Annotated in this window: 37 protein-coding genes, 1 pseudogene and 1 other annotated feature (2 of these 39 cut by a window edge); all 38 genes and pseudogenes read right to left on the bottom strand. The window is 35.9% G+C overall.

Going from position 1 to position 57,671, the window contains the following annotated elements; genetic code table 11:
* A protein-coding gene (locus H8S00_RS10200; RefSeq protein ID WP_118589889.1) for a glycogen/starch/alpha-glucan phosphorylase crosses the window boundary here: on the bottom strand, positions 1-310 show its 5' end (the start). The gene continues 2,168 nt to the left of window position 1, outside the view; the window shows 310 of its 2,478 coding nt (coding positions 1-310); the start codon lies at positions 308-310; the stop codon falls past the left edge of the window.
* Positions 311-391: 81 nt separating this feature from the next.
* Positions 392-3,550 carry an isoleucine--tRNA ligase gene (gene ileS / locus H8S00_RS10205; protein ID WP_021952138.1) on the bottom strand — a complete coding sequence of 1,053 codons (3,159 nt, stop codon included), beginning with the start codon at positions 3,548-3,550 and terminating at the stop codon, positions 392-394.
* 351 nt (positions 3,551-3,901) lie between these two features.
* Positions 3,902-4,130 (bottom strand) — a binding site (T-box leader).
* Positions 4,131-4,806: 676 nt separating this feature from the next.
* Positions 4,807-5,106, bottom strand: a complete 300-nt coding sequence (locus H8S00_RS10210; RefSeq protein WP_186840509.1) for a hypothetical protein — start codon at positions 5,104-5,106, stop codon at positions 4,807-4,809.
* A gap of 31 nt (positions 5,107-5,137) precedes the next feature.
* Positions 5,138-5,383: a hypothetical protein gene (locus H8S00_RS10215; protein ID WP_186840510.1), complete on the bottom strand. Its 246-nt coding sequence runs from the start codon at positions 5,381-5,383 to the stop codon at positions 5,138-5,140.
* 116 nt (positions 5,384-5,499) lie between these two features.
* Complete coding sequence (locus H8S00_RS10220) at positions 5,500-5,673, bottom strand: hypothetical protein (protein WP_021951900.1); 174 nt, start codon at positions 5,671-5,673, stop codon at positions 5,500-5,502.
* 143 nt (positions 5,674-5,816) lie between these two features.
* Positions 5,817-6,014, bottom strand: a pseudogene (locus H8S00_RS10225) (CotH kinase family protein); the annotation flags it as partial.
* Between the two features lie 39 nt (positions 6,015-6,053).
* Entirely contained in the window at positions 6,054-8,309 is a 2,256-nt protein-coding gene (locus tag H8S00_RS10230; RefSeq protein WP_118589891.1) for an NPCBM/NEW2 domain-containing protein, read from the bottom strand.
* A gap of 43 nt (positions 8,310-8,352) precedes the next feature.
* A complete protein-coding gene (locus tag H8S00_RS10235) occupies positions 8,353-8,523 on the bottom strand; it encodes a hypothetical protein (RefSeq protein ID WP_158576898.1) in 171 nt (56 codons plus the stop codon).
* Between the two features lie 21 nt (positions 8,524-8,544).
* A complete protein-coding gene (locus tag H8S00_RS10240; protein ID WP_118589893.1) occupies positions 8,545-15,372 on the bottom strand; it encodes a carbohydrate-binding protein in 6,828 nt (2,275 codons plus the stop codon).
* A gap of 258 nt (positions 15,373-15,630) precedes the next feature.
* Complete coding sequence (locus H8S00_RS10245) at positions 15,631-19,083, bottom strand: glycoside hydrolase family 76 protein (protein WP_118589895.1); 3,453 nt, start codon at positions 19,081-19,083, stop codon at positions 15,631-15,633.
* A gap of 80 nt (positions 19,084-19,163) precedes the next feature.
* Positions 19,164-22,778: a CotH kinase family protein gene (locus H8S00_RS10250; protein WP_118589897.1), complete on the bottom strand. Its 3,615-nt coding sequence runs from the start codon at positions 22,776-22,778 to the stop codon at positions 19,164-19,166.
* 221 nt (positions 22,779-22,999) lie between these two features.
* Positions 23,000-23,569, bottom strand: a complete 570-nt coding sequence (locus H8S00_RS10255; RefSeq protein WP_118589899.1) for a hypothetical protein — start codon at positions 23,567-23,569, stop codon at positions 23,000-23,002.
* 20 nt (positions 23,570-23,589) lie between these two features.
* The gene (locus H8S00_RS10260) at positions 23,590-24,753 is read right to left on the bottom strand and encodes a hypothetical protein (protein ID WP_186840511.1); all 1,164 of its coding nucleotides are present in this window, start codon (positions 24,751-24,753) and stop codon (positions 23,590-23,592) included.
* Between the two features lie 283 nt (positions 24,754-25,036).
* Positions 25,037-26,953 (bottom strand): hypothetical protein, encoded by a 1,917-nt coding sequence (locus tag H8S00_RS10265; RefSeq protein ID WP_186840512.1) that lies wholly within the window; start codon positions 26,951-26,953, stop codon positions 25,037-25,039.
* A gap of 246 nt (positions 26,954-27,199) precedes the next feature.
* Positions 27,200-29,407, bottom strand: a complete 2,208-nt coding sequence (locus H8S00_RS10270) for a PT domain-containing protein (protein ID WP_186840513.1) — start codon at positions 29,405-29,407, stop codon at positions 27,200-27,202.
* A gap of 408 nt (positions 29,408-29,815) precedes the next feature.
* Positions 29,816-30,718, bottom strand: coding sequence for a glycosyl hydrolase family 17 protein (locus H8S00_RS10275; protein ID WP_118590425.1), 903 nt, complete (start codon positions 30,716-30,718; stop codon positions 29,816-29,818).
* Positions 30,719-30,822: 104 nt separating this feature from the next.
* The gene (locus tag H8S00_RS10280; RefSeq protein WP_186840514.1) at positions 30,823-33,519 is read right to left on the bottom strand and encodes a GH36-type glycosyl hydrolase domain-containing protein; all 2,697 of its coding nucleotides are present in this window, start codon (positions 33,517-33,519) and stop codon (positions 30,823-30,825) included.
* A gap of 331 nt (positions 33,520-33,850) precedes the next feature.
* A complete protein-coding gene (locus H8S00_RS10285; protein WP_118590419.1) occupies positions 33,851-34,174 on the bottom strand; it encodes a hypothetical protein in 324 nt (107 codons plus the stop codon).
* A gap of 124 nt (positions 34,175-34,298) precedes the next feature.
* Positions 34,299-34,796, bottom strand: a complete 498-nt coding sequence (locus H8S00_RS10290) for a hypothetical protein (protein WP_147365700.1) — start codon at positions 34,794-34,796, stop codon at positions 34,299-34,301.
* 101 nt (positions 34,797-34,897) lie between these two features.
* Complete coding sequence (locus tag H8S00_RS10295) at positions 34,898-35,398, bottom strand: UCP033725 family protein (protein WP_186840515.1); 501 nt, start codon at positions 35,396-35,398, stop codon at positions 34,898-34,900.
* Entirely contained in the window at positions 35,395-35,895 is a 501-nt protein-coding gene (locus tag H8S00_RS10300) for a hypothetical protein (protein WP_186840516.1), read from the bottom strand. The genes H8S00_RS10295 and H8S00_RS10300 overlap by 4 nt, the downstream gene beginning before the upstream one ends.
* A gap of 101 nt (positions 35,896-35,996) precedes the next feature.
* The gene (locus H8S00_RS10305; RefSeq protein ID WP_118594994.1) at positions 35,997-36,509 is read right to left on the bottom strand and encodes a UCP033725 family protein; all 513 of its coding nucleotides are present in this window, start codon (positions 36,507-36,509) and stop codon (positions 35,997-35,999) included.
* Positions 36,491-37,087 carry a hypothetical protein gene (locus tag H8S00_RS10310; RefSeq protein WP_118590028.1) on the bottom strand — a complete coding sequence of 199 codons (597 nt, stop codon included), beginning with the start codon at positions 37,085-37,087 and terminating at the stop codon, positions 36,491-36,493. Before H8S00_RS10310 ends, H8S00_RS10305 begins: the two co-directional genes overlap by 19 nt.
* A gap of 14 nt (positions 37,088-37,101) precedes the next feature.
* Entirely contained in the window at positions 37,102-37,599 is a 498-nt protein-coding gene (locus H8S00_RS10315; RefSeq protein ID WP_118590026.1) for a UCP033725 family protein, read from the bottom strand.
* The gene (locus tag H8S00_RS10320; protein ID WP_118590024.1) at positions 37,596-38,033 is read right to left on the bottom strand and encodes a hypothetical protein; all 438 of its coding nucleotides are present in this window, start codon (positions 38,031-38,033) and stop codon (positions 37,596-37,598) included. Before H8S00_RS10320 ends, H8S00_RS10315 begins: the two co-directional genes overlap by 4 nt.
* Before the next feature lie 141 nt (positions 38,034-38,174).
* Positions 38,175-39,437 (bottom strand): leucine-rich repeat domain-containing protein, encoded by a 1,263-nt coding sequence (locus H8S00_RS10325; RefSeq protein WP_118590022.1) that lies wholly within the window; start codon positions 39,435-39,437, stop codon positions 38,175-38,177.
* A 24-nt stretch (positions 39,438-39,461) separates the two neighbouring features.
* Positions 39,462-39,836, bottom strand: coding sequence for a hypothetical protein (locus H8S00_RS10330; protein WP_118590020.1), 375 nt, complete (start codon positions 39,834-39,836; stop codon positions 39,462-39,464).
* A gap of 8 nt (positions 39,837-39,844) precedes the next feature.
* Complete coding sequence (locus H8S00_RS10335) at positions 39,845-40,084, bottom strand: hypothetical protein (protein WP_118590018.1); 240 nt, start codon at positions 40,082-40,084, stop codon at positions 39,845-39,847.
* A 225-nt stretch (positions 40,085-40,309) separates the two neighbouring features.
* Positions 40,310-40,810 carry a hypothetical protein gene (locus H8S00_RS10340; RefSeq protein ID WP_118590016.1) on the bottom strand — a complete coding sequence of 167 codons (501 nt, stop codon included), beginning with the start codon at positions 40,808-40,810 and terminating at the stop codon, positions 40,310-40,312.
* Positions 40,807-45,096, bottom strand: a complete 4,290-nt coding sequence (locus H8S00_RS10345; RefSeq protein ID WP_158576879.1) for a transglutaminase-like domain-containing protein — start codon at positions 45,094-45,096, stop codon at positions 40,807-40,809. The genes H8S00_RS10340 and H8S00_RS10345 overlap by 4 nt, the downstream gene beginning before the upstream one ends.
* Positions 45,096-48,422 (bottom strand): InlB B-repeat-containing protein, encoded by a 3,327-nt coding sequence (locus H8S00_RS10350; RefSeq protein ID WP_118590012.1) that lies wholly within the window; start codon positions 48,420-48,422, stop codon positions 45,096-45,098. Before H8S00_RS10350 ends, H8S00_RS10345 begins: the two co-directional genes overlap by 1 nt.
* A gap of 21 nt (positions 48,423-48,443) precedes the next feature.
* Positions 48,444-48,644: a hypothetical protein gene (locus tag H8S00_RS10355; protein WP_118590010.1), complete on the bottom strand. Its 201-nt coding sequence runs from the start codon at positions 48,642-48,644 to the stop codon at positions 48,444-48,446.
* 207 nt (positions 48,645-48,851) lie between these two features.
* Entirely contained in the window at positions 48,852-52,031 is a 3,180-nt protein-coding gene (locus H8S00_RS10360) for a cellobiose phosphorylase (protein ID WP_118590008.1), read from the bottom strand.
* 29 nt (positions 52,032-52,060) lie between these two features.
* Positions 52,061-53,062, bottom strand: a complete 1,002-nt coding sequence (locus H8S00_RS10365) for a LacI family DNA-binding transcriptional regulator (protein WP_021952102.1) — start codon at positions 53,060-53,062, stop codon at positions 52,061-52,063.
* A gap of 84 nt (positions 53,063-53,146) precedes the next feature.
* A complete protein-coding gene (locus H8S00_RS10370) occupies positions 53,147-54,520 on the bottom strand; it encodes a family 16 glycosylhydrolase (protein WP_158576881.1) in 1,374 nt (457 codons plus the stop codon).
* A 72-nt stretch (positions 54,521-54,592) separates the two neighbouring features.
* Entirely contained in the window at positions 54,593-55,549 is a 957-nt protein-coding gene (locus H8S00_RS10375) for a carbohydrate ABC transporter permease (protein WP_021952100.1), read from the bottom strand.
* Positions 55,539-56,615: a carbohydrate ABC transporter permease gene (locus H8S00_RS10380; protein ID WP_118590004.1), complete on the bottom strand. Its 1,077-nt coding sequence runs from the start codon at positions 56,613-56,615 to the stop codon at positions 55,539-55,541. Before H8S00_RS10380 ends, H8S00_RS10375 begins: the two co-directional genes overlap by 11 nt.
* On the bottom strand, positions 56,615-57,671 hold the 3' portion of the coding sequence (locus H8S00_RS10385; RefSeq protein ID WP_118590002.1) for a DUF5696 domain-containing protein. Its footprint extends 1,460 nt past the window's final position; the window shows 1,057 of its 2,517 coding nt (coding positions 1,461-2,517); the start codon falls outside the window, past its right edge; its stop codon occupies positions 56,615-56,617. Before H8S00_RS10385 ends, H8S00_RS10380 begins: the two co-directional genes overlap by 1 nt.

Here is a 57,671-nt window from a genome sequence, read left to right on the forward strand (position 1 = left end):
CCTCAATTGCTTCCTTAATTTCATTTCTGCTTGATAAATTGATTATCATATTGCCCAATGCTCTTCCCATGAGGAACTCCATAGAAAGGTAATAAAGTGTTCTCCCATCCGCTTTATCATATGCCTTCTGTGTAGCAATCCACTGGTCAATTACAATATCCTTTACTGCGTAAGCAACACATACAAACTTATGTCTGTCACTTACTTCGTCTAAAGTCTTACGATAGAGCATTTTTGCCTCATCCTTAACTCTACGCTTAAACTCTGACTTGAATTCTTCCTCTTTACTAACTAAATTCTTACTTGCCATTTTCTCTCCATTTCCAATTAGGGGAACGGTATGCTTTATACACCGTCCCCCTTAATTATAAACAATTTACTGCTCTTTTATTTAAGAGATCTTCTCAACGCCTAAACTTACGTTTTCACCGTTGATATTCCACTCTTTACTATACCCACTCATTTTACCAAATTCTACCTTTTCTGCCAACACTTCTAATTTAATTTCGTCAAGATTGTTGTTAATAATGTCCTCAATTTTAGCATTTTTATCTACATTCACTATAATCTTATCCATTACTTCAAATCCGGCTTCCTTACGCATTGTCTGAATCTTACTGATAACTTCTCTTACAAAGCCTTCTTCAATAAGCTCTTCTGAAAGATTTGTGTCAAGAACTACTGTTACATTGCCATCACTTTCTGAAACGTAGCCTTCAACCTGTGCCATATCTATAAGTAAATCCTCTTTCTCAAGAACCACTTCATTTCCGTCAAAATCAAAGGTCAACGGTTCACCGGCATTTATTTTATCCATTGCTGCATTTCCGTCAAGGTTTGCCAATGCTTCCTTAATCTTCCCTAAGAATTTACCGTATTTAGGTCCTACTGTTCTAAGCTGTGGTTTAAATGAGTAAGATGTAAACGCTCTTACATCCTCAGTAAACTCTACTTCTTTTATATTCAATTCTTCTGTAATTATTTCCTTAAAGAATTCAGGTAATTCAAATCCTGCCTTTACAAACATCTTTCCAATAGGCTGTCTGTTTTTGATATTTGATTTATTTCTGCAGGCACGTCCAAGAACTACTATCTTAAGAACTCTTTCCATGTTTTCTTCTAATTCTTTGTCAATGTGAGCTTCATTAACCTTCGGGAAGTCACAAAGATGAATTGATTCTTTAGCACTCTTATCCACGCTTCTAACTAAGTTCTGGTAAATATCCTCTGTCATAAACGGAATCATAGGTGCTGCTGCCTTTGCCACAGTAACTAAAGCTGTATAAAGTGTCATGTAAGCATTAATCTTATCCTGTGGCATATCCTTTGCCCAGAATCTTTCTCTTGAACGTCTTACATACCAGTTTGACATTTCATCAACAAAATCGTCTAGTGCTCTTGCAGCCTCAGGGATTCTGTAATTTCCAAGATTGTCATCTACAGCCTTAACCATAGAATTCATCTTTGACAATAACCACTTATCCATTACTGATAATTTATCGTAATCAAGAGTGTACTTAGTTGGGTCAAATTGATCAATTTCTGCGTATAATACATAGAATGCATATGTGTTCCAAAGTGTACCCATAAATTTACGCTGTCCTTCTTCCACTGCCTTACCATGGAATCTGTTTGGAAGCCATGGTGCTGAATTAATGTAGAAGTACCATCTGATTGCATCTGCGCCATATTTTTCTAATGCCTCAAAAGGATCAACTGCGTTCCCTTTTGACTTACTCATCTTCTGACCGTTTTCATCCTGAACATGTCCTAAAACAATTACGTTTTTGTATGGAGCCTTGTTAAATAACAATGTTGACTCTGCCATAAGTGAATAGAACCATCCTCTTGTCTGGTCTACAGCCTCTGAAATAAAGTCTGCCGGGAACTGCTGTTCAAATAATTCCTTATTTTCAAACGGATAATGATGCTGTGCAAATGGCATTGCACCACTGTCAAACCAACAGTCAATAACTTCCGGTACTCTCTTCATTGTGCCGCCACATTCTTTACACTTAAAAGTAACCTTATCTATATATGGTCTGTGAAGTTCAACCTTTGCGTCATCCGGATTTCCACTTTTTTCTGCTAACTCTGCCCTGCTACCAATTGATTCCTGACATCCGCAGTCACAGCATTCCCAAATATTAAGTGGTGTACCCCAATAACGGTTTCTTGAAATACCCCAATCCTGAACATTTTCAAGCCAGTTTCCAAAACGTCCTTCTCCAATTGATTTTGGAATCCAGTTAACTGTATTATTATTTGCAACTAAATCATCTTTAACTGCTGTCATCTTAATAAACCATGATTCTCTTGCATAGTAAATAAGTGGTGTATCACATCTCCAACAGTGTGGATAATCATGTTCAAATTTAGGTGCATCAAAAAGCTGTCCCTTAGCATCAAGGTCTTTTAAAACCTCAGGGTCTGCTTTTTTAACAAACAGACCTGCAAAAGGTGTCTCTTCTGTCATTTCACCCTTATCATTTACAAACTGTACAAATGGCAGTTCGTATTTACGTCCTACATTGGCATCATCCTCACCAAATGCCGGTGCAATATGAACAATTCCTGTACCATCACTCATTGTAACGTATGTGTCACATGTTACATAGAAGCCTTTCTTTCTCTGCTTGTCTGCCACCTGCTTAGCGCAATCATATAATGGCTCGTATTCTTTTCTTTCTAAATCAGCACCCTTCATAGTTTCAAGAACTTCGTATGCCGGTGCATCATCTGTAGCTAATTTTCCAAGTACGTTATCTGCTAAAGCTTCTGCAATATAATATGTGTAACCGTCATTAGCCTTAACCTTAATATATGTGTCGTTAGGGTTTACACACAATGCAACGTTAGATGGAAGTGTCCAAGGTGTTGTTGTCCATGCAAGGAAATAAGCATCCTCTCCTACCACCTTGAACCTTACTATTGCTGAACGCTCCTTAACACTCTTATATCCCTGTGCCACTTCCTGTGATGAAAGAGGTGTTCCACATCTAGGACAATAAGGAACGATTTTAAATCCTTTATATAATAATTTTTTATCCCAGATAGTTTTAAGAGCCCACCATTCTGACTCAATAAAATTGTCATCATATGTTACATATGGGTTATCCATATCTGCCCAGAAACCAACTGTTCCTGAGAAGTCTTCCCACATGCCTTTATATTTCCAAACGGATTCCTTACACTGTTTAATGAAAGGTTCCATTCCGTATTCTTCAATCTGTTCTTTTCCGTTAAGTCCAAGTTTCTTTTCTACTTCTAATTCTACTGGCAATCCATGGGTATCCCATCCGGCTTTTCGTGGTACCATATGACCCTTCATAGTCTGGTAACGTGGAATCATATCTTTAATAACACGTGTTAATACGTGACCGATATGTGGTTTTCCGTTAGCTGTAGGAGGTCCGTCATAGAATGTATATGTTTCTCCTTCCTTACGGCTATCCATACTCTTCTTGAAAATGTCATTATCTCTCCAGAACTTCTCTGTCTGTTTCTCCCTCTCAACAAAGTTAAGATTGGTTGATACTTTCTTGTACATTTTGTACTCCTTTCATTTCTATTTTACATAAGACCGTAATGGTCAGCTTTGCTTGGTTTCGGCATTGAGCCTTGCGTACTCATAGACCTTCGGTCTATTTCGCCTGGGGCTTTGCCTCGTTTCTCCAGCATTGAGCCTTGCGTACTCATAGACCTTCGGTCTATTTCGCCGCGGGCTTCGCCTCGTTTCTCCAGCATTGAGCCTTGCGTACTCATAGACCTTCGGTCTATTTCGTCGCGGGCTTCGCCCTATTCCACAGAATAAATAATCAGGGCATTATGCAAGCATATGCCTTGATTATTTATTCTGTGGAGCAAGGCTCATTGCCAACGCGTAAAAGGCTTCCGTCCTGCAAAGGACGAAAGCCTGTAATTTTCGTTTAACCACCTTTAACAGCATACTCGGAATAACCCTTTATATGTGCTCCCTTTAACGGAGGATACCGTCAACGCCTACGAAAATACTTCGGGTTGCAACTCCAGAGTGATTTTCATATATCAGCTACTCATATCCGCTCTCACCATCAACGGACTCTCTTTGATTTTTACTGATAAATTACTGTCTCTATCAAAGTCTTTTTTATTCATATATCAAACTTTATTTTATGATAAAGTTTGATGGTTGTCAACCATATAGTAATATAATTTATTATATATATCAAACAATTAAAACACCCACATAATAAATAATGCAGCAAACCGGGAAAAAGTGATTTTTCGTAAATGTCCCGGTAGGAATCGATACTTCACAGGCTGTAATCAGTGAATTGAGCCAGGAAATCATTGATTTCATGAAAAATTCCCGGTAGAAATTGCTGCCTCACAGGCTGTAATCAGTGAATTGAGCCAGGAAATCATTGATTTCATGAAAAATTCCCGGTAGAAGTCGCTTCTTCACAGGCTGTAATCAGTGAATTGAGCCAGGAAATCATTGATTTCATGAAAAATTCCCGGTAGAAGTCGCTTCTTCACAGGCTGTAATCAGTGAATTGAGCCAGGAAATCATTGATTTCATGAAAAATTCCCGGTAGAAGTCGCTTCTTCACAGGCTGTAATCAGTGAATTGAGCCAGGAAATCATTGATTTCATAAAAAATTCCCGGTAGGAATCGACACTTCACAGGCTGTAATCAGTGAATTGAGCCAGGAAATCATTGATTTCATAAACATTTTCTGGTAATTTTCATAAAGATTTGCCCATATAATCTTAAGCCCACCTGAACATACACATAACTCTTAACCAAAATCTTATTTCCCCTTAAGGATTTACAACTCCCCCATTCCAGCCATATTCCACAGGTTGCTTTAAATAATAAGGATTTTTCCTGCTTAAAACTTCTGTATTATGAAGTATGTTATTGTATATGTAATTATGCTGATTTTGATTATTTGCCATGTTATTTAAATAGAAATAATTTGCTATTTGTGCTACTGATATGGAACGTACGTTTTCGCTGTATATAATAGCTGTTTTAGCTTCGCCATCGGTATTATATTCTGCCGTAACAAAGGTTCTTATATGAATACTGTTAGCCACAAAATCATTCATCATTTCCATTGTACGCACATAATATGTATTTTCTTTATCATCAATATTCCTTTACTTTGTAATCCACACCATTTAAAGTTATAATACTTCCCTTGTTCGGTGCATTTCCCACTACCCTGAAAGCAATGTTTAACTCATCTGTATTGTTAGACATTCTTATTTGAAAACCGGTTATTCCTACTTTAGAGCTTATAAGGGTTTCCTCTGCCTTTACACAATTTCCCATAATTCCACCTAAAGCAATAAATGCTAATATAATAAAAATATTTCCCGCTTTCTTTAACATACTTTATCCTTTCATAAATCCTGTTTTTACAAATTGCGCACCGACATTAATAAAAACATCGATGCGTAATCTAATTGCCTGTTATATATTATATATCACTAAAATATTTTAGTTTATTACATTCCTCCACCTGAATGTGGTAAGTTAGGTAATGTGGTAACTTCCGGAATTGACAAATCCTGATCTGATTTTGTAACAACATCACCATCAATTATATCTACCATGGTTCTTGTATTAACATCAAATCTATTGACAACAATTTCCGGTGTTTCATATTTATTACGTTTCATAATATCATTCTCCTATCATACTATGTACCGCCCCCTCCCTTCGGTCAGCGGCAACTCGTCGGAAACATTTTTATTTTTTTGCTTTTTAAATCAAAAAAACGCACCGGCCTCGTAAAAGTCCAATGCGCTTTCTTTTTAACTTTTTAGTTTATATTCCACTGAGAACATATCCATTCATTTCCTGATGAATCCTTTTTCGTATAGAATTTAACTGAACTATAGCCAAAATCCACGGTTTTAAACAACTCATTAACTATATACATATCCACAAAGGAATCTGTATCAATATATTTAAGAGCGTCATCTGAAGATGTATTTTTCAGTGCTGTTTCAAAATTTGTAAGAGTATTTACCCAATTAGTATATTTAGTAGTTTACTCCTAATAGTTTTTATCAACCAACCATCCGGCATTTCCCATGGAAGCTCTGTCGCAGGTGATTCCATCTCCTGCATCATTAAATTTAATTGTCACCTTAGTGGCACCCTGTGGAACTTCCACTTTAATGTATTGTGACTTTCCGTAGGTTAATACACCTGTAGTTATTGCAGTAGAACCGTCAAAAGATACTTCACATTTAACTGATGCCTTGCCATAGTTAGCATCACTTACCACACTATCATCTATACCTGCAATTCCCATAAAGTATTTTGCATTCTTAGGAACGCTATATTCAAAGTAACCATTGGCATTTGTGGAAATACCATTATCATATTTAACACCTGAAATGCTTATAACCCCACCTCTGGTATTTTTATTTACACTAGCCGGATCACCACTATAGCCTGTAGTAGCACTTAGATAGTCTTTTCCCAAAAATACATCCGGTTTTATATTCATATAATCGTCACCATCCGGTGTATACAGATTGTCATTCCATCCATACACAACCTTAGAATCTCTGTAATATGGATTACCTTTAGTTGTAAAATATCCCGTATACTTTTCTGCCGGAACAAACTGTGCTACGTTTAGAATACTTTTATAAAGATATTCATGGCCTCTGTAATTAGATGCCAGACTCTTTTGATACATGTATGATGCCACCCTTGCAATACATGTAGAAACAGATTTTGTACTGTAAATTATTGTTCCACCTGTTGTTACCACAAAAGCTCTTACATGTATTTTATTTCCCGGGTGAAGGTTATCAATTGTATCCTGCATTGTCTGTACATATGATGAATATGTATCGTCCTTCTCCTTAATGGCATTTTCCGTAGCTGTAGCTGCAAGAGTAAAAGGATTAACAGTTTCTGCTGTTTCATCATTTAAATTGTAACTTTTTAATAATGTTCCTGAAGCTGTAAAGGATGTTCCATCAGGAATACCCTGGTCCGGCTCTATTGTATAAAGAGTTCCAAATTTAGCAACTGTGTAGGAAACCTTTCCAACTGTAATTCTACCGCCAATGTTTGGTGCCTTACATACTGTTCTAAATCCCACTAATCCCTGATTTTCATCTTCCTCAGACCAGTTAGTTTTCATCTGAAAGCCTGATACTGAAACATCATCACTGGCAAGTAAAACAGTTTGTGTTCCGCTAATTTGCTGTTCATCGTTATACACCTTAAGGCTTACATTCTCAATTGTAACATTGGCTGCTTTACTGGCACCATTAATGTAACCCATCATTATTCCGTACAATACATTAGCTGCTGTGCTCTGATTTGCCTGAAACTGTATCTGAACTGTTTTAGTTTCCCCTGCCGAAACATCAACATCCTCCTTAGCAAATACTGTCCAGTCACCACCATTGTTTCCATCACTCTGAATCAAAAGCTGAAATGACTTATCCACATCAGAAGTGATTTTAAATTGCGCCACATACCATTTACCTTCATACAACTGAATATTCTTCTGAACTAACTGTGTTGCCCAGTTATCACCACTTTCATAAGCCGGAATTTCAACTTTTAACTTTCCATTGCCCTGATTAGTGTATTTATTTCCACCATATTCATCCCAATGAGTAACATTGCCTTCCTCAAATTCCGTGTCCTTAAGCAATTCTGTTCCGTCTTTAATTTCCGGCGTTGTAACCGGTTCCGAAACTGTAGTTGTTTCTTCACTTTCCTCTACAACTGAAATTGATGTAAAATCCACTATACATCCATTCGGCATACCACATAATGCAAACACCGCCGTAAAACCTGTCACTCCCGTAATTGTATCTGTTATAGTGTTTTCACCTTCAACTGCCGGATAAATATTATCATTCCTACCTGCTATTCCATCAGGTTTATATAACATATTTCCTGCCTTTGTTGATGTGTACTTTATGGTACATTTATATGTTTTTGCCGGGTCAAGTCCTGACACAGGATAGTGTACCTGTATTGCCCACCTATCATCACCTGTTGTAGCCCCATTTGAGGAGTTAATTTTGATTGCTAAATCATCAAAAGAAGCTCCTTCTCCTTTTATGGATACATCTGTAGGCTGTGCCCATGTACTTGCCTTATATATCTTTGACCATTTTCCCAATGCCTGTTCAACGTTTTTTGTTGTTGAAAGCTGAGTGAATCCGTCTTCATCAGTACCTGCACTTACAGTACCGGGATTCATTGCAAAAGTTGATACAATCATTGATAGCACACAGATAAATGCAATTATTTTTTTATATATTACTTTCATATTTATCTCACTTTCCTATACGTCTTATATGCTAAAAACCGCACTAACCAAGCAAATCTAAGTCCGGAGGAACGTAATTACCACTTATTATATCCACTCCGGCATTCCATCTGTCTCCCGGCTTTTCGTTTCCTGTTTCTAATTCCACCATAACCCTTTTATTAACATCAAACTTGGTAACCAGGATTTCAGGTGTTTCGTATAATTTTCTCATTTTTACTACCTCCGTATCTGATTACTCTTCATCCACATCATAATCTGTTATTATTCCGTTGTTCCAGGAATATTGTGACATTCTGTAGTATCCTGTATAGTATTTGCCCGGTGATTTGTTTACCTCTGTTTTTTCAACTTCGTAGTAAATCCACTGGGACAGAGTATCATATTTTGTGCCTGAAGCCGTATTTAACCTTTCAAGAAGCTCTTTATTATAATCACCAATACTTCCGTCTGTATTGTACTTCTTCATGGCAAAATCTTTATTTGGCACTGAACTTTCCCTCTGACTATACTTATATCCTCCAAGACAATGTACATAATCATACATACTTTTGTAGCATGCATTTACAAGATTATAATCATGACCTTTAGATTTAATATTAAGTTTAACCATCATGGCATTGGCAATTTGTAATCTGTTTTTGTCCATATTTACTATGTTAAGAACGTTATTGTACAGATAGTTATGAGCAGTCTGTGTACTCATTTTCTGATTCTCATAAAGGTTCCGGGCAATTTCGTACATATTAATTGTATATATGTCATTGCCATACTCATACTTATAGTATTTGCCATCTTCCTGATAATCATAATTATCTGCCGTTCCCTCTACAACTGCATATGCACGGTATGTTAAATTCTGTGTCAACATTCCATACATATAGGATGTAGCATAGAAAGTAAGAGCATAATAATTCCAATGTGTATATGGATGTGGGTCGTCCTCTCTTGTTGTCCAGTCTCCATAATATCCACCTGTGGTCTCTTCGTGATAATATATATTATCCTTTATTTTTCCATCTACACCGTCCTTTTCTGCTCCTGCTGTTCCGTCATTGTTCAGATTTGAGGATTTAGGAATCGTCAGATTCTTAACTGCATCTGCTCCTGTTCCCACTGCGTTGGCTGTTCCAAAAATAACTCCTGCCTTTACAACTTTTCTTCTCTTAATTGTATTTTTGCTTACACGGCAAACAACTCTGAATGATGGCGAGAACTCAGCCGGTGCTCCCTTTACATTGCTGACGTTCATCTGATATCCCTGTACTTCTACATCACCTAAGTCTTCACTTGTATTTGTACATAAGATATTTACATCTTTATTAATTGCATTTGTTGTCACTAATGGGTCGAAATTATCTTCAACCTTAGCTTCTTTATTTATTGAAGTATCCACTCCACCCACTGTATAAGTAGTAGAATACCATTCCTCTTTCGTTTCAGTAACTGTTATGGCACATCCGTCATATACAATAAATGAAATACTTTCTCCATCTTTCAAGCTAAATTTGTACTTTCCTTTTTCACTGTTTGTAACAGAAGTATCTGTACACAATACAGCATTTACGCTTTCCATTCCTAATGCAATACCTGCCGTAAAGCTAAAACTCTTTGATAGCTTTTCCTGTTCCCCCATATTTCCTGCAACCTTCTTCTCAATGGTTACTTTGTGGGTTGGCTTATATGTATTTACAAATAACTCGCTGTTATCAGTATTTGGGTTATATACAAAAGCTGTACCACTATATGAAACAGAGGTTTCTGATAATTTAGAAACAGGAACACTATTCACTGTTTTTCCGGCTGTTACCTGTGACAGATAGAATGAAGTTCCAATCATCGTTTTAACCTCTTCCTCTGTTACCGTATATGTCTTTCCTGAATCTAAAACACCTGCTGCTTCAAAAGAAACTGTTGCAAAGAAACTATCTGATGTCTCACCGTCTGCATTATCAATTGCAGTAAAATCACTTTTTGCAAAAGTCTTTGAATACTTTTCAGTATCTCCATCTTTTACGGTAAGTTTTACCTTATAATCATCAGGTATTTCCGTCAGTCCCTCCACTCTTTTGGTAAGGGTAACTATTCCACTTTGATAGTAAAGAATTAATGTATCATGGTCATACGCTACAGTAAATCTTCTGTCATTATTATCAATGTAATATCCCTTTTCTTCTGTACGAGGAGTTGTTCCATCATATATAATGTTTCCTTCTGAATCCCTCTTATATTTTAATATGTTGCTTTCTTTTAACGTGTATTCTGAAAGATTAATGTGATTTCCATCACTATCCTTAACATCTTCCGGAAGAGTATCCGGTATGTCTACTCTGTCATAAGGGGCAACAATACCTGTTGTTGTATATACTTCTTCCCCGTTTACAACATACTTAATCTTGTACTGCTTCTTCTGTTCAAAAGTTACATTGTCAAGAAGGTTACCTATTGTTCTGTTTCCATCTGTACCATCAATAGATACAAAGAAAAATCTTGTTAAATAGTTCTTGTCAGCAACAGGTACTGTATATTTACCACTATTATGTTTCCACTCACCTGCTGTAGCGGTGCTGGTAACTTTCCAAACTGTAGCCTGTACTCCATTATCTAAAGTAATTACCTTTCCGTTCTCGTATTCAGTTGATACTGCATCTGTAACTCCCTGATTTGTAGCAGCAGTAACAATTTTTTCAATTTCAGTATCCTTTGTGTAATTTAAGGCATCATTAGTAGACATTGCCACAACAAGCATGGAGTTTGTTGCTCCATTTGATACCCTTCTTGCTGCATGGTCTAAATCCCAGTAACATTCTGAACCCGGTGTTGTAAGTATATCCTGATATAATGCTCCCTGTTCCTCACAGTTTAATTCTGCGAACTGGTCGCCATGGGAATTATCACCATACATATCTTTTTGTGAAACCGAGAATCCGACCTGCTGTTTTGTCTCACTGTCAGTTCTTAAGTTTCTTCCATTTACAATTTCAATATCATGAGTTGTTTTATGGCGGTTACGGGTGTTGTAATATCCCGGTCCTGTTGTTTTCCAGAATAATCCGTCAAATCCGTTAGGATACTGCTGCTCATCACCATTTGAGTTATATGGGAATCTTGCATCCATTGACTTATCTTTTTCCTCATCATGTGAAAACATTGCAGGAAACTCAAAATCACCGTTTTGAACATCGTTATAATACTGAACATGATAAGGCTGTGACCACTTGCCATTTTCGGCTTTAACTCTATAGTAGTATCCTCCACCTAAGTCATCAGCAACATTTACCCTCGCTCCATTATTACTTATAACCTGTACATCTTTTCTCTTTTCTGATACTGTCTGCCAATTTTTACCATCTTCACTTTTTTCCCATGAATAAGTTGTATCTGAACCTGCATTCTTTACATTAAGGGTACCATTTTTCATAATTGAATCCTCAATGTAAATTCCATGGGAGTTTAGTATTTTAAGATTAAATTTTATTGAAAATACCGGTTTTGCTCCACTTACAGGATATCCGTCAGTTCCAATATCCGAACGATTATATATTCTGCATCCAATCTGTGTAGTTACATAATCACTGTCACCAAAATCCAAATTTTCCGGTAACTGATATTGTACCGTTGCCTGTTGTTTTGCAATATATTTTGCAATATTTTCATCGTGGTTGTCAGCTCCCCACAGAGATGCTCCGCTATTACCATTAGACCAGAATACTTCCTGCTTGTCGTAATCTACGTTTATGTCTCTTGGATTAACATAGAAGAACACATTTCTGTTGCCTGAATCATACACAACCTCATATGTGTCACCTGATAACAGGATATCTCCTGTTACAAGGGATGAATCTATAACGCCTAAAGGATATGTATCACTTACTGAATTTTCGTATTTTGTATCCTGTAATTTTGATACAGGGTAAACACCAAGGGATTTGCTGCCTACTTCATTCCAATAATCAGACTTCTGATTATCCTTAGCCCAAACTTCAAATTCATATAATGATATTCCAAGGGAGGTGTCTGCACATTCATCAACGTACAGTTTAACATACCGTGCTTTAACCTCATCAAAATGAAAACTATATCCTAATATCTTGTCTCCACCTAATCCTGATGCACTACCCGGCTCAGTCCATTGAGAAACATTTTTTAAATCCTTCCAATTTGTTCCATCATTAGATGTTGCAATTTTAAATGACTTAGCATAAGCATTAGAATACTTTAAATCTATACTGCGTAATCCATATTCCCTGCCTAAATCAATTGTATATTCAGGGTGTGTGCTGCCTGCTGTCCATTTAGTTGTATCTTTTCCATCTGTAGCATACTTTGCAGGATTTACGGTACTTGCACTATCACATGTTATATCCTTATTTACTGCCACATCTGTCAGATAACCCGGAACTTTTGTACCATATACCTTTAACTCATATATAGACATTTTCTTATGATAAGAATTCATTTCATTAGCTTTAATTCTTACATATCTTGCCTTTCCAAGGCATGTGTCTTTTGATGTGTACAATACTTTTCCATTATAAGTCCCGTCATTTTTAATATTTTTATCCCCTATAAAATCCTCCGATGAAACTGTTTTTGATGTAACCCATGTTTTTCCATCCTTTGAAGTCTGTATTTCAAAACTCTTTGCATATGCTGTTTCAAACAATACCTCTACACGTTCTATTTCATAAAGGCTTTCTAAATCTACATAAATCCATCCGCCTTCGTTATTATTTGCCCATCTTGTAGAACTGTCTCCATCAACTGCATTATCTGCCGGATAAACTGTTTCGCCCTCTTTTTGTTCACTTTCAGCGTATGCCTTTTTTCCTTTGGCAATGTTGTCATCCTCTATGTCAAAGTAATCAATATTTACCTGCTGCCATGCATTATCTTTGTTGTACAAGATATTTGAAGCACCGGTAATATCAATATAATTAACTCCTGCTTTTAATTCTACAGTTGCTTTTATTTCACCTACACTGTTCCAGCCACCTGTCTTTGGTGCAGAAATACTTTTCCATGCACTATCATCAGAACTGTTTACACGAACATCAATGTTGGTATCGTATTCTCCACCATTTGCGTATCCCACAACTATGTTATAACAACCATCTTCTTTTACATTTACATACTGTGTAAGATATGCACGTCCGTCCTTTGGCCATGTATTCATGCCACCTATAGCTGTTTTTCCTGAATAATTTGAAAATACTTCAAGGCTATATTCACCTGATGCCGAACCTTTAGTATATGCATGGGCATTTTCTGCTTCATGTCTTATATTCATTTCTTCCGGAGTATATGCAAACTTAAACCATCCCAGGTTTACTGAATAACTGTTGGCAATTCTAGGTATTACCTTAAAGTAAATTTTATGGTTTCCATCAGGTATATTTACATCCACCGTTTTGGTTACATAAGCGCTCCAACCTCCTGTAGTGTCGTTACAGTCAAAGGTTGTAACCGGTGCTCCACTCATGGAATCCACATACATTTCAACAGTTCCACCACAATCCGTTGCAACAGAATATGACAGGGTTACTCCTGATGCCTTTCTGTCAAAATATACATCATATTCTGCATATCCTTCGCCTTTTATACCTGTAAGTTTTCCCCCTTCATCTCCTCCAATGTTGCCTGAGGATTTAGGGCCTGCATCTAACTGTACTCCGTTTAATTCTACATTTTCCCTTGAACTGAAAGCTTTTTTGCTGTAATTATTTTCAGAAACATATGAAAGTTCAAAGTTATCTAAACGTACCCATTTCCAATCAGTACCGGTATTAACGGCTCCTGTAATATCAATGGCATTTATTCCCTTTTTAAGTGAAACCGTAGTTGTAAATTCCTTTACCTCATCCCATGAAGAACTGTGGTCTTTTAAAGTCCATGATCTCCAATCTCTGTCAGTATCACCATTTATCCTATAATCAATTCTTGTGTCCTTTCCACATTCTAATGAATACTTTAATTTAAATGTGTATGTACCTGCATTTTTGGCATTAACATATGTGGTAGTGTAGGCTCTGCCATCTGCCTCCCATGTATTTAAACCTCCAATGGCTGCTCCATTTGAGAAATTACCACTACTACTTACTTCCCTGCCATTAGCCGGACCTAAAATTGTCTCATGAGCATTTTCTATTTCATGAGTTCCTACTGCATCCACATAAGGTGATTCAAAATAAAAACAATCTACATTAGCACACCAGTCCTTAGATGTGGAATATTTAAGGTACACCTGATGAATACCTGACGGTATGTTGGCATCTACTGTTTTATATACAAAATTACTCCATTCTGAGCCTGTCTCTGTTACTTCAACAGTTGCCACAGGTGTGCTGTCCATACTGTCTAAATATACATTGACAGTTCCCCCTGCAACTGTACTTTTTGCAGAATATCTTATTGTAAACTTTGAAGCTGCACGGTTAAAGTTAACATTATACATAGTCCAGGTTCCGTCATTTACATGGGCTATATTTCCTGTACCACTTTGACCGTAATCTGTGTTTGTTTCATTATTAATATCTGCATGTTTATCGTCATTGTCCTCTGCCTCAATAACATTACCTGCTATTTTTGTTCCTGAAAAAGCATTCTTAACCTTGGAACTTCCTACCTTTCCTAAAGCCACCTCTGTTGCAAGCTTAGAACAATACTTGGCACCATTCATGGAAAAATAAACATACTCTCTGTCATTTACCTTACATAGGCTTCTATGTGTAGCATGATCTCCTTCCGGGTCACCCTTATCAAAGAATATAACATCAATATAATTTTTAGATACATCTGCATTAATTTCATATTTATACCAGCCTGTATCTCCATCCTTTTCCATAAATGTCGTGTTCCAGTCTCCTGTGTACTGACCGCTTACACTGTCATTGTACCCATGTATTCCTACTCCACTCCAATTTGAAGCATTGTAAAAATACACTGTGGTCTTTACATCTTCTGCAAAGACTTTAGTTAAATCTGTTGGTGTTACTGATGTGAATACCATACAGACTGAAAGGAACAACGTTAAAAATGTTTTTACCCTTTTTAATCCTTTCACTTTTTTCCCTCCTTTAATGATCCAAATTTGTTATCTGCCTATGGCAAACATTTATACATGTTAATTATAAACTTAATTTTTTATTATTTAGAGTGACATTTTTTTATTTCAGGTGTCCTTTTTTTTATGTGTTTTTATTCGTTTTTTAGGTTTAACGTTCAACTCTATTAAGATAGTTTGTAAACTAAATCAGAAAAAAACTGCCATACCGGCTTTGATGTTATCCCGTATGGCAGCTTCATTAAATTATATTAAATTTTAATTTGTTCCTACTAAATCATTTCCCCAGCTGTAATCAACCTCAGCATAATTTGGATTTACAACTTTCAAAATGCTGTTGTAAAGATACTCATGTGCAGTGATTGTATTCATCTTAACATTCTTATACAAAACATCTGCAATATCATATACTGAATAACTCTTAACAGTGCTGTATCTGTAAGTTCCGTCTGACAATTTTGCATAGGCTCTGATTTTGTATTCTGCCGAATACTCTACCGAAGTAAATGAACCAAATAACGTTGTCCTTACAAAATATGTAGCTGTGTCTGAGCTTCCAAATACAGTATCTGTTGTTCCCTGCGATGTGGAATCTAAAGCTGCAACATACTTACTGTCACTGTTTACACGCATATCATCATCAGAGATATTAAAGGTGTTTCCACCTGCTTTATTTACTCCGTAAATTAATCCCCATCCTACAACATTCTTTCCGTCTATTGTCGGTTCTACTGAACCGACAACCCTGCTGCCTTTGCGGGTAGCACTTATCTGATATCCTTCTATTTTAATGCTTCCACTTTCCATAGTCGGTTCCACATAAGCTTCATCGCTAAATAAGAAATAGTCAATATTTCCTACATGTGTCTTTCCACTGTCCGGTGTAAATTTAAGATATACATTATGTACTCCGGCGCTTATTTCAGTTTTCAGCGCAAACTGTTTTTCAACATATGCATCCCAACTGTCCTCAGCTGTTTCTGTAAGATAAAATTCACCGACAGGTGTTCCGTCTAAACTGTCTAAATACAATGAAACCTTTCCGGTAGCAATCTTACCTCTTACTGAATATCTCATTATGATGCTCTTTGCAGTTTTAGTAAATCTTACACTATCGTATCTTGCCCACTCTCCATCATTGGTATTTCCAAGGTATGTATCATAATTAATTGTTCCGTTGAAATCGTCTGTTTTCTCAGCTTCTATTTTTGAGAATGCATCTTTATATGCGCTGTCTACCAAAATAGTTCCATCCGGTACTATCCATTCACCGTTTACAGTTTCCATATGGAATGTCTCCCATGAACCTCCTATACTGTCGGAAGTTGAAAGAATTGCCTTATCTCCACTTGGATCAACTGCCAGATATTTTCCATTGGCAATGGATTTAATGGCAAACTGTTTACTCTTACTTGTATCTGATGCATATCTTTCTATAACGAACTTTTCTCCGTTATAAATTGCTGATGTACTTGCAGTAAGATATGAACCTTCACTTACCATGCATATATATTTTCCGGATATTAATGACTTAAAGGAAACTGTTCCGTCACTGTTCTTAATTATCTTAAACTGTTCCCCTTCATCTCTCTTGTCGCTGGACGCCACAATTGTTGTATCGCTGCTTCCATTTTTACACTTTGCATACTGATTAGATGAATCTGACTTTAAGAAAAAGTATCCCTGGTCATCATTTGTTGCCTTTGCAAATTTAAAATAGTCAAAATTGCAAACATGAGTAGTATCCGCCTTAAATACTACATATACATTTTGTACTCCTGTAATACGTGCCGTATCAATTGTAACTTCTTTCCAATTCTGCCATGTTCCCGTATTTTCAATACTTGCCTTTGCTATAAGAGGACCTGTTGTACTTCCCAGTCTAAATTCAATGGTTCCATTTGCACCTTCTTTTTCGGTACTTCTTGAATACTTGAAAGTCAACTTTGATGCTCCTGCATCTCCAAAATCAATGTTATAGTAAGCAGCATAGTTTCCGTTCATTACGCCTCCTAAACTTCTGCCACCACTAGTTCCACTGGAATTTTCTGAAATAAGTCCCTTACAGTAATCCAAATCTTCCGCTTCAATATTTGAATATGCATCTCTCTCTAAACTATCTGCATATGTAGGAATATTTGCCATAAGTGAAATAGCATTATATGCTGCAAAAGAATCCCATGTAGCATCTTCTGCTGCCTTTTTCTGCCATGAACACTGCATAATTCCCTTTGAATTACTATTCATCCATGCTACTTTTGCATTGTCCTTAAAGAATGAAAGATACTCGCCTTTATTAAAATCTACAATGAACTTTCTCATATATCTCATAAGGATACCACGCATACCTGAAAGGTCACCGGAGTTTGTGTTCTCTTCCTTAAGAATATTATTGTAACAAAGGCCTTTTACCGTATTTGCCATTACATTACATGCATCATCATAATACTGCTGTGTTCCATATTTTTCATAAAGCATAATTGCAGCTCCAAGGAAAGTTCCCTGATTATATGTAGAACGCCAGTTGTTTCCTGGACTATCCCATACATGTCCTGCATCATCACCTTCTCTTACATACAATGAACTGTTTCTCCATGCATCAAATACGCTTTTTGCCTTGGTATAGTAACTTTCATCACCTGTTGCAATTGCAAGATAACAAGCTCCTACTGTGGCAGGACCATTAATACATGATGTGGTTCCGTCACCTCTTCCGCTTTCATGAGACCATCTGATAAGTCCGTCTGTTCTTCCTTCTGTTCCTCTTTTATACATAAAGTCCCAGTTTTTCTTTGCAATATCTAAGTAACTCTGGTCTCCAAATAATAAATATGCTCTTACTGAATCAAGTACAGCCCAGGCTATATCATCATTAAAATCATTATTTGACCAGTAATCTCCGTTTCTTGCTATGAAATCTTTATATGTATTTTGAAACATTTCTTTATAAATAGATTTACCTGTAGTTTCATAACCATCAAGCATAGCTTCCATAACTTCGGCAATTCCCCAGAAACCGCCACCTAAACTGTTATATCCTGTGGTTGAATTTTTTACATAATACTTATTTTTAAATGCCTCTAATGCCTTATCAGCCATTGCCTCTGTAAAGGTTGCATCCTCCACGTCACTTTTCTGGATTCTCCATATCTGACGTGGCTCATAATCTACGCTTTTTGCCTTTGTCCATAATCTGACCTGGGCACCGTCGGTATCCTTTTTATCATCGTCACTAATAATTTCAGCATATTCTTCCTCACCGCTATCATTCTTTACCGCTGAAACAATATAATAACATCCTGCATAGGTTCCTGATGTAATAGGCACCAGTTTCCATCTGTAGTTATCAGAATTATCATTACCGTTTAAATCCATATTATCCCCATTATTTTTTCCGGTTATTTTTATGCTCTTACCGGATACTGCATTGGTAATATTGTAATAATCTCCCGTTTCCTTTAATGTCCATCTTGCTAAATTACTCATTGCATCTGTATTCCAAACTACGCAATTTGCATAAAATGTTGAAAGGTCAGTCTGGGTTATTGCCTTTCCATTATATGCAGATACAATTGTGTAAGTTGCACCATTAGTTATTCCTGAAGTTGCGGCTTTTACTTCAACACTTTGTCCTATGCTAACATTAGGGCAAAATGTAACAATCATGGTTGCAACAAGCAATAATGAAATAAATTTCTTAAACTTATTCATTTTGTACCTCCTTTTTTTATTTTAAAAGAGCCAAATACCCTCCTTCGTATTTAGCTCTTTATGTACTATTTGTGTGCCATTTATTTTACCACTATGTTTCCCCAGTCGTAATCTCCCTCTTTATAACTGCTGTTTACATATTTCAATATTTTAGTATATAAATAGTCATATGAAGACTTGTTGCTTACTAACTGATTCTGATAAATATAATCTGCAATATCGTATACAGTATATGAATCCACATTACTGTAAACTATGGAGCCATCTGCTAACTTTGCATATGCTCTTACATAGTATTTAGCAGTAAATGCATTAGCTGTTACATTATCTGTTCCATCTCCTGCATCACAGCTCATTGTCATTACATAGTATGATGCTGTTTCTGAATCTCCTAACTGAACACTTGACTTTCCTGCATCGGTAGCCATATATCTCTTTACGTAATCGCTGGATGAATCATATGTTAAATCTGATTCACTTATTGGATTGTTTCCATAAACCAGTCCGTAAATAAGTCCTTTTTCGGAAACTTCCTTTCCATTAACTGTAGGCTCTACCTCATACACAACACGCATACCCATATTTCCTGCTATGCCGTTTAATGAAGAGGTCATCTGATATCCTGTAATATCAATGTCTGTACTGATTGTTTCACTTCCCGCTGTATTATAATTAATATTCCACTGGCTGCACATCCATTTATTTCTTGTTTCTAACCAGTTAGTGAGATATTCAACATGTTCATCATATGTATAATTAATGTATGGTGACAATGTACTATATCCATATGGGTAATATTTGTATTCAGCCGAATCCGGTGTTGATTGGCTCCAGCCTGCACCGCCTTCACTTATTGCCGAATAGTTTCTGTCTTTTGATTTTCCCATATAATTCAAGTTAGCATTTATTCTGCTAATTCCTAAAGAATTTTCGCTGTAAAGATTCTGAATCTGTGGCTGCATTGACCTAAATTTTGAAATAACCTTATTTTTAAAGGTACTATTCTTCATTAAGTATCCAAACCACGTATTTACCTGCTGACATCTGAAAGCATCTGTCTTTCTACATTCTTCCACAGATGAATTTCCTGATGACAAATCAAAATCCCACAAAGGCCCTGCATATATAATTGTATTTCCCTTTGCATCTTCCTTTGTATAGAACTTAACTGAACTGTAACCAAAATCAACCGTGTTAAATAATTCATTTACAATATACATATCCACAAATGAATCTACATTTATGCAGTCTAACACTTTGTCTGAAGACGTATCGGTTAATGCCGTTTCAAAAGCTGATAATGTGTTCACCCAGTTTGAATACTTAGCAGTGTCTGTTCCTAAGCCTTCCGGATCCTCCACTACGAATCTTACACCAAGATTTGTTGTATAATATGTAGCTCCTGCTTCTTCTCTGTCAGCCTCTAACTCAAACATCATTTCCTTATCATTTGTTTCATCATAAGAAACTCCTGATCTTCCATTGTCTGCCGGCTCACTTACCAGATATGTTCCCTTAAGCTGTCCGTTAATGTATAGGTCTGCATAATGTTCCTCCGGTGTTGCCACCATTCCCAATTCTTTTCCAAGTTCCATTGCAAGTTTATTTCTGATAAGGGTCTTATCAAATGCATTTGCCAAAAGGCACCACTTTTTAGCTGCCTTAGCACCACTAAATAATGTCTGCTTAGAACTAAAGGATATATTGTAAGCGGCTTTATCTGCCAAAGATGTTGAATTTCCTCTTAATTTAATTGTTCCTGTATCACTTACGGAATTCACACCGTCTTCTCCACCTATAACGGTTATTGTACCCGGTGTTTTACTTTCCTTTGTGATTGTTGGATTAGCATCATCTGTAACTACATAAATTCTTGATATATCGTCCGGGTCTTTACTCATGTCATGAGTTTCCCTCTCTGTAGTAGCTTCTGTTACAGCCTCAGTTGTTTCAGGTACGGTTTCATTCTTTTTAATGTTAACGCTTCCCAGTAAAGTTCCATCCTGTGCATAATATGCCACTGTTGATGTCCCTGAAAGTGCTGTTAAATATACAACCGCTCCTGCACCGTCAATTGCCACTGATTCATTTCCTACTTTATTTCCATTAATTGTAACGTAACCTATGGCTACCTTTGTACTCATGTATATTCCATCTGCATTGGCAAATCCCGGGTGCTGTACATTTACAACAGTAATGTTATCTGCACTTGCATATGAATACATGTTATTTGAATTGTCTACTGTTATCCATTCTTCATCACCTGTAACCGGCTTAACAGTTGTCGGTTCAGGTGCTTTCGTTGTTTCAATTACTGAAGGAGTAGTATCCGTAAGAGTTACATTCTTAAAGTTTAATGTAGTTCCTGCGGCAACTTTTCCTAAATCAAACATAAACTGTACCGTGTCATTGGTAGGTTTAAATGTTCCTGAATAAACATTATCTCCTGATACTAATGTTTTTGTGCCAAAATTAATATCTCCAACTTCATCCTTCATGAAGACCGAAGCTCCTGCCTGATTGGAATTAACTGTTACACTATATGAATATGTGTGTCCCGGTGTAACACTTAATTTCTTTGTATGGGCATTCATTCCCCATTCCTGTCCGCCGCTTGCCGTAACTTTCAATGAAAAATCATTTAAGTCTGAACCACCTTTATATCTTGCTGCAGTTCCTGCCCAAGATGAACCTACATAGTAATTCCAGCTTCCAAGGTTTACAGTATTATCTGATGCACATGTTGTGTATCCGTCATCTACCTGTGTAGGCTGAGTAACGTTTTCTGTCTTTTTATTTATTACAAAGTCAGAATCTGAACCCTGATATACTCTTACGTAGTCAACGTACATAATCGCATTGGAAAAGCTGTCACTTACAGTCTGATACTGGGTAAACGGTGTATTTGGACCTCCAATGGCAAGGTTTAACAAAATATAATGATTTCGCTGAAATTCTTCCATTGCTGCACTTGAAATACTCATGGTTTCATAGCATGTATCATCTACAAACCATTTCATTACATCTCCATACCATTCCACTGAATATCTGTGCCACTGTTCAATACTTCCTATGTAACCAAACTGACCGTTTGTTTCACTTCCTGCATACACATGATTATATGAATCCCATAATGAAGTACCCGGATTCCAATGTAATGTACCAATTGCAGTGTTTTCCGTGTTTCTGTGTTCCATAATGTCAATTTCGCCACAATTAGGCCAGTTTCCATTTTCACCCATCATCCAGAATGCAGGCCACACTCCTGACTGACTGCCATTTTGAACTCGCATTTTGCACTCAATTTTTCCGTATCTTGCAAACTGCTTTCCCTTTGTTGTCAGTCTTCCTGATGTAATCTGTCCATTTTCTCTCTGTGCCTTAATTGCAAGACATCTGCCGTCACTAGACTCCGAATCCCATGATGTATCTGCAATATAAACGTTATTTGTACTTGTTGTGTAATTCTGAATTTCGTTATTTCCCCATCCGCTGTTTCCGGTATCATAATTCCATACAGAAGTATCAACGCCACTTCCTACATTTCCGTTGAAATCCTCAGACCATACTAATTTCCATGATCCGCTTCCCCCTGATGATGTTACCGCCGCATTGACTTTATTAGCCGGTGTAAACTGTATTCCTGCTATTATAACAGCTACAGCAGTAAGCAATGACATAACCTTTTTAAACATATGCCCCCTCCTATTTACATTCTTTTTTATAGATTAACATTTTACAATTTAATACTCAATGTAATATGAAATTTGCTTACCTATTCTAAAAAAAACTTCCCCTCCGAAAATATCTGTTCTTTTTCGGAAGGGAGATTTTACTTTATTTTACGATTGTATTTACCCAATCATAATCTTTTTCTATGTAGTTGTTATTAACATACTTCAAGGTACGATTTTCATTACTTTTTTATTTTCACTTTTTTCACTTTAGACCATTTGCTTGTGTATGTCTTCTTTCCGACTTTCTTCAAAGCTCTTGCTCTTACATACAATTTCTTTTTGTTCTTTAATTTTTTGCTCTTTAGTGTAAAACTTGTTTTCTTTACTGTCTTCTTCAAAACAACTTTTTTGAATTTTTTGCTTTTTGAAATCTGAACCTGATATTTTGTTGCTCCCTTTACTTTTTTAAGAGATATTTTAATCTTAGCTGCCTTTTTAGATTTCTTAGCTGATTTTACAGCAGTTGCCTTAACCTTAACTTTTGTATCATTCTTTTTAGTGGTTGCCTGATTGTTGTTTTTTGTAGGTACAACTGTTGGTAAGTCTCCTCTGTTATGTGTTGTGGTTTCATCTACCGGCAAGTCTCCTGTATTGGATGTTGTGGTGAATAATTCATGCCACGGATTTGTTATTATATCTCCATCATAGTCGCCATTTGCTCCTTTGGCACTTAAAGATAACACTCCAAATGTTCCTAAGGATAAAGTTGCAACTAATGCATACATTGCTATTTTCTTATACAATTTCATTCTATTACTAATCCTCCTGTTTATTTCTTAATTTTTACTCTCTTAGCCTTTGACCATTTTCCTGTGTATACTTTTTTGTTTACAACTTTAACAGCTTTTGCTCTTACATATAATTTTTTCTTATTCTTTAATTTTCTGCTTTTTATAGTAAATTTTGCTTTCTTAACAGTTTTCTTTACAAGAACTTTTTTAAACTTCTTTGATGTTGAAACCTGTACTTTATATTTCTTTGCTCCCTTTACTTTCTTAAGGGATATTTTTACTTTTGCAGATACTTTTTTCTTTGAAGCAGATTTAACCTTTACTCTCTTTACTGTAACCTTCTTAGTAGTTGCCTGCTGTGTAGGCTTTACTGTCGGCTTATTTGTTGGAACTACCGTTGGTTTGTCTGTCGGTACTACTGTTGGTGCTTCCGTTGGTGCCTCTGTTGGGGCTTCCGTCGGTGCCACTGTAGGTGCTTCCGTCGGTGCCACTGTAGGTGCTTCCGTCGGTGCCACTGTTGGGGCTTCCGTTGGCGTTACTGTTGGGGCTTCCGTCGGTGCCACTGTTGGGGCTTCCGTTGGCGTTACTGTAGGTGCTTCCGTTGGTGCCTCTGAAGGATTTCCTCTTTTAATAACAAATATAAGTTCTCCCTCTGTTTCAAGTTTAATCTTAACTATTGTATATGCATTATCAGGTAATAATGTTGGATTTAACTTAATAATGCCTGTGCCTAACATAGTAATTACACCATCTGCCGGAGCCTGTCCATTAATTGTTACATCTGCATTGGCACCTTCACCCTTAGGGTCATAAAATGAAATCTGTAAAGTTGTTCCTACATCTCCGTACCAGAATGACGCCCCTGTAATAGTTGATTTTACTATTGAATAACCTATTTTAAAATCCGAATTTTCTGCACATATTAAATCCTCATATGTAAGACTTCCAGGATCAATTTTATCTGTATCGTACTTGGTAGTAACTTCCGGCTTACCAGAAGTTGTTGTTTCACCAGGTGTAGGGGCTTCTGTAGTTGGGGCTTCTGTCTCCGTAAACAATTCTCCCCATGGATTCTTTATAATATCACCATTAAATTCTGTTTCAGTTTCTGTTTCCACTGCTTTGGCTGTATAATCTGCCATAGCCGGCATTGAACCTGCCAATACGGTAACTGCACATAATATCGCAATTGTCTTCCTCATTCTTTCCCTCCTGTAAAATATGTAGTGCCTCCTCCCTCCGGTCAGCGGCATTTTATCGGAAACATGTCTATAAGCGAACTTCGTTCGTTTAGTTTCCTATCTGTTCAAAATAATCACATTCATTCTACCATTATGGAATTTAAATAACAAGGTATATTTTTACCATATTATCATTATATATATTGTCCAAATCCACTAAAGAATTACTGCTAATCAGATTTTCTCCGACAAAAAAACAGAGGCAGAAACCCACCTCCGTTTTTATGTAAAGAAACTATTTCAGTTATTTAACTTTAACCTTTTTAGCTTTTGACCATTTTCCTGTGTAAGACTTCTTTCCTACCACCTTAATAGCCTTTGCTCTTACATATAATTTCTTTTTATTCTTTATTTTGCTGCTCTTAACTGTAAATGACAACTTCTTTACTGTTTTCTTTACAAGTACCTTCTTAAAGTTCTTTGATGTAGAAATCTGTACCTGATATTTTGTTGCTCCCTTTACTTTCTTAAGAGAAATTTTTGCCTTAGCTGAAGCTTTCTTCTTTGAAGCTGATTTTACTTTGGCTGTTCCAACTTTTACCTTAGCTGTTGTAGGTGCTACTGTCGGCTTCTGTGTTGGCTTTTCTGTTGGAGCTGCTGTAGGTGCCTCCGTTGGCTTTTCTGTTGGAGCTGCTGTAGGTGCCTCCGTTGGCTTTTCTGTTGGGGCTGCTGTAGGAGCCTCTGTTGGTGCTTCAGTCGGTGCCTCTGTTGGTGCTTCAGTCGGTGCCTCTGTTGGAGTTTCCGTAGGAGCTTCTGTCGGCTTTTCAGCAGGTGTATCAATCTTGCTGTCATCTAAAACATTTCCTTCTGCATCCTTTACAACAGGGGTGAAAAATTCTATAGGATTGGTCAGACCTACCCAACCCATTCCTACTACAAATTCGCCTTTTCCTTCTCCGTCAGCTGTAAATGTTCCTGTTAATGTCTGTGCTCCTCCATTTAATTGAATTTTAGCTTTGTTGTTTGTTACCATTACGTTTCCATCATTAGATGCTGCAACTATGTTCCATTCAACTGTGTATGTAGCATTAGGTGTTAAATTATAAAATTTCTTAATAACCTGTAATCCCCATGCATCATTCCAGTTGCTGTTTGTCTGCTGAACTATAACATGCTTTGCATCTTTTTCATCGATTCCTGCCTTAGCAGTTGAAGCATTCCAGCTGGTTCCCAAATAGATTTTATAACCACCTAAATCAAATGTTCCTTCTTCATTAAATTCCTTGTCTAATTTAATCTCTGAACCAGGAGCTGCTGTTGACTCTTCTGTTGGTGCCTGTGTTGGATCAGCTGTTGGTGCTTCCGTCGGATTTTCTGTAGGTACGTCTGTCGGAGCAACTGTTGGTGCTTCTGTTGGTTTTTCTGTAGGTGTAACTGTTGGTGTATCACCATCATCTGTTCCATTTTCATTTTTTATAATAACAGTTGCTGTTCCACCTGCATATTCAATTTCAACAGTGTTTGTTTTCTTTGTCATCGCTGAAAGGAAAACAATAACTCCTGCTCCCTGAATTTTTGTAACTTCATCACCTGTTTTTCCATTAACTGCAACTGAGCTGATTCCTGCCGGTACATTTACATATATACCTTTTTCAGGCGACCAATCCGGCTGCTGAATATTATTAACTGTTGCTGTTGTTGAATCGTCATATGAGAATCCATCCCCTAAGTCTATCCAAACCTTTACTGAAGGATCTCTTGTTGTTGTTTCCCCTTCATCTTCTATTTTTAATGTTGCATTTCCTGTAACAGTAGCTGAATTTTCTGTAGCTGTTGCGCTAACAACTATCTGATATTCTCCCACTGCCAATGTGCTTACCTCTGATAAAGGAATAAACATACCATGGGCATTTGTTCCGTCAATTTTTACACTTTTTCCATCTACTGTTGTTGTAATAGAAGCAGCATCTACTTCTGTACCCCATGCAAAATGGATTCTTGCCTTGTCAAATATTCCCTGACATGTAAATCCTGCAATAGTAGCATCGCCGTCTGTAACTGTGTAAACTTTTCCATCTACAGCAACGCTTCCCTTTGCCTTAACCGATGTCTGTCCATAAAATGTCATCGAACTGACAACCATAGCTATGGCACAAACATAAGCAAAAAACTTTTTCATTGAATTACTTAATTTCATCATATACTCCTTTCTATAACTCAACTTTTTTCAGATGATGTTCCTCCTTTTTTTCATTCAATCACCTTGTTTTCATTCTAGCATATTAGGTAAAAACCGATTAGGTGTGTTTTTTTATAAAGGTATCATTTTTATATATTTTTTTATGTTTTTTGTCCTTAAAGAATGTAATTTAATATCAAAGTTTTCCCATCTGTAAGTCATATAAAGAAAGGTCATCACACCGGCAAATAATTCCACCTGCATGATGACCTTATATATGTTCTTAGTTTATTTTACTTTAACCTTTTTAGCTTTTGACCATTTTCCTGTGTAAGACTTCTTTCCTACCACCTTAATAGCCTTTGCTCTTACATATAATTTCTTTTTATTCTTTATTTTGCTGCTCTTAACTGTAAATGACAACTTCTTTACTGTTTTCTTTACAAGTACCTTCTTAAAGTTCTTTGATGTAGAAATCTGTACCTGATATTTTGTTGCTCCCTTTACTTTCTTAAGAGAAATTTTTGCCTTAGCTGAAGCTTTCTTCTTTGAAGCTGATTTTACTTTGGCTGTTCCAACTTTTACCTTAGCTGTTGTAGGTGCTACTGTCGGCTTCTGTGTTGGCTTTTCTGTTGGAGCTGCTGTAGGTGCCTCCGTTGGCTTTTCTGTTGGAGCTGCTGTAGGAGCCTCCGTTGGCTTTTCTGTTGGGGCTGCTGTAGGAGCCTCTGTTGGTGCTTCAGTCGGTGCCTCTGTTGGTGCTTCAGTCGGTGCCTCTGTTGGAGTTTCCGTAGGAGCTTCTGTCGGCTTTTCAGCAGGTGTATCAATCTTGCTGTCATCTAAAACATTTCCTTCTGCATCCTTTACAACAGGGGTGAAAAATTCTATAGGATTGGTCAGACCTACCCAACCCATTCCTACTACAAATTCGCCTTTTCCTTCTCCGTCAACTGTAAATGTTCCTGTTAATGTCTGTGCTCCTCCATTTAATTGAATTTTAGCTTTGTTGTTTGTTACCATTACGTTTCCATCATTAGATGCTGCAACTATGTTCCATTCAACTGTGTATGTAGCATTAGGTGTTAAATTATAAAATTTCTTAATAACCTGTAATCCCCATGCATCATTCCAGTTGCTGTTTGTCTGCTGAACTATAACATGCTTTGCATCTTTTTCATCGATTCCTGCCTTAGCAGTTGAAGCATTCCAGCTGGTTCCCAAATAGATTTTATAACCACCTAAATCAAATGTTCCTTCTTCATTAAATTCCTTGTCTAATTTAATCTCTGAACCAGGATTAACTGTAGGAGCTTCTGTTGGTGCTTCCGTCGGAGCTTCTGTAGTTTCAGGCTGTGTTGAAACCTTTGCATTTACTGTATTCTTTGTAACTTCTATTTCATTGCCCTGGCTGTCAAATGCTTTGATGGTATATGTGAATTCTGTATCATAATCAGCAAGTACAACATCCACCCAGTCAGCAACAATATCTTTCTTTATTTCATTTCCTTCAGCATCATAAAGTGCATATGAAGCTGCTCCTGTAACCTTTGTCCATTTAAGAAATGCTGTTAAGCCTTCATTTCTCTCCTGAAATACATTCATTTCATTATTAACATACTTTTCAAAATGAACAGGTTCTGTAGTTCCTCTTGCAACTATGGCTCCTGTAGCATCTTTATATATTATTCTAACTACATAGTCACCACCATTTTCAACTTTAATTGAATCATCCTTTGAAGCTACAACATTATCAACATCTGTTCTGCCTTTTGCAACTCCCCAGATGTAATTATTTGTACCGTTCTTTGCCCAATGCTTTTCATCTTCAATAACTGAGTCCGGAGTTCCAATGTAAAATTCCTGTGTTAAACCATCCATACCTTCAGGGTGTACCCATTTTACTGTAATTCCGTTATTAACATCCTTCTCAACACTTGTAATTTCAATGTTTGCCACTGTGTCTGCATCATGTACTGTAGTTGTTTCTACCTCTCCCGGAACTGTAATTCCCTTTGATGCTGTTTTTACAGGGTTAGTATCTGCCTGAGCATCTTCAACTGTTGAATATGCTACAATATACACAGTATGTGTTCCCTGTGCAAGATATATACCTGCCTTTCCATTGGCTGCAAAATCAGATGCAATTGTAAATACCTTGTCAAACTTGTAATTGTTGTTCATTCCTCCATTTTCATTCAGCCATTGAAAATTGCTTTTCCAATTCCATTCATTCGAATAGTTAATTGCGGAATGATCTGAATCCGTCTGGTCTACATAAATGCAGTAGATATAAGGATCCTTTGCTGTTTCACCATCATAAGCAGAAGTAAATTCCACGTCAAACATTTTAACGTTATCTTCTACGCTCCATGTTATCCGGGAGATTTCAAACTCTCCTTCTGCCCTGGCTGTTGCATCATTAATAACCAATGATGATACAACCATGGCTAAACTTAATGCAAAAGCTAAAAACTTCTTAACTGTTTTGTTAAATTTCATTAACGTTATCCTCCTTTAATTCTTTAATACTCGTTTAGTTTCTCGTACAAACTAAAGATGTTATTATTATAGCATTGTCTTTTGTGCATTTCAACGATTAAAACGTTTGAAACGCTTTTTATTTTATGCATTTTTTACAAGTATTTTATGCGTTTTTTAACTCTTTTCATACTATTAATATACTTGATTTGAAATATTTTTATCTTTATTTACTGTGTTTTGTTATTATATTATCCATTTTGCAAAAACATTTCAAATCTTCTATGGCTTGCAACGTTTTTATAATTACAGTCCAATGTTTTTATAACATAAAAAGCCATTACGCCGACTTTTAAATCAGCGCAACAGCTTTTTCTTATTATACATTATATTAGGTATCATTACTTAATGACAAATGTCTTTACTTGTTTAGTTTTGAAGCACCAGCTTAGGAGTTCTGTCCACAAAATACATTCCCCAGTGTTTCTCCGGTTCTTCAGGAGTATTTCCACCTTTCCACGGTTCATCAAAAGCTTCAAACATATAAGCAATTATTTTCTCACTGTCACTCCATTTCCAAAACTCCTCGATGTATTTTTTCTGGTTTTCTTCATTGGCATCCTCTTCTTTAATCTGTGCAAATCCTACACTGCTTGTTGCCCAGCCTACTTCAGAGAACAGTATTTCCTTATCTGGATACAATTCCTTCATGCGTCTGTACCATTTTTTGTTTTCCCTAAGTCCACCTTCCACGGAATTGCCACCCCAGAGAGGATACGAATGTACACTGATTATATCAAGATACTTTGCCAGTTTCCCTAATTCCTGCCATTCTATTGCTCCCTCATTGAAGGTAACCGGTTTTCCCGTTCCTGCCTTAAGCCTCTTGGCAAATTCAATAAGTCTTTCCACAGGAACTGTATTGGCTCCCCATTTAGGAGTATTTTCATTCCCTACTGATACAACATTAATAATGTCAGAATTTTCATTGGCAATTCTTATTAATTCATCAATATTGGCATCATTTCTCTTTGCCCTTGCCTTTAACTCTTCATCTGAATAATTTGTCTTAAGCCACGGACAATTAGGATTATTAACTTCCGATATAAGGTCAGGACCCAACATCATCTGCATATCATACTTCATATCCCTTATTACCTGGCATGTCATTTCCGAATATACAATGGGGTCATACATTCTTATGTACTTAAATCCCATGTTGTATAAAATATTTATGTCCTCTTTTATCTGCTCATATGTAGGGTACGTGCCGGTTTTGGGACTTTGCCCTTCACGATAACCTGAATAGCAAATTGCTCTTGCCCATTCCATTATATTTCCTCCTCTTGCTAATATGTATTGCCATCAACTTTTGATTAATGACCAGTGATAGGAAACATTTACAAAAAATGAACTTCCTTCGTTTTATTTCCTACCTAACCAAGAACTGCTGTAATTTGCACCTCTTTATTTAATTTGTTAATATCTTCTTTGGCAATAACATCACCATTGCCATACTTTTCATTATTTATATATATTTCCTTTACGGAATATTCACCTGCATCAAGTCCCTTCGGATTTTCATATATAACATTAATGTTTACGCCACCAAACAGACAGGATGCACCTGCTTTGTTATCCTTAAACTGCTCCTTTAAAAGTTTTGGCTGAAGTTTAAGGTTGCCAAGTTCACCTTTTATACCGTACATTTTATTTAATACCGTAAGAAGCAACCAGCTGGCTGAGCCTGTAAGATAATGATACATTCCCTGACCTCTCTGGTTTACGTACTCTGGAACTCCCGGATAAATACAGCTTACGCTATAGTTGTGACAATGTTTATAAAGGGTATTTATTACTTTATATCCTTCCTTTGCAAAACCTCTTCTGTAAAGTGCATTGGCATACATAACTGCCATATGTGAAAATACTGCTCCATTTTCCTTATGTCCAAATGCGAAACCAAACATTCTTCCCAGATCGGTTTTAACTTCATTAAAGTTTGTGTTTAATCTGTAGCCTCCAATTGCTCCATCATAAAGATAATCGTCTGCCGATTTTACAATTTTTGCCACCTGCTCATCCGTAGCAGTACCTGACATAATGGCAAATACCTGACCTGTAAGCATCATTCTTACTCCTGATGAAAAATCACCTTCAACAGCATTTCCACTATTATCATAATATCCGTTAAACCATGAATTTCCCTCTTTATTAGTAATCCATTCAGTCTTCCTAATATGGTCTGCTATCCATGATGACATTTCATTAAGCACATTGCAAAGCTTTGTACAGTCTACTGATACCTTTTCGCCACTTACCTTGTGCCCCACTGCATTACAATAAGCATTTAGAACTTTGTGTTTCTCATCTATGCTGTCATAAACTGTCTTGTCTGCATTTAAGAGAACCTCAATCTCCTTTGCAAGAGAAATGGTATCCTTTCCTGTTTTCTTTGAAAGAGTCATTATATCTTTTGCTAAATCTCTTAAATTTCCGCCATATAACGCTGTGAATGCAACACTTTCTCCACGTTTTTCAGCCATATCAAGACCGTCGTTCCAATCAGCACCACGAAGTCTGATATGGTTATGTTCTCCTACATCGTAGAAGGATGTAAGGTGTTGTATAAGCAAATGTTCCAGTACAGTTCCCCTGTATGGTGTATCGTCTTCTGATAACTGCATATTGCCTTCACCATCACTCCACAGGTTATCCCTATGCTCACCTCTTCCAATTTGTGCATCCTTAAAATATGTATTTTCTTCATTTAAAAATTCAATATCTCCGGTTTGCTGCATATAAAGGCTTGTAGTTAAGTATGGCCATGCTCCATGATCCATCCACACTCTTACAATATTATTTCTGTCAGCAATAAATTCACCCTGCTTTGAACCTATAATAGTAGCATTGGTTCCGTCAAATCTTACACCTCCAAAGTTGTCAATTAACATCTGACGTACCTGCTTTGGCTCCATAATAAGAAGGGCAAGGCAATCCTGCCATAAATCTCTCCATCCTCTTCCACCTTTTCCATAATCATGATGAGGAAGGAATGAACAGCCATATATTCTTCTAAGCATAGGCTGGAAATTAACCCAATGCATCCAGTTATCAAAATCACTGTCTGCCGAATTGTAACTTACATTGATTTTATCCTGCCAATATTTTTTAGTTTCTTCAAGAAAGCTGTCAAAAGCCTTTGTGTCAAGGTATTTCTCCCCTAACTTATCTATTTCTTCTTCTGAATTACCATAGCCTAATGCTATAATGTATGTTTTTGTTTCTCCCGGTGAGATTACAGCATCAGCAAATCTCATTGCCGCAACTGTTTCGTAGCCGTCAATTTCTTCACCAATTCCATACGGAAGAGGCTGATTCTTGGCAACCATATATGGATTTTCAAAATTTCCGCCACGTCCGATAAACTCCTCAGTAACAGGACAGAAACTAATTGGGGAAACCATTACTCCGTCAGTTTCTTCCTTTGCCAAAGCTCCATAATAAACAGTGTTTTTATTGTGTCCTCTCTCATCAAATGTAAGTGTCGGAAAGATTTCTATTCCGTTTTTTACCGTAAATGTTCTGTGAAGCAAAGAGGTAACATGTCTGTGATCTCTTATATTTGAAGCCGAACGTCCATACAAAGGTATAGCTGTAGTAGGAGTAAATTTAATATGTGAATCTGTTATGTTTGTAATTTCTATTTTAGTCAGTTCCACCTTGTCCTTAGTTTCAGGAACAAATGATGTCACTGTAGCTTTAAGCCCTAAATCATCAGATTTTCTCTCTATCTGATGCCACATAATTCCGGCTGTCAGCTTCACTTCTTCTTTATCATCATCAAACAACTTTGCCTGCTGTGCTGCTGAACGTCCTGCCACAGACCAGGCTTTTTTACCTTCAACGTAAATCCAAAAGTTTCTTACTGACTTGTTGTTGTGCAGGTTTTCACTGCTAACCGGCTCTAACAAAAATGTATTCTGGTCTAATTTTATATCTCCCCCTAAATCAGGTGTTATGGAGCTCATAACTCCTGCCTCATTAGCTAACGGAAAATACATATAGCTGGTTAAATCCGGATTATTCAGGGTAAATGTCCCTTTTTTATCTAAATATTTTAAGTTGCCCATTTTATTTCTCCTTTATGACATATTGGTATATCTATATTATCATAAAATCGTTTCATTATAAATATATTAGTGTGTTTTTCTTTATAAAAAAAGTATTAAAATTTTATATAACTCCTTTGTTTTTCATATAATACAAATTTGCACCCTAAATATGTTTTTTTATTTTGTAGGCTTTCTACCTGATTTATTTTTGCACATTTTATTATTTAATAACCTTTCTGGAAAATTCCACTTGTTTTTGCCCTAAAGACAAACGCTAAAAAACGTCCATATACCCGTAATTACATACAGATACATGAACGTTCCTTCTTATCTTAATATAATGATAAACTTATTTTTTTGTTTTCAAACCGGCTATAATTCCATAAAGAATTAATAAAAATCCTACTACCAAAGCCATTATTATACACATATTGGCAATGTAAAAACTATTGAACATAATATATTGGCATATTATCGCTATGTACATTACAAGCACTCCCGCAGAAATAACAACAGTTTTCTTTCTGCACACCAATGTGACTATTGCCATAAGTATAAAAGCTCCTGCCGCAAAAAATAATAATTCTCCGGCACAATTATTAAGCTGCGCAATAACTCCCATTAAAACCCAAATTGTTCCTATGACTGCTAATGAAATTGATACTTTCTTCACTATGTTGCCTCCTTTAATTTTTTCCCATCGGTATTATCCCAAATGCAGATTTATTCCAGCTTATATCTGTTTAATTCACCGTCTTTAATTATTACATGGTAATCCTCAACCTTGCATGGGAATCTCATTTTACCTTCCTCCATATTCCATCGTTAAATTTGTATTGTTCCACCATTCTTCCTCTTTCAATTTTAGTAATCAATGAATCTTTTCTATATTTCACAGCTTTTTCCAAATTCCACTCCGGTATTACCTTTCCATTTTTCGAACCCGTGAATGCATTTTGTGTACATGGATCAGGTAACGTGTTGTTTCCACCTAATTCATAACCATATGTGTTGTCCAGATTGATTTTCTTGAGTTCCTTATTCGTAGACTTAAACTCTATCTTCCAGTATGACTTATCTGTTGAATGATATGGTATGTTATCGTAGTCCAGACGAAATGTTTCAAAAATATCCTCAAAATCTCCAACATCATTACAGTCACCTTCCCTTGAGATGCACCCTCTTACAGCATCATATTCTCCACTTACATATTTTTCAACATCCTCCGGTTTGATGTACCTTCTAAGCAATGTATTCTTGTTTATTGTAAACTTCTCCCTTATGTGACAAACCACCTTCTATTTAAATCGTTTTTCTCAAAAGGAATTGCAGACATACATCCACAATTCCCATTAAAATATATGTTTTTAATTCTCTGTCATTCCTAGGTGTATGTTTATTCCACCTTATATCTGTGCAGTTCACCGTCCTTAATGATTACATGGTAATCCTCAACCTTATACGGTTCAAATATACCCTTAAAATATTCATATCTGTCACAGTACTTCACTCTTTCATAAAAATCCAAGTCTTTTGATGGTACAAATATCGTATCATCTCCATCATATACATGTTGAATGCCTAATGCTTTCATTGTTTCATCATAGTCTGTGTTATCCATGCTTGTCGGTGCTATTGCCATTTTTTCGTCTATACGGCTTCCTCTTAATTCCACCTTATGTCCCTTATATATTGCATATGGTCTGACGCTATAAATGTCTCCTATTTCATCTGGTGTTACCGGACGGATATAATGTCCCCATTCATCCTGTATACACTTATCATCCATCATATCTTCATTATTGATTGGAATTACTAATTGATTGCTTCTATCATCTCTATACAACATTGTTTCTTTTCCTTTGTAAACCGTATATCTATCCCATTTTAACCTCATTTTATTTTCCTCCATATCTTTTCATTTTTAATATATTTATACTGTTTCACTATCTTTCCATTTTCAATCTTGGTTATCAATGCTTTATCATATCCTATGCCCTCTTTTAAGTTCCACTCCGGTATTACCTTTCCATTTTTTGCGCCTGTAAATCCATTTCTTGTACATGGATTTATATCTTCATTCAGACCTCCAAATTCTTTTCCATATGTATTGTCCAAATTGATCTTTTTCAAATCATCCGGTATAGTCTTAAACTCTATCTTCCAGTATGACTTATCTGTTGAATGATATGGTATGTTATCATAGTCCAGACGAAATGTTTCAAAAATATCCTCAAAATCTCCAACATCATTACAGTCACCTTCCCTTGAGATGCACCCTCTTACAGCATCATATTCTCCACTTACATATTTTTCAACATCCTCCGGTTTGATGTACCTTCTAAGCAATGTATTCTTGTTTATTGTAAACTTCTCCCTTATGTGACAAACCACCTTCTGTTTAAATCGTTTTTCTCAAAAGGAATTGCAGACGTACATCCACAATTCCCATTTAAACATATGTTTTTAATTCTCTGTCATTCCAAGGTGTACGTTTATTCCACCTTATGTCTGTGCAGTTCACCGTCCTTAATGATTACATGGTAATCCTCAACCTTATACGGTTGAAATATGTCATTAAAATATTCATGTCTGTCATAATACTTTACTCTTTCATAAAAATCCAAGTCTTTTGCAGGAACAAATATTGTATCATCTCCATCATATACATGTTTAATGCCTAATGCTTTCATTGTCTCATCATAGTCTGTGTTATCCATGCTTGTCGGTGCTATTGCCATTTTTTCAAACAGTTTACTTCCTCTTAATTCCACTTTGTATCCCTTATATATTGCATATGGTGTGACACTATAAACCTCACTTACTTCATCAGAAGTTATGGGACGAATTACATATCCGTCTTTCTTAATGCATTTATCATCCATATCCTCCTTATCATGAATGTAAATATATTCTCCATCTCTGTCCAGCCACCTATTAATCTCATATACTGTATTTCTATATACTGTATATATACCACTTCTTAATATCATTTTATTTTTATCCATTTTTTGTTCTCCTTCACATATTTATACTGTTTCACTATCTTTCCATTTTCAATCTTGGTTATAAGTGCATTATCATCATACCTTAGCCCCTCCGTTTTTAAGTTCCACTCCGGTATTACCTTTCCGTTCTTTGCGCCTGTATATCCATTTCTTGTACATGGATTTATATCTTCATTCAGGCCTCCAAATTCTTTCCCATATGTATTGTCCAAATTGATCTTTTTCAAATCATCCGGTATAGTCTTAAACTCCATCTTCCAGTATGACTTGTCTGTTGAATGATATGGTGTATCATTGTAGTCCAAACGAAATGTTTCAAAGATATCCTCAAAGTCACCAACATCATTGTAATCCTCTGCCCTTGATATGTATCCTCGTACAGAAGTATATTCTCCACTTATGTACTTTCCTGCATCTTGTGGCTTAATTATTCTTCTAAGCAGTGTATTCTTATTTATCGTAAACTTCTCCCTAATAGACTTAATTATCTCCTTCTCTCTTTCCGTGTATGTTCCATTATTTAATGGTTTAAGCTTAAGTTCCTGAAACCTGCCTATGCTTATTTCATTCTCTGTCATTCCAAGGTGTATGTTTATTCCACCTTATATCTGTGAAGTTCACCGTCCTTAATGATTACATGGTAATCCTCAACCTTGTATGGTTTTCCTGTCCCATTAAAATATCCATATTTATCATAATACTTTACCCTTTCATAAAAATCCAAATCCTTGGCTGGCACAAATATTGTATCTTCTCCGTTATATTCATGTTGAATGCCTAATACTTTCATTGTTTCATTATAGTCTGTGTTATCCATGTCAGTCGGTGCTATTGCCATTTTTTCAAACAACTTACTTCCTCTTAATTCCACCTTACGTCCTTTATATATTGCATATGGTGTAACACAATAAATATCACCTATCTCATCCGGTGTGACGGGGCGAATATAATATCCCCATTTATCTTTTATGCACTTATCATCTAAAAGTTTATTGTCATCAATAAAAATAAACATGCAATCATTATCCATCCTATGAAGACTATATACTCTTCTTTTATATACTGTGTATCTTCCTCTTCTCAATGTCATCTTATCTTTCTCCATTTTTTACCATAAAACTCATATTGTTTCACTATCTTCCCGTTTTCAATTTTTGTTATTAACGCATTATCATTGTACTCTATTCCGTTTTCCAAGTTCCACTCCGGTATGACCTTTCCGTTTTCCGAACCTGTGAATGCGTTTTGTGTACATGGATCAGGCAACGTATTACTGCCTCCAAATGCATCACCATATGTGTTTTTCAGGTTAATCTTTTCCAATTCACCATATAAAATCTTAAACTCTATCTTCCAGTATGACGTCTGGGTCGGACTGTAATCATGAACTCCACCCTTTGGTGGGTTATAATCCAGTCTGAACGAATAATATATGTCCCTAAAATCACCAACATCACTGTAATCCTCTGCCCTTGATATGCAGCCTTGTACTGAAGTATAGTCTCCACTTATGTATTTTTCCACTTGTTCAGGTTTGATGTATTTTCTAAGCAGTGTATTCTTATTTATTGTAAACTTTTCCCTAATAGACTTAATTATCTCCTTCTCTCTTCCTGTGTGTGGTTAATTTTATAGAAAAGTATCCAGATTTATATTTCACTATGCTTAATTAATTATTCTGTACTTAATTTTATTATTTTTTGCATACTCCTGTGCCACCGTTTTATTTTCACAGTAAATGACGAGGTTATCACAATGCAAAAATATGTTATTACACATTACAATTGCATTACCTGTTATTGTAACTTTTTTCATTCCACTACAAAAAGCAAAAGCATTGTTTTCAATTCTATTTACACCAGAGGGTATATCAATCTCCTTTAATTTGTAACAACCTGAAAATGCTCTATCTCCTATCTGTTTAACAGATTTAGGTATAATTACTTTTTTCAGATTCGAGCACCCCAAAAACACTTCTTCCGTTATTTCAGTCACATTTGATGGAATCCTAACTCTACTAATGCCTGCATTATTATAAAATGCCTGCTTTCCAATTATTTTCAAAGCAATGGGCATGTTTATTTTTTTCAAATTTATGCAAGAGTAAAAGGCTCCTTCACCTATTATCTCCAAATTTTCAGGTAATCTGACTTCCTCCATTGCTCCACATAGTTCAAATGCACGTTCACCAATTTCTCTTACCTTATCAGAAATATTAATCCTCTTTAAACTACTACAGTAACTAAAAGCTTCTTTTTCAATGCTTTCCAAACCATCCGGTAAATTGATATATTCAAGGTTGCTACAATAACTAAACGTACCCTCTCTTATCTCTTTTACCGCATTGGAAATGTTTATAGATTTTAGTAACTTACACCCCCAAAAGGCATTTTTCCCGATATACTTAACGCTTTCCGGAATTGTTATTTTTTCTAAATTTTCACATCCGCAAAAAGCATAATCTTCTATCCTTTCAATTGTACTTGGAATAACAATACTCCTTATTGTATGACACCCACGAAAAGAACTATTTCCGATTATGTTAACTGTCAAAGGTATTATGCTTGTCTTACAGCCTAAAACGAGTTTCCTCTCTTTCTTGTCTATAATGCAATTTTTACCTTCGCCATCACTATATCTTTTATTATCACTATTAACGGTTATTGTTTCCCCATTAAATCCATATGTCATTCCCATTCCTATATTTTCAATATTTTCCGGAATATTTACGCTTTTTAGTTCTCTGCAATTATAAATTGCCCTTTCCTCAATGGATTTTACTGTGTTTGCAAAATTTATTTTAACCACCTTGTTACATTTGACAAAACTGTTTTTCAGTATATTTTTTACGCCTTCAGGTACATCTACAACCGTCTCATCACCTTCATAGTATAGCAATTCACTCTTAACTATTTTAAAATTTCCCATTATATTTCCTCCTAAGTTGTTTCATTAAACAGAAAAATCTATTAATATCGCGTATTGCACCCCATAAGAATGAATTTGTGTCAACGATATTTTTAAATTATCATCTTTTCTAATATATCGCTCAATCCATTTTTCTGCTGCATTCCTGTCCGGAATAATATTAAATTTTTCCGGCATTTCCATAAAGCAACTATAATCAGGCCATATTTCCATGCAACGAATAATATCATCCCTGTTAAACCTGATTTTATATACCTCATCCCGTTCAGTCCTGGCAATAATCATTTTAACATCATCATTCACAATTTCTACATTCTTGCTTCTTCCAGCATATATCTCCCTTATTTCCCTAAAGGATAGATGACTATTTATTTCTATGTTGTCTATCTGCATTTTCATTGTATCTCCTATTTTATTTCTATTATTTTTTCAAACCACTTTGTTTCATATTTTGCATATGGAAATGCAAACTGTACTCCACCACCCAACGTTTTTCCCCAACTTTCTTGAGGTCCTACAATACTAACCTCTAATATTGTATTCTTAGGTAGTTCAACAATTACTAACTTATCTGGTATATTTTCTAGTGCAAAAAAATCTTTTATTTGTTTAGCAGACATTTTTAGTTTCCCTTCTGAATTGAACATACTCTCTCCATCAGAGACAAATAGTTGTTTTCGTATATCTTCTCAGTTTCATTTTACTCTCTCCATTTTTTCACGTCACTTTATTAAGTCTTTTATATTTTTTCAAAAATGTTTCTAGAAATTGAAACAACTTTTTTCAAAAGTAATTGTGGCTACATAGCCACAATTACTCGAAGAATCAATCTTATTATTCAATTGTCTATATGTACCTTCTAAAATGTAAGTCTATTCCACCTTATGTCTATGTAACTCACCGTCCTTAATTATCACATGGTAATCCTCAATCTTGTATGGTTTATATATTCCCTTAAAATATTCGTATCTGTCATAATACTTTACTCTTTCATAAATATCCAAATCCTTGATGGGCACAAATACTGTATCTTCTCCATTATATTCATGTTTAATACCTAACGCTTTCATTGTTTCTTCATAATCTTCATCATCCATACTTGTCGGTGTAATTGCCATTTTTTCAAACAACTTGCTTCCCCTTAATGCCACCTTATGTCCCTTATATATTGCGTATGGTCTGACACTACGGATGTTTCCTATCTCATCTGGTGTAACGGGGCGAATGTAACCTCCCCACTCATCCTGTATGCACTTGTCATCTATAAAATCGTCATCATAGAGTGGAATTACTAATTTATTAATAACACCATCTCTATACAACAATGTTTCTTTCCCATTGTAAGTTATGTAGCTACCCCTTCTCAATCTCATTTTATTTTCCTCCATAAATTTTCTTTTTGTACGTACCTATACTGTTCCACTATCTTTCCATTTTCAATCTTGGTCATCAACGCATTATTATCATATCCTACTCCATCTTTTTTTAAGTTCCATTCTGGTATGACTTTACCATTTTCCGATCCCGTAAATCCATTTCTTGTACATGGATTTTCATCTACATTACCACCTCCAAATTCTATTCCATATGTTTTGTCCAAATTAATCCTCTCCAAATCATCTGATATAGTATTAAATTCTATCTTCCAGTATGACTTGTCTATTGAGTGATATGGTGTGCCTTTGTAATTCAGACGAAATGTTTCAAAAATATCCTTAAAATTTCCAACATCATTATAGTCTTCTACCCTTGATATATACCCTATTACAGCATTATATTCTCCACTTACATACTTTTCAACATCTTCCTGCTTAATATATTTTCTCAGCAAAGTACTCTCATTTATTGTAAACTTTTCCCTAATAGACTTAATTATCTCCTTCTCTCTTCCTGTGTATTTTTCACCCTTTAACGGCTTAAGCTTCAATTCCTGAAATTTATCTATAGTTATTTTATTCTCCTTAAGTCCTTTACATAGCGTCTTACTTAATGACAGAGTGTTTTTATTTTTCAACAATTTCACCGCGTCATCAAGGTAATCTATCATTAACTGAATGCCCTTCTTTTCATCAGTTTCCGGCAGACTGTTGATTACATCAATTACATCGTGAATGTTGCCATTTTCTTCATATCTCTTTATTAATGTTTGTCCGTCTTTTCCAAAGGGTTCCAGTTCATTGGCGAACTTGTCCCCATACTTATTCTTTATACCATACCAGTAATCATCTATGGCTCTGTTTCCGCCTGTATCTTTTCCCCCTCCTGTACCCCCTGTACCTGTATCTTTTCCTGAGCCTCCTCCTATCTCCGAATCGCTTTTTCCTACTCCCGGATCTGTTTTTTCTCCATCTTTTCCGGAGTCGTCTTTTCCTATTTCCGAGTCGCCTTCTTCGGATCCTGAACCACCTGAATCTGAATCTCCTCCTGTTCCGTAATCATCTTCTCCTGTTCCTGTATTATCTGACCCTGAACCTCCTTCTGAGCCGGAACCACCGTCTCCCGGTCCCGGTTTATTCTCTCCCGGATCAGCAGGATCCACGTCCGGTTTATTCTCTCCCGGATCAGCAGGATCCACGTCCGGTTTATTCTCTCCCGGATCTGCTGGATCCACATCCGGTTTATTTTCTCCCGGATCTACCGGATCCACATCCGGTTTTGATGGTTTGACATCCTTCCCTATGTCTATTACTTTCCATTTTCCATACTTTTTAGATATAAATTTGAAAAAAGCTGACTCATCGTAACTTATGCCCTCCATTATTTTAGGCATTGCGTAGTCAAATACGAGTACCATCACCCAGGCTTCCAAAGCCTTCTCAAGTATCTTTTCTGCCGTTTCACGGTTAGGATTTTTCACATAATCCGACGTCCATTCCCCTACATTAATTATTTCCTTTCCGGCGTAATATGCCCCTGTTACACTAAGTATTATCACACATATATCCAAAATGCTGATTCCTGATGCTAAGGATACCAACACATTCATCAGTGCTTCCAATGCGCATAATGCAAAATACTCATATGTGGCTATTGCAAATACCGCTGCGATAGCTACCAACACTGTGAACAGCACCAAACTAATTTCAGATGAACTTTGTCCTCCGCATAAACCACCTGCAATCATGTAAGAAGCTGCACCATTTTCGGTATTTAATACAATATAACCGGTTCCCCGCCAATCGTAGTAAGATATTTCTTTCTCTGGTACTATTACTAGTTTACCATTATTTAGTGCCTTTTGAATTTCCTTTTTGGTATTTTCGTTAATTGAAAGACTATTTAACTTATCCGTATCTTCATTTGCCAAAGTAAGAACGTCTATACCTCTTTCCTTTGCCTCCTCAATAACTGATATGGAAGATATTCCCTGAGTGTCTGTTGCTTCACCTATTACATATCCCTCTAAATACGAACCTATCGCTCCACTTAGCATCATAAAATTCTTTACGTCTGCATTTTCTCTGATAGCTTCATCTTTGTTTTCAGATTCATCCTGCTTCGGTGCAACCCCTAATGTATCAGTATCCACGTCAATATATAATGAACCGTCACTAATGGCAACAGGCATTCCCATCATCCTGCTTACCTTCGGCATGTACCCCACTATGCATTGGCTGATACACCTTGCCCACTGTACCCCGGCCGCCTTTGCCGAGAGCTGTGTGTATAAATCAAGATACCCGAAATACTCCTGACCCACGGTACATGTCAAAACTTCCATTGCCTGAATCAGATTTCTTTTTCCACTTTTAACCTCATCAACACAGGACTGAAGCTCTTCATATTTTGTGTCAAAATAAGTGCTGTTTATGGTATTGTAATCAAATACAATTCCATAAATCCCACCTGAAACAAGGGGATTTTCCACCTTTACTTCATCAGTTCCTGCCTCAGCTATATTCATTACAAGGTTCGTGTATGTACCCGGAATCTGTGAATTACCTTCAAGAACCTTTTGCTCATCTACCTTTATTACCGGCTTCACTCTTACCAGATATGATGGTGTTGAAAATAAATCACCATACCTGTCTATTATTTTTTCATCCTCATCGGTTGCAGGCTCATAACTTAATGTTACATTATGTCCATATAAATCCGCCGTATAAAATGTAATGCTTGCATCCGCAGTTTCAGCAAAGGTTTCCCCGTACAGTGCATTATTAACTGCCAATGTGATTTTATCCATAAAATCATCTGTAAGGTAATTTTCTTCATACGTTATGCTTACTACATGGTAAGGAAGACTGTTAGGCAGATATCCGGTTTCTACCTTCTTTATATTTCTTATCCCTACTGCATCAGCAACTTCCTTTAATTCTATATCATTATTATTTATAAAGTCCTTAAGTTCACTTTGCTTTTGTGATACTTCATTTTCGCTATTTTGAATATCCCCGTTGAATATATCTTTGTAATCTGAATTGATTAGTGCTTCTTCCAATTTTTCTGTACTAGAATAAGTAACGTTTTTTTCTGTATCTCCCCGCAAAAATTTCTCTACCCTATTATCTTCCACCTCTTCTTCATACTGTTTAAAGGACGGGTCAACATCTACCCATACCTTTTCTCCACTAACTTTTCCTGCACCCCTGTATGAATCATATGGAACCAGCACCTTTACCCAGGCATGTTCTATTCTCAATTTAGTAATCTTGCCTTTTCCATTAATTCCATAATTAGTTGAGACTCCCAGCATTGACATTGCATTAACAGCTGCTTTTTCTGTCTTAACTCCAAGCCAGTTCATTGCCTTATTTATTTCAATATCAACATTGCCTGTTACAAACTTTGCTTCATATCCCTTATATCTTAATAATGCAATCAGTAACGCCGCCTGATCCAGATCATTTCCTGCTTTTTGCTCATATGTTCCTATGGCACCAAGTCTTAAACCGGTATACTGCCTATACTGAATATTGTTTCTGACATATTCATATATTTCTGCCGGTGTTTCCAATGAATCGGCTATTTTTTGTATACTTTCGTTAATTTTAAGATATGACTCGTTGGCAGCTTCCGTAGAATCAGCACTATAATTTATGTAATTAGACTTAACCATCTGCTCACCAATTATTTTTTCTGATTCATACCCCGTTGCCCTTCCATGAGCCTCATCGTCATTATCCACCTTTGGCTCATCATACTTTTGCATATCTTCTATTTCAGATTTTATTGATGCAATCTCAACATTAACTTCTTTTTCCGAAACAGTACCTGATTTCATTTTTTCAGACAGCTTTTCAATTTTTTCTGAAACCCTGTTAAGACCATTCATTGCCAGTTTTTCATAGCTGTCGGCTCTTTTTATTATTTCTTCCGATGTTGTATTTTTCTTTGCGTTCTTAACTTCCTTTTTTACTGTTTCCTCTGTATCCTTTATTAGTTTTCCAAGATTATTCAGTGTGTCTTTTTGTTTTTCTCCCTCTGTTGAACCTTCTAATTCTTCCATCACTTGTGAAATATCGCTATATTTCTTTGCTGAAGCCACCCTTATCTGTGGTTTTTCCCCCTTCATCTCATTACATGCAATTGTCTTATCCGACTTACTTTCTCCCGGCAAAATGTCCGGTGCATAAGTAGATACTACCATTATTGCAACAATAAGTGACGCTGCTATTATTGTATTATATAATTTATTTTTAAACATGCTTAATGACATTACTGTACCCCTTCTTGTTCTTTCCTGTTGTTTTTCTTCAATGCTACGCAAATGATAATTAAAGCTATACATTGTATCAGAATCATTATCCTAATATTATCCCTGGTAATAAAATCACCTGTTGTAGGACTTAATATGGACTTACCGTTTTCCATATATTTCACTGACTCTGACTCTTTTTCTTCCTTAACACTTCTGTTATCTATACTTGCAACATTGTTTTTTGCTTTGTTACTATGATTTAAATCCGTCTTAGAACCACCCCTTTTATTGGCAGTTTCTTCTTTGTTTTTGTTATCTTTGACAGTATTTTTATCATCCTTACCCCTACCCGCATTTTTCTCTTTCACAAACACTGCCTTTATTCTTACGCCTTTATCCGGCATAACTATGTTTATTTGTGAACTATTTACCTGATTAATGTCCAATGATATATCTTCACTTACCCACTTATCAAATACATATCCCTTATTGGCTTTAGCATTTAAGGTGACTACTTTGTTCTTCTTGTATTCCCCACTTTTATCCTCTACATTTCCTCCTGTTCCTGCCGTAACTTTCAATATATATATGTGTTCCAAAATATCTATTCCTGCTACATCAAGGGCTGTCATTTCTCCATTAATCTCCGCCATATATATGGCAATATAACTTCCCTCTTCATAGCTCTTAGTTTTAACAGTTATCTTTTCACCAGCTTCGTTACTACCTGCAAGTTCCATCTCACCGTCAGTTATGTAAATTCTGTTGGCATCATCCTTATTGATTAATACAATTCTTGTATTTGTTTTTTTCTTTTCTAAATTGTTATAATCAGTTAAATTAATATCTGCCGTAATATCATCCCCAACATATACTCTATTGTCAGATAATGACATTTTTCCTGTGACTTGTCCCTTATTTTCATCCATTATTGTTTCTTCCGGTTTATTGTGGGACAATATACTGTTTCCTTCTTTTTTCTCGATTTTAACAGTGCTCTCATCCTCACTTTCATCTTCATTTTTTATATCCGGTATAGCTGAACTTTTATTGTTTGAAACACCAATCTTTATGTCATCTAAGTTAATTTCTATGTTCTCATCATTTTCATCAACGTAAGAAAATTTTATGTCTTTAATTAAATTTATATCTTTCTCAAAGAACATATTTGAAATGTCATATTTAATGTCTAAATTCCGGTCCTCCCCCACTCTTAAATAATTTCTATTGTAGATTACTGTTGTTGTACCATCTTCATTTTTTATCACTTCATCAGGTTTATTATCAAAACTTATTTTTGAAAATGGAATATCATTTTCCAGTGTCATGGAAAGTTTCACATTTCTTCCTGCCATTTTGAAAATATCTCCCAGTAATTCCCTAACACTACTGATAATTTCGCCGTTATCCTTTGAATTAACCCAGCGTCCTCCACCTACTTCTGTGATATACTCCATTATTTCCTTTGCTTCTTCGATTTTTTCCATCGAATAATCATTTTCCAGATAAACACCATAAATATTAATATTCTTTTCTCTGATTTTATCTTCATCAAGTGTCTTGCTATCTATCCCTTGACTTCTCGTTCCATCAGTAAATAAATATATTACCCTGTCTCTGTCATCTTCGTCAAAAAAACCTGAAAAATAATTTATGGCATAATACGTGAATGTTCCACCGTTCGGTTCTTTGCCATAGGCTCTCTCAAGCCCCCAATTTATTTCCTTTTCATTATTTGTAAAATCTCCAATGTATCTGTTCAAAGTAACATCAAACATTGCCACTCTGTCTTCCGGCTGCTTGTTATCTATTATTAATTTCGCACCATCTACCGCTTTCTTCCAATCCTCTTTTGACATGCTTCCGGAACTGTCAAGCATTATCATTATGTCCATTGGTTTTCTTTTAATTGTTTCCGATAAACCTTTTCCTGATAATGAAAAATCAACATTTATGTTGTCCGTTGTGGTGTCAATGAAGTTACTGCTAACCTTATAATCTATGTCAATTCTATTTTCGTCTGTGGATGAATATATCTTCACATAATTGTTTTTGGTCTTTTGCTCCACACCTTTTCTTAATATTTTCGTTTGAACCCTGACAATGGTTGTATCTTTTATATCCGGAACATATGTAAAATCATCAAAAATAACTTCCTTTAAATTCTCTCCACCAATTTTTTTATTTTCCGCCTTGTATAAAACCTTTTCATTGTCCCCAATAATACTTACCTCTGCGGTTATTTCATCACTTACATTTGATAAAACATATGCTGACGGCTGTATTATTATTTTTTTACCTGAATTAATTTTATATGCTTTTGGAGAAATATTACTATTAACAGATTGAACTTCAAATGTTTCTAATACTTCAACAGCCTTTAACCTGCTTGCTATAACCTCTCCTTTGATGTTATCAACTATTGAAACTAGAACTTCAAAAGTACCAATATTATTTTCTGTATTCCATAAATAGGTATTGTTCCCTTCTGTATTCAACATTTGTGAATAACCTTCTTTTCCTGATACAACAACAATTACCTTATAATTGTCCTTCATTCCTATAATATCAGGTGTTATTTTAACTTCTGAATAGGCGCCTATTCTTTCCTTCTCAGAACTTATCTTTATTCCTTTTATTAATACATTACCTGTATTTAGCTTTCCGGCTGCTTCTTCATACTCATTTACCAAACTAATGTAAAGACTTGTAAGTTCTATATCTTCAAATAAACTGCCATCTTCAGCCACTTTATTTGAGATAACTGAAATTCTGTTTAATGTATCATCATCATCCTCCGCCAGCGCCAGTGAACACATAAGTGAATTTTTCATTGTTTCCTCATCAGTTCCCCACAGTGTGTTATCTTTTTCGTTACTTTTTATGTACTCCCTGCATTTTTTTAATGTTTCTTTTCCTGCCTTGTTAAATGAAGCTGTATTTCCCTTAATAACCCTGTATACCAAAGCTGTAAGGTAACTGCTGGATTTTTCTCCCGAAAAAGCAAATCCACCATCTTCATTTTGGCAAAGATTAAGATAATTTACAGCTTTAGTTATTTTTTCACTATTATCTTTTTCGCTTTTCTCCATACACTCCACTGCAAGAATAGTGTCTAAAACATCACTTTTATAATCTTTTGAAATTCCAAACCCGCCATCTTTATTTTGGAGCTCTGCAAACTCTATTTCTTCCTGATTTTTATTTACTAATTTATTATTTTGGGTAATTGCTAAGAATTTTCTGAATATGTCATCGTTACTTTTAGTTTCAGATTTTTTAAGCCATTGTAACGCCTTCTCTTTTTCATCTGCTAAGCTTTCCTCATAAGCTAAGTTTTCCAATATTTGGGATGTTTCATAAAGTTAAATGTTATCACCAAAACTTCCATCCCTGTTTTGTTCTTTTTTAATCCACTTAACTGACTGACATTTTAATCTGTCCATTTCAGCTAATGATATCGTTTCAATTGAAAAAGCACTTATATTTATGTTCATGACTGCCAGTTCCACAATCATCATAAATACAAGTGCATGTGCTAAAAATTTTAATGCTTTGGTATTCATTGGATAAGTCCTCCCCTTTGTTTTTCGAATAAAAACATTATAGAATTTATAAAAACATTTTTCAAGCTTTTCCAGTAACTTTGTATAATACTTCCAATAATATCATATTATTACTATTACATTACAGGCAATTTAGCATAAAAAATATCCGGCAGGATTTCCTGCCGGATAAAAAAATCATATTATTTTATTTTATCATCTGAAAACTTATTCAAAATAAACTGTTATCTTGTCTATTTCACCGTTTCTTACAGCTTCAGCCTTTTCTCCCACAATCTTTGGTTCTGTTGAAACAACTTCTCCATTGATTTCAATCTTAGATACCTTAGCTGCATCCTTTCCAAATGTATTCTTGCCTGTGTTATTTACATATGTAACATCACATGTTGAAAGCAATCTGAAGGTTGCCTTTCCTTCATCAAATAACCAGTTAGCAAGTTTTGGTTCAAAATTAAGAACTAACTTTCCATCTTCGTATGTAAATACCTTGTCACCTATAAACATTTCAATCCACATAGAAATCATTTCTGTTGTAGAACCTGAAAGTCTTGCAACAAATCCTCTTCCATGAACATCCGGATTAGGATTTGCACTTGATGCAAGGAAAGAAGAATTTTCTAATGTGCTTCTTCCATACATATTCGGATCAAGGAACGGTATAAGTGCTCTTGTTATTGTGTCATAATATTCATCATATAAGCCTGCCTTAAGCATAGCAAGAATATATTTATATTCCATATGAAGGAATACATTTTCTCTCTCCTGCCATCCCGGTGTAAATGCACGGCAACGACCATTTTCCATGGAGCATCCTTCAATTGATGCAGATGTTTTGTACATGGCAAGTTTCTTGTCATAAAGATCTGTTTTCTTTACCTTGTTGAACATATCTCTTGCTGTGTCAACATCAACATATCCCATCATTCTTGCAGGACCTTCAAGGAAATACGGAAGAGGAACCGCTTTAAATGCCTTAACCTTTGCCTTCTGTAATCCGTAATGACTAATAACCGGCTCACCATTTTCATCTACTACAGGTTCAAAATCTACGGCTTCATGAGTAAAGTATGTAGGAACAAGACCATTTCCAATTTCTACAGCCTTCTCAATACCCTTTTCAATCTTCTCTGCAAATGCTTCAAAAACTTCAACGATGTGTGCCTTAGATACTGAATCCTTATCTCCACTAAATTCCAGCTTAGTTGCAGCTCTGTAAGCTTCTCTTACTGATGCAACAGCATCCCAATATTCAAAGTCATTAAGGGTTCCTGCATTATATTTGTCCAGCTCTGCCTTAACTGCATCTAAATATTTTGATATTTCAACAGGCATTACTACAAATCCGTCACCACCGAAATTATCTGTAATAAACTTAACAAGTCTCTTCAGTTCAAAAGTTTCAGGTGTTCCTGAACCAAACAATCCCGGAAGTCCATTCATTGCATCGTTCCAGCCAGGCTTTCCACCTTCCATTTCAACACCAATTCCATCCATATCCATCTGGGCGAACTTGCTAAGTGCCAAAATAATCATCTTAACTGCAAGGGTTGTATGAACAGTCTTGCCGTCCTTTTCCTTTAACCAGTTAGTTGCCCACTTGTTAAATCCTTCTCTTGCAAGTTTCTCCTCATCTTCAACTTCCATGCCGTACTGACGTACATCACCCTTTTTGTTAATTACATATTTCTCATCTCTTGGAACAACATATGCAACGCTGTCATAGAATTTATATGTATCATCTCCAAACAGGAACTGATCCTTTTTGTCAGGGAATACTGATAAATAATTATCCACAAGATCCATATTATAATCCCAATGGTCACTCCAGTATCCTTCGCCAAAACCGGCTTCTATATTCTGATTGCAGTTATTTAAAATATTGGCAATAAATTCACCATCATCCACTTTAAGATTTAACTGTAATCTTGCGATTGTATTGGAAATCTGTCCCGGTGTAAATTTACCTTCCACTATTTTAACAATGGCAGATGCATCACCATCAATGCTTTCCTTTACATATGCCTTAACTTCTTCCTCTTTTCCTTCAATAACATTGAAAAGACTTGGACGTACCTCTAACGGATTGTATCCGTCTGCCTGAACTAAACTAAAGAAAGTCTTTACGTTAAAGTCCCCAACATCTTTATTAAAGAACACGTCATTTCTTCTATTCTGTGAAACATCACGGAAGTTACCATTACCCTGAGAATAATACTCTGCTGCAATTGAGAAGAAATTATAATCTCTTTCAGGATCACCATGTTTACGGCTAAACAGGTGAATAATTGATTTATTTCCGTCTTTATTAAGTACATATGGATATCCTCCACGAAGGAAGTTATCTAAATAGCACTGCTCAATATACTGGTCAAACTTGCCTGCTGCAGTATGTGTTTTAACATCTGAAGTAAAGCTTTCAGCTAACTCTTCTGCTTCCACAAATTTGTCCTGTAAATATCCTTCTTTACAGAATGTGTCTATCTTTGCGTTAATCTGATCTACAGAACCTGCAAAGCCCATCATTGTATCAAAGGAGAATTCTTCTCCGTCATCTAACTGTGTCTTAAATGGTGTAAAACCACAAGGTACCTTGTTAGCAAAGCACTGTTCTTTTCCAAGAACATTATCAATGCCACCATCAATAAATCTTACCGGTGTCATAAGGGATAAATCATAACCAAACACTGTATCAACGTCGTAAATTACATCCTGTAATTTTCCGTCCTTAACTGTAAGATAATAGTAACCACCCTCTACATCTGATACCTCAGCTGAATCCTTTGTTGAAGCTCTAAGTGTATAATAAGGAACTTTGTTATCAATATTTTTGATATATGCCCAGCTTTTAAATAAGTTTGACATTTCCTTAAATTCACCATTAGAAATACCATATGTAATAATCTTTGGAAGTCCGTCAATTATCTCTATGTTCTTTTTCTGTCCACTTATGTTTTTAATTGAAACCTGTCTTACTAATGCTCCAATGCTTTCGTTTGGTAAAACATAGTAATTAACTGTTATTTCAATTCCGTATTTTTCATTTCTTTCGATTACTTTAAAACTATTCTTATTCATACGAATCTGACGTTTTGCATCATCTTCATATTTGAAGAATGGTTCATAATATTCTCCGTCTATGGTTAAGAATGTTCTAAAGCCTTTTACTGTTGTATTTTCAAATGCTGTATTTGCTGAATTGAACTCCATAATGGCATTTCCCTTATTGTCAATACCAAAACTGTTCATTCCCTGACCTCTGTTGGTGTAAAAAGTCCACATTGGAATACCTTTCACACCTGCAAGACCAGGAAGAAAACTTGAGAATGCAGGTAATCTGTCATAATCATCAATTACAAAAGTCTTACCTTCAAGTCTGTAATTTTCCATTATAATCTCCTTACGAATATATCTATTTTTTACTTGTTACACTTTCCACATGAACTTCTGTAGACCATCTTTGGAGAAAGCTTAGTTACAGTACCACTCTTATCTCCCTCATCATTTAATAATCTGAAAAGTTCATTGGCACTGGCACTGCCCATTTCTGTAATCGGATTGTGAACTGTTGTAAGTGGAACTCCGTAATAAGCACTTAATGTGCTGTCATCATAACCTATTACGCTTACCTGTTCCGGAACTTTAATTCCCACATCCTGCAATGCCTGTATACATCCCCATGCCATTTCATCATTGGCACAGAACATTGCGTCCGGCAGTTCTACACCGCTAGAAAGCAATGAGCGCATTTCACTATACGCTAAAGATTCTTCATAATAACCTCTTAAAACAATGTTTTCGTCTATAGGGAGATTGTTCTTTTCCATCATTTCAACGTAACCTTCGTAACGATGCTTGTCATCTCCCGATTCATTTCCATGCATATATCCGATTCTCTTGTGACCAAGTTTAATTAAGTGATCAACAGCCATTGTTGCACCTAACTTATCATCTGATAACACACCTGAAATATTTCTTCCTTTGCTGGCCCTGTCAAGGAATACCATAGGAATATTAACTGTAGCTATTCTCTTAACATAATCACCTGTTAAATCTTCATGATAGATAATTGCCCCTGCTACTCCTGATGCAATAATCATTCTATAGATTTCGTCCGGTGAGTTTCCGTTACTTACATAAATATTTAACATATAGTTATTTAATTTACACTGTAAGTGAACAGCCTGTATTAATACCTTATAGAAGTCTCCCTGCAAACTTGTTAAAAAGAGGCCTATTGTATTTTTTCTGTTAGACTTAAGTAATTTTGCATTCATATTTGGAATGTAATGCAATTTTTCTACTGCCAATAATACCTTCTGCTTTGTTTCCTCACTTACGATATCAGCTCTGTTAAAAACATTTGAAACTGTTGAGATTGCCACTCCTGCTTCCTTGGCAACATCTTTTATTGTAACCATACAATAACCTCCATTTTTCTTTAAACATATTTTCTATCCGGCAAAGAGTTTTCCTTCTCTTCGCCGGACAAATCTTTTATTGTTTTACTGGTATACCCTTACATAGTCAACATACATATAATCCTGATATGTTTGTCTTATTCCTGAATTTGTATTGTATTCATTAATCTTTGTCCAGTACTTCGGCGTTACATCTCCACCAAGAACCCCACCTATAGCACAGTTAATGATAAGGTAGAAATCTTTATTATACGGCCATATTGCAGGAACGTTTACACCCTTTCCTGTAGCAACGTACATATCCGGATCATAAGTCCATGTTATTTTTCCGTCAAGGGTAAATGTAACTGAATCAGGTGTCCACACAACACCGTATGTGTGGTATGCACTTGTTGCATCCTTTACAATAGCATTTTTGTACTTATTTCCTGAACTTGTTGACATTCCGTTAAATCTCTGACAATGGATAGACTGTGGTATGGTTGTTTTTGTTTCATCTTTAGTTGATTCAAAAACGTCTATCTCACCACACATCGGCCATTTTCCATATCCTAACATCCAGCCTGCTGCCCATGTTCCCTGACCTTTTGGTAATTTAGCTCTAAACTCAACTTTACCATACTTTAATGAATACATATCCTTAGTCCATATTTTAGTTGAATAATAACGATTAGGTACACATGATTTAGTTTCAGGATTATACTCAAACTGTGGCTTAATAATCAGATTTCCATCTTTTACTTCACTAAATCTCATTTGATAGTTCTGAAGTTCCTTGTTTCCGTATCCGCCGGCACCTGTTGCACCATTATTATTCCATTTTGTTGTGTCAAGCTCTGTTCCTTTAAATTCATCATTCCAAACCATTTTACGAACCTTATCGCTTACAACTCCTGAATATTTGGCACTGGTGTATATTTTCTTACCAACCTTTGAGTATGCCTTGACTTTAAAATAATATGTTTTGCCTACTGTTAAATTGTCAATTTTTGTTCTGCTTACATTACCAACTTTTACAGACTTAAAACCGCTTTTAGCATTTGTGGAGTAATATACATAATAACCTGTTATATACCTGTTACCTGATTTTTCCCACATTACTTCAATACCCTTGTCTGAAGCATTTTTTGCCTTGTCAATTGTAATGTTTGGTGGTGTAACAGTTACAGGAACACTTTTCTTGCTTTTTCCAACTTTAACCACAATTTTACATGCTCCGGGTCTTTTGGCTGTTACTTTTCCCTTTTTAGTTACAGTTGCAATTTTCTTATTGCTTGATGTGAATTTTGCACCTTTTTGTTTTACCTTAATTGTTGTTTTTTTGCCTACGGTTAAAGCAATCTTCTTTCCGGACTTAATAGTTACTTTAGCACTTGCGTCTACCGGATTTACAGCAATAATCGTGGCCACCATGGCTACTGCCATTACAATTGAAGTGATCTGCTTAAAAATCTTCATATTTTTTTGCCCTTTCATTAATATTAATATAGTTATGGGAAAGGTCACATGCATGACCTCTTCCCTGTTGCTTTATTCACCTGTAATACCGGTATTTTCAATACCCTCGATAAACTGTTTCTGAACGAGAGCATATAATACTAATAATGGTGCTATTGCCATAAGTGTGGCTGCCATTCGGTTAGCTTCATTTACCACATTTCCCGTACCACTTGCAGCACCGTTATCAAACAATGCCAGTTTTCCAGGAAGTAATTCTAATGCATCACCCAACATAATATTTGTTGTGTAAGTTTCATTCCAGTTAAATACGAATGAAAACAGGAATACAACAAGTATAGTTGATATTGATAATCTGATTGCTACGTGATAGAACACCTTAAATGAGCCGGCTCCATCAATCATTGCTGCTTCATCTAATGATTTTGGAATCATGTTGAAAAAGTTATAAAATATCAAAATTAACATTGTGGAATAAGTTCCCTGGCCTAACAAAGCCATTAATATCTGAGGAATAGCTGTGTTAATCATCTTAATTCCAATTGCACTTTCTAATGTTCCAAATAACATAATTCTTGGAACTGTTAAAAGTGGAACCGGAAGAATGAATGCTAATATAAGCATTACAAACCAGAAATTATGTCCCTTAAATGTATATCTTGATAATGCAAATCCTGTCATTGCCGACACCGCTGTCTGTGCTATGGCAAGCACTGCTGAAAACAAAATCGAGTTAATCAGTGACGTTGGTATGTTAAGTGTTGATATTGCATTTTTAAAGTTATCCAGTGTAGCATGTTTAGGTATCCAGCTTATTGCCGGGTCAATTAAATCCTTAGATGTCATAATTGCTTTTGAAATCATCTCAAAAATCGGCTCTAAGAAAATAAATCCTATGCATATAAGTACAAAATATATTGCTACTTTAGAGATAATTGCAACACCTTTTAATTTCTTTAATTTGGCAAAGTTGATTTTCTTTATAGCTGACAAATCAATTTTCTTTGCACTTGTATCTTTATTTGCCATATAACTTTGCCTCCTTTGCCTGATGTCTCTTTTGAGCTGCAAGTCTTCTCTTCTGCTGTTTGTCTAACTTCTTTAACTTCTTTTCCTGTCTCTTTCTCGCCTTTATATCCTTTGGCTTTCGCTCTCTGAATAATAAGAATACAATTCCTACGATAATCAAAACAATTACAGTGTATATCCATGCGTAGGTTGCCGCATAACCTAATCCGCTTCCCGTTTCACCGGTCTTTTCTTCAATCAGTTCATACAACGGATTAATTGAATTAAACATACCAAGCTGAATAACTGTAAATATCGTGATAATAAGTCCAATCTGCTTTAACATTGGAATTGTTATCTTCCACATTATCTGCCATGCATTAGCAGAATCAATTCTTGCTGCTTCATAAATGCTTGTATTGATTTTCTGTAAACCGTTTATAAACAGTACAATAGGAATACCTGTAAACCATAAAATTATTGATAACTGGTCAAATATTCCTGCCAATGCTGATGCTAAAGCCGGTGAATAACTGTCAATAATCTGCATTATGAAAATGTTTGAATAAGCATTTGCCTTTTCCACTGCCGCATTGATTTTATCTGCTGCTGTTGCCTCTGCACTTTGAACCTGCATAATCTGTGTCATAACCGGTCCTGACATAATTACAACCGGAAGGAAATAAATTGTTCTAAGTATTCCCTTACCTGTAGTAATCTTGCAAAGGAGATAAGCAATGATAAATGATAATACTACTACAATAAATGTATACGGTACAATCATCTGTAAATACTTAATCAGTGCCGGAAGGAAATCCGTACTTCCTACAAAGGCTTCAATGTAATTGTTTATGCCTGTAAAATGGATTTCATATCCTAATGTTGTCTTTTTAACATTGTTAAAACTTAAGTAAATTGTAAATATGAACGGAAAAAGCGTAAATGCCAGAAATCCGATAATCCATGGAGCCATGAACATATAACCTGTTCTGTCCTGTCTCTGCTGATATGTACGCATTTTCTTTCTTTTCTTAGGTTTTGCCTGTGTCTTAGGAGTTGTTGCTGACTTAATCTTTTCTTCTGCCATTATTTAACACCTCCCTCTATAACTTTTGCACTCATGGCTGCTACTGTTGTATTTCCTACAGTAACATCTTCATCAGTGTAATTTATAACAATACTCTTTTGGCTGCCATCCTTTGAATAGCTGTTTTCTATTACACCATCCTGTAATACTTTTCTTCCATCCCAGTTGTATCCTGCAACCTGTGATAAAGGCTCGTTTACAACCTTATAAATATTCTGAATCAACTCTTCATACTGTTCAAACTCTGTTGAATAGTAATCTGAAGATGTAGTTGATGCTAATAAGTAAGATGGCTGCTTAGTTAAAACAAATGACGGTGAAATGTTATAATCAATCATTCTTAACTGGTCTGTTGCTGAGTAGAATGAGAAGTTAGCATATGGTGCGTAAACTTCCATTGTACCGTGAAGTACCATTTGTAAGAATGGAACCGTATCAGTTTCGTAAACATACTGTGATGTTCCAACCGGTGACTGTAAATATCTGTCCGCATACTTCCATAAGTAAAGATTTGGATTTACAAGATTAACCTTTGTTCCTTTCTTTGTTATGTTTTCAATTGTATCCTGATATAACTTTACAGCCTGAGATACTGTTGTTTCAGCTCCATCACTGTTATATGTGCTGATTAATACATTTGAAGCACCTTCTATTGTAAATGACGGGCTTAAATCTCCCAAATCATCATACAAATCCTGAATCCACTGCGCAGTCTTTTTAGGTGCTGCGTATCCGTATTCCGTTACCGGAACATTCTTTGGAAGAACTTCTGATTTATCCAGTTCAAGATACCGTGTATTCAAATGCTTTGCTGCATTGTTATAGTAACTTACCATATCTTCATTAATTGTAGTAAATTCTCTTGAGAATGAAATATCTACATTCTTCTTGTTAAAGTCTGACATAAGGCTTTCAAAAGCACCCTTCTTTCCAATTGAGCCAGAGAACTTAGTGCTGTTTGGTTTTGCCAGCGTCTGTCCGCCACTTTGCCATCCTATTAATCCTGAATTAATGTTGCTTATTCCATCATCTAAAATTTTGTCCAAGATACTTCTT

Source organism: Eubacterium segne, from assembly GCF_014287775.1.
GTDB classification, from domain to species: domain Bacteria; phylum Bacillota; class Clostridia; order Lachnospirales; family Lachnospiraceae; genus Eubacterium_G; species Eubacterium_G segne.

What these genes read in the sequence shown, in the direction of transcription:
- ileS (WP_021952138.1), bottom strand. Translation starts at nt 3,550, where the DNA reads ATGTACAAGAAAGTATCAACCAATCTTAACTTTGTTGAGAGGGAGAAA.
- H8S00_RS10210 (WP_186840509.1), bottom strand. Translation starts at nt 5,106, where the DNA reads ATGGAAATGATGAATGATTTTGTGGCTAACAGTATTCATATAAGAACC.
- H8S00_RS10215 (WP_186840510.1), bottom strand. Translation starts at nt 5,383, where the DNA reads ATGTTAAAGAAAGCGGGAAATATTTTTATTATATTAGCATTTATTGCT.
- H8S00_RS10220 (WP_021951900.1), bottom strand. Translation starts at nt 5,673, where the DNA reads ATGAAACGTAATAAATATGAAACACCGGAAATTGTTGTCAATAGATTT.
- H8S00_RS10230 (WP_118589891.1), bottom strand. Translation starts at nt 8,309, where the DNA reads ATGAAAGTAATATATAAAAAAATAATTGCATTTATCTGTGTGCTATCA.
- H8S00_RS10235 (WP_158576898.1), bottom strand. Translation starts at nt 8,523, where the DNA reads ATGAGAAAATTATACGAAACACCTGAAATCCTGGTTACCAAGTTTGAT.
- H8S00_RS10245 (WP_118589895.1), bottom strand. Translation starts at nt 19,083, where the DNA reads ATGAATAAGTTTAAGAAATTTATTTCATTATTGCTTGTTGCAACCATG.
- H8S00_RS10250 (WP_118589897.1), bottom strand. Translation starts at nt 22,778, where the DNA reads ATGTTTAAAAAGGTTATGTCATTGCTTACTGCTGTAGCTGTTATAATA.
- H8S00_RS10255 (WP_118589899.1), bottom strand. Translation starts at nt 23,569, where the DNA reads ATGAAATTGTATAAGAAAATAGCAATGTATGCATTAGTTGCAACTTTA.
- H8S00_RS10260 (WP_186840511.1), bottom strand. Translation starts at nt 24,753, where the DNA reads ATGAGGAAGACAATTGCGATATTATGTGCAGTTACCGTATTGGCAGGT.
- H8S00_RS10270 (WP_186840513.1), bottom strand. Translation starts at nt 29,407, where the DNA reads ATGAAATTTAACAAAACAGTTAAGAAGTTTTTAGCTTTTGCATTAAGT.
- H8S00_RS10275 (WP_118590425.1), bottom strand. Translation starts at nt 30,718, where the DNA reads ATGGAATGGGCAAGAGCAATTTGCTATTCAGGTTATCGTGAAGGGCAA.
- H8S00_RS10280 (WP_186840514.1), bottom strand. Translation starts at nt 33,519, where the DNA reads ATGGGCAACTTAAAATATTTAGATAAAAAAGGGACATTTACCCTGAAT.
- H8S00_RS10295 (WP_186840515.1), bottom strand. Translation starts at nt 35,398, where the DNA reads ATGAGGTTAAAATGGGATAGATATACGGTTTACAAAGGAAAAGAAACA.
- H8S00_RS10305 (WP_118594994.1), bottom strand. Translation starts at nt 36,509, where the DNA reads ATGGATAAAAATAAAATGATATTAAGAAGTGGTATATATACAGTATAT.
- H8S00_RS10310 (WP_118590028.1), bottom strand. Translation starts at nt 37,087, where the DNA reads ATGACAGAGAATGAAATAAGCATAGGCAGGTTTCAGGAACTTAAGCTT.
- H8S00_RS10315 (WP_118590026.1), bottom strand. Translation starts at nt 37,599, where the DNA reads ATGACATTGAGAAGAGGAAGATACACAGTATATAAAAGAAGAGTATAT.
- H8S00_RS10325 (WP_118590022.1), bottom strand. Translation starts at nt 39,437, where the DNA reads ATGGGAAATTTTAAAATAGTTAAGAGTGAATTGCTATACTATGAAGGT.
- H8S00_RS10330 (WP_118590020.1), bottom strand. Translation starts at nt 39,836, where the DNA reads ATGAAAATGCAGATAGACAACATAGAAATAAATAGTCATCTATCCTTT.
- H8S00_RS10335 (WP_118590018.1), bottom strand. Translation starts at nt 40,084, where the DNA reads ATGTTCAATTCAGAAGGGAAACTAAAAATGTCTGCTAAACAAATAAAA.
- H8S00_RS10340 (WP_118590016.1), bottom strand. Translation starts at nt 40,810, where the DNA reads ATGAGATTGAGAAGGGGTAGCTACATAACTTACAATGGGAAAGAAACA.
- H8S00_RS10345 (WP_158576879.1), bottom strand. Translation starts at nt 45,096, where the DNA reads ATGTCATTAAGCATGTTTAAAAATAAATTATATAATACAATAATAGCA.
- H8S00_RS10355 (WP_118590010.1), bottom strand. Translation starts at nt 48,644, where the DNA reads ATGAATACCAAAGCATTAAAATTTTTAGCACATGCACTTGTATTTATG.
- H8S00_RS10360 (WP_118590008.1), bottom strand. Translation starts at nt 52,031, where the DNA reads ATGGAAAATTACAGACTTGAAGGTAAGACTTTTGTAATTGATGATTAT.
- H8S00_RS10365 (WP_021952102.1), bottom strand. Translation starts at nt 53,062, where the DNA reads ATGGTTACAATAAAAGATGTTGCCAAGGAAGCAGGAGTGGCAATCTCA.
- H8S00_RS10370 (WP_158576881.1), bottom strand. Translation starts at nt 54,520, where the DNA reads ATGAAGATTTTTAAGCAGATCACTTCAATTGTAATGGCAGTAGCCATG.
- H8S00_RS10375 (WP_021952100.1), bottom strand. Translation starts at nt 55,549, where the DNA reads ATGGCAAATAAAGATACAAGTGCAAAGAAAATTGATTTGTCAGCTATA.
- H8S00_RS10380 (WP_118590004.1), bottom strand. Translation starts at nt 56,615, where the DNA reads ATGGCAGAAGAAAAGATTAAGTCAGCAACAACTCCTAAGACACAGGCA.